The sequence below is a fragment of the Shewanella sp. BJSY2023SW007 genome, from assembly GCF_047314525.1.
In the GTDB taxonomy this organism is placed as follows: domain Bacteria; phylum Pseudomonadota; class Gammaproteobacteria; order Enterobacterales; family Shewanellaceae; genus Shewanella; species Shewanella chilikensis.
In genome coordinates, this window is the sequence record NZ_JBKORL010000078.1 from 57,672 (window position 1) to 113,378 (window position 55,707).

The window sequence follows — 55,707 nt, forward strand, 5'->3', positions numbered from 1 at the left end:
TGGCTTCAATATCGATGGCATCGAAGCGGTAGTGACTGTTGCAATATTCACAGCCCATCTCCACCAGCCCCTTCTCCTGAATGATAGCGTCTATCTCTTCCTTCGCCAGGGTGCGGATGGCTGCAGCGCTGCGCTCACGGGAGCAGGTACACTTGAAGCTGACGCTTACTGGATCGAACAACCGTACCTGCTCCTGGTGGTAAAGACGGTGCAGGACTTCAGTAGCCGGCAGGCTGAACAGTTCTTCGGCCTTAATAGTCGCGGTCAGCTGAGTCAGGTGTTCAAACTCGGTATTTTCACTCAGCTCACTCGGCAATACTTGCAGCAACATACCAGCGGCATGTTCACCATTGGCAAATAACCAGATACCTGTAGGCAATTGCTCGGATTGGGCAAAGTAGCTCTCCAGACATTCGGCGATGCTGGGCTTATCCAGCGCCACGACGCCCTGGTAACGCTCGCCTTCAGTCGGGGTCAGGGTGATGACCATATAACCTTGGCCAAAGAGCTGATCCAGTGTTGCATCTGTGGCAATCTCACCCTGCCAGCGAGCAACACCCCTTAATTCCTGACGGTTATTACCGTTGATCACCGCCAGTGACACCGGACCACCCTGCCCCTGAAGCTGTACACTGATATCACCTTCAAATTTCAGTGTTGCCGTCAGCAGCGAAGTCGCCGCCAGCAATTCACCCAGCAGGACCTTAAGGCGCTCCGGGTAATCGTGGGTGCTAATTATCTGGCGATAGCTGTCACCAAGCTGGGCCAGTTCACCCCTTACATCAGCGTTATCAAACAGATAGCGATGGAGAGTATCTTGGTTCATTGGGTTTCTCACAGTTAATTCAGGTCTCGCGGAAGCGAATGATTTGCCGCCGCTGTTTCTTATCCGGCTTGGTATCGGGCGCCGGATTATGCAGTATGTTGAGCCTTCTGGCTTCAGCATTGCTTTCCCGTTTTTGTATACTCTGCGGCGTTTCTTCGTACAGGCTCTGGGCGATAGCCGCTCCCTGACGGACACCGGAAACTTTTTTTATGACGATCTCTTTTTCGTCATATCCCTGGCGTAACCTAATGCGCGCACCGACTTCTGCCAGCTTGCTGGATTTGGCTCTTTGACCGTTGTAATGTACTTTACCGCCGTTGATCATCTCTTTGGCCAGGGCGCGGGTCTTGTAAAAGCGCGCCGCCCAGAGCCATTTATCGAGCCGGACCGCCTCGGCGCTGTCATTGCTATTGGCCATGGATACTCCTGTCATAATTGAAAAAGGGGATGAGCTCACAACTCGGGGATAAACCCCTTGTCCAAGCCGCCAATACAGGGTTAAACAGTGGAGCGCTTCACACCCTTTCCAGGCGCGCAAAGGTAGCATAATCGTACAATTTTCGCCAACCAACCCCCTGTTATGGTCTTGTTGCAAACAAGAGTGTGGGTTAGCATGGCGAAGGTTTCATTCACTATTATAATCAGAACAGAGACCTGATTAGAGGGTCCGGAAAATATGGATTTATTGGATAAGATTATCGCCAAGACGGGCAGCATACCGCAAAAACCCGCCAGCACTGCCGTGTTTTGGCTATTGTTGCTATTGGTTCTGTATTTGACGGCACAGATTAGTTGGAAACTAATCCCGACAGGAAAACCGACTGCCAACTGGACACCAACCCCGGTGTCAGGTCCCCAATCACAGAATATCGACATCAGCGGTATCAATGGTTTGGCGCTGTTCGGCAAGAAAAACGCCAGCAGCACCAAGCCTAAAGAAGTTGCAACTGAAATGATCACAGATGCCCCCAAAACGTCACTGTCGATTCTGTTAACCGGGGTGGTGGCGTCCAGCGCCGAGCAGAAAGGCCTGGCGATTATCGAATCTCAAGGCAGTCAGGAAACCTACAGCCTGGGCGATAAGATCAAGGGCACCTCGGCATCGCTGAAAGAGGTGTATGCCGACCGTATCATTATTACCAATGCCGGTCGTTACGAGACTCTGATGCTCGACGGCCTGCAATATACTACTCAGTCTCAAGCCAATGCTCAGTTGCAGCAAGCCCGCAGCGGTGGTGACGTGACCAAGGTTGACCGTCGTGATGCCGACATTGGCCGCGAGTTGGTGGCTTCCCGCGATGAGTTGCTGGCCGATCCCAGCAAAATTACCGATTACCTGGCAATTTCACCGGTTCAAAAAGATGGTGAAGTGCAAGGGTACAGACTCAATCCGGGCAAAGATGCCGGGTTATTCAAGGATGCCGGGTTCCAGCCCAATGACCTGGCAAAATCCATCAATGGTTATGATTTAACTGATATGAGTCAGGCGCTGGAGGTGATGGGCCAGTTGCCGGAGCTGACCGAAGTCTCTGTGATGGTAGAGCGCGAGGGTCAGTTGGTTGAAATCATGTTTAGTTTGCCGCAATAAAGCAGGTTTAGAGGAAAGCACAATAATGAACAATAAACGGATTCGAACCAAGCTTATCGCTGGTCTGGTAGCTACCGCGGCCTTGCTGACCCAGCCAAGCGCTTGGTCTGAGCAATATGCGGCAAACTTTAAAGGCACCGATATTCAGGAGTTTATCAACATAGTTGGTAAAAACCTCAACAAAACCATCATTGTCGATCCCACTATTCGCGGCAAAATAAACGTCCGCAGCTATGACATGCTCAATGATGAGCAGTATTACCAATTTTTCCTCAACGTGCTGCAGGTCTACGGTTATGCCGTGGTCGAGCTGGAAAACAATGTTATCAAGGTAATTAAAGACAAAGACGCCAAAACCTCTTCCATTCGGGTTGCCGATGACAATACCCCGGGACTTGGCGATGAGATGGTGACCCGCATAGTGGCGCTGTACAACACAGAAGCCAAACAGCTGGCGCCTTTGCTGCGTCAGCTCAATGACAACGCCGGTGGCGGCAACGTAGTCAACTATGATCCTTCCAATGTGTTGATGATCACCGGCCGCGCCAATGTGGTCAATAAGCTGGTGGAGATTGTGCGCCGGGTAGACAAGCAGGGTGACACCGAAGTTCAGGTAGTACCCTTGGAATACGCCTCTGCCGGTGAGATGGTGCGGATCATAGATACCCTCTATCGTGCCAGTGCCAACCAGGCACAGCTACCGGGCCAAGCACCCAAGGTGGTGGCCGATGAACGGATCAACGCCGTGGTGGTCAGTGGCGATGAACGCAGCCGTCAACGGGTAGTGGAGCTTATTCATCGCCTCGATGCCGAGCAGGCCAGCACAGGCAATACCAAGGTGCGCTATTTACGTTATGCCAAGGCCGAAGACCTGGTAGAAGTGCTGACCGGCTTTGCCCAAAAGCTGGAAGCTAAAGATGGTGCAGCACCGGCGCCAGGCAGCGCCGGCGGTAAACGCCGCAATGAAATCAATATCATGGCCCATGAAGACACCAATGCCCTGGTGATCAGCGCCGAGCCGGATCAGATGCGCACCCTGGAGAGTGTGATCAACCAGTTGGATATCCGCCGCGCCCAGGTACTGGTGGAGGCCATCATAGTCGAGGTGGCCGAAGGGGATGATGTGGGCTTCGGCATTCAGTGGGCCACCGAGGCCGGCGGCGGTACTCAGTTCAACAACCTGGGCCCCACCATAGGTGAAATTGGTGCGGGTATCTGGAATGCGCAGGACACCAAAGCCTCCCAGACCTGTACCGGTTCGGGTGACACCATGACCTGTACCGATAACCCTGACACCAAGGGCGATATCACCCTGTTGGCCCAAGCGCTCGGTAAGGTAAACGGCATGGCCTGGGGTGTGACCATGGGCGACTTTGGCGCTCTGGTACAAGCTGTGTCCAGCGATACCAACTCCAACGTATTGGCGACCCCTTCTATTACCACCCTGGACAACCAGGAAGCCTCATTCATCGTCGGTGACGAAGTGCCTATCCTCACCGGTGCGCAAAACTCCAGCAATGGCAACAGTAACCCATTCCAAACCGTTGAACGTAAGGAAGTCGGGGTCAAGCTCAAGGTGGTGCCACAGATCAATGAAGGCAACGCGGTTAAACTCACCATTGAACAGGAAGTATCCGGCATCAACGGCAAGACCAATGTGGACGTGACCTTTGCCACCCGCCGCCTGACGACTACCGTAATGGCCGACTCTGGCCAAATCGTGGTGCTGGGGGGGCTAATTAATGAAGAGGTACAGGAAAGCGTACAGAAGGTGCCTTTCCTTGGCGATATCCCGATTTTAGGGCATCTGTTCAAGTCATCCAGCAGCGGCAAGAAGAAAAAGAACCTGATGGTGTTTATCAAACCGACCATCATCCGTGACGGTGTCACCATGGAAGGCATTGCCGGCCGTAAATACAACTACTTCCGTGCCCTGCAGCTGGAACAGCAGGAACGTGGTATTAACCTGATGCCTAGGACTGATGTGCCCATGTTGGAAGAGTGGAGCCAGGAAGAATATCTGCCACCCGAAGTCAATGAAATCCTCGATCGTTACAAGCAGGGTAAGGGACTGGATACCAAGATGCGTAAGACGGACTCCACCTTGAAAACGCTGGATGAAAACAAGCAGGGCGAAGAAGATGAGTGAAGTCCAGCCGCCAACAGACGATCTGGCTCAGGTTTCCAGTGAACTGGCGTTGGTCGCCGAGTCCGAGAGTGACGAACTGTTTCATTCAAACAGTCGTGAGCGACTGCCATTTGCCTTTGCTCACAGATACAGCCTGGTGCTCAGCAAGAACCAAGAGGAACAATTAACCCTCTATTACACCCAGGCAACGCCCTTGTCTGTGCTGTTTGAGGTGCGCCGCTACGCCGGTCAGGAACTGCCACTGCACAAACTGGAAGCCAATGAGTTTGAGCGCTACCTGACTCAGGCCTATCAGAGTAACTCTTCCGAGGCGCAGCAGTTAATGGAAGACATAGGCAATGAGATGGATCTCTTTACCCTGGCAGAAGAGATGCCGCAGACCGAAGATCTGCTAGAAGGGGAAGATGATGCGCCCATCATCAAACTGATCAACGCGCTATTGTCTGAAGCCATCAAAGAGGAAGCTTCGGATATTCATATTGAAACCTATGAAAAGCAGCTGGTGGTGCGTTTCCGGGTTGATGGCGTGCTCAAGGAAGTGCTCAAGCCGAACCGTAAGCTTTCATCACTCCTGGTATCGCGGATCAAGGTCATGGCCCGTTTGGATATCGCTGAAAAGCGGGTGCCGCAGGATGGCCGGATCTCACTGCGTATTGGTGGCCGCGCTGTGGATGTGCGGGTATCGACCATGCCATCGAGCCACGGCGAGCGGGTCGTACTACGTTTACTGGATAAGAACGCCGGCAATCTGGACTTGGCACAGCTGGGAATGAAAGACAGCATTCGCCACCAGTTCGATGAGCTGATCCGTAAACCTCACGGCATTATTTTGGTGACCGGCCCCACGGGATCGGGTAAGAGTACTACCCTCTATGCCGGTCTGACCGAAATCAATCACAACGACATCAACATACTCACAGTTGAAGATCCGATTGAATACGAGCTGGAAGGCATAGGCCAGACCCAGGTCAACACCAAGGTGGACATGACCTTCGCCCGTGGATTGCGGGCCATTCTGCGTCAGGATCCTGATGTGGTGATGATAGGGGAAATCCGTGACCTTGAAACTGCTCAGATTGCGGTGCAGGCCTCACTCACCGGCCACCTGGTGATCTCTACCTTGCACACCAACACGGCTTCCGGTGCCATTACCCGTTTGCAAGACATGGGCGTAGAACCTTTCCTGGTGTCCTCCAGTCTGCTTGGAGTGCTGGCCCAACGCCTGGTGCGGACTCTATGTAACGAATGTAAGGAAGCCCATGCCCCGGATGCCCGCGAACGTGAGCTCTTGGGAATAGGTGATGAAGAAGCGTTGATCTATCGCGCCAAGGGCTGCAAAAGCTGTGGCCATAACGGCTATCGTGGCCGTACCGGGATCCATGAACTGCTGCTGGTGGACGACAATGTCCGCGAACTCATTCACGGCGGCCGTGGCGAACTGGCGATTGAAAAATACATTCGTCAGCACAGCCCCAGCATTCGCCATGATGGCATGGTCAAGGTGCTGGCGGGGATCACTACCCTGGAAGAAGTGCTGCGCGTGACCCGCGAGGAGTAATTCATGGCGGCATTCGAGTATAAGGCGCTCAATCAAGCCGGAAAGCAGGTCAAAGGGGTTATCGAAGCCGATACCGCCAGACTGGCCCGCAGTCAACTGCGTGAACAGAAGCTGATGCCGCTGGATATCGCCCCGGTCACCGAAAAAGAAGCCAAGGCCAGCAGTGGCAGTTGGTTCGCGCGGCGCAAGAAGATCTCCGTGGCCGAACTGGCGCTGATCACCCGCCAGATAGCGACCCTGGTTGCTGCCGGTTTGCCGGTGGAAGAGGCCCTCAAGGCCGTGGGCCAACAATGTGAGAAAGACCGTCTCGCCTCCATGGTGATGGCTGTACGCTCGCGGGTGGTGGAAGGCTACTCGCTGGCCGACTCCATGGCCGAGTTTCCCCACGTGTTTGATGATCTCTACCGCGCCATGGTGGCCTCGGGCGAAAAATCCGGTCATCTGGAAATCGTACTCAATCGTCTGGCAGACTACACAGAGCGGCGCCAACAACTCAAGACCAAGCTGACCCAGGCGATGATCTACCCCATAGTGCTGACCACAGTGGCTATCGGCGTTATCGCCGTGCTGCTGACGGCAGTAGTGCCCAAAGTGGTTGGTCAATTTGAACATATGGGCCAGGAGTTACCCGGTACCACCCAGTTTTTGATTGCCGCCTCTGACTTTGTTCAGCATTACGGCTTGTTCGTCCTGGGCGCCATAGTATTGCTGGCACTGCTGTTTCAGAAGATGCTCACCAAGCCCGCCTTCAAACTCAAGTATCACAAGCTGTTGCTGCGTTTGCCTGTGGTGGGCAAGGTCAGCAAGGGGTTGAATACGTCACGCTTTGCCCGAACCTTGAGCATCCTCAGTGCCAGTTCAGTGCCCCTGCTCGATGGCATGCGAATCGCCAGTGAGGTCTTGCTGAATGTACGGGTGCGTCAGGCGGTGGAAGAGGCCACGGCCAGAGTGCGTGAGGGAACCAGTCTGGGGGCAGCACTGACAAATACCAAGCTGTTCCCGCCCATGATGTTGTATATGATAGCCTCGGGTGAGAAGAGTGGTGAGCTGGAGCAGATGCTCGAGCGCGCCGCAGATAACCAGGACAGGGAGTTTGAGTCCAACGTCAATATCGCCTTGGGGGTGTTTGAACCCCTGTTGGTGGTGAGTATGGCCGGGATAGTGTTGTTTATTGTTCTGGCGATTTTGCAACCGATATTGGCGCTCAACAATATGATTAGTGGCTGAGTCTCATTTCACCGCAGCCATTTGAGATTTTTTAGGAGGAAGTAAGTTAATGCAAAGCAACAACAGACAGAAAGGTTTTACCCTGCTGGAAGTGATGGTGGTGATAGTGATCCTGGGGATCCTGGCCTCCATGGTGGTGCCCAACCTGATGGGTAACAAGGACAAGGCCGACCAACAAAAGGCGGTATCTGACATAGTCGCACTGGAAAACCAGCTGGACATGTACAAGTTGGACAACAGCGTGTACCCCACAACCGAACAGGGGCTGGAAGCTCTGGTCCAGAAACCGACCATTTCACCTGAGCCTCGTAACTACCGCGACGGCGGTTATGTTAAGCGTCTGCCTATGGACCCCTGGGGGAATCCGTATCTGCTGATGAGCCCAGGCGAACACGGCAAGATAGACGTCTTCAGCTCAGGTCCTGACGGACAGCCCGGCACAGAAGACGATATAGGCAACTGGAATCTGCAAGACTTCCAATAAGATGCAAATCAGGCGCTCACTGGGTTTTACCCTGCTGGAAGTGATGCTGGTTGTGCTGCTGATGGGGCTGGCAGCTACGGCTGTGACCATGACAATGGGGGACAGCGGCCCCAAGCAACAGTTAACCCGTGAGGCGCAGAGATTTATGGCGGCCACAGAGACAGTGCTGGATGAAACTGTACTCAGTGGCCAGTTTATCGGAGTGGTGGTGGACAAGGATAAGTACCACTTCGTGCTGTTTAAAGAAAACAAATGGCAACCGCTGGAGCAGGACAGACTGCTGGCCGAAAAGCAGTTGCCGGAAGGCATTACGCTGTCGGTCGAGCTCGAAGGCTTACCTTTGGTGCAGGAAGATGAAGAGCAGGATTCCTGGTTCGACGAGCCCTTTATCGAGGAATCGGACGCGGACAAAAAGAAGTTTCCCGAGCCGCAGATCATGCTGCTGCCAAGTGGCGAAATGACCGCTTTCGAGCTGAGCTTTATCGCCAGCGACAGCCTGGGTGAAACCGTCGAGGTGCTGGTCAGTGGTGATAGCCTGGGGCGCCTCAAGCTGGGGAGGTTCGATGATTTCGAATAAACTTGCCCGGCAAAGGGGGATGACGCTGCTGGAGGTGATAGTCGCCCTGGCGGTATTTGCCATTGCTGCGGTGGCCATTACCAAGAGCATAGGCGATCAGATTGCCAATATGCCGATTCTGGAACAGCGCACCCTGGCACAGTGGGTGGCAGATAACCAGATGGTGGATGCCAGGTTGGAAAAGGGCTTTCCTGCTCTTGGACGTAAAGATGGTCGCAGCGAACTGGCCGGCCAAACCTGGTATTGGCGCAAAGAGGTGGTCAAGACCACAGATGATAATTTTCGAATGATCCGGATCAGCGTCAGCGATGATGACAAATTCGAGCGGATCATCGCTCAGGTGAACTCTTATGTACTCAAGCAGGAATAGCGGCTTTACCCTGCTGGAGATGCTGATCGCCATAGCGATCTTCGCCATGTTGGGCCTGGCAGCTAATGCCGTATTACAAACTGTGCTGAAGAACGACGAGGTGACCCGCGATTTTTCACAGCAACTCAAATACCTGCAGCAGGGCTTTGGGGTGTTGGAGCGGGATCTGGGGCAGATGGTGGCCCGTACTCCCAGGCTACTGGAAGGCGGCCGTGGCAGCACAGTATTTCAAACCGGGACCGATATTCTGGACTCTGAATCCGAGGCGCTGGTGTTTTTCCGTCTCGGTTGGCTCAACCCGGGAGGCTTGCTGCCACGAGGCAGCCTGCAGTCTGTGGCCTATGTGGTGCAGGAAGGCCGGCTCGAGCGTTGGTACTATCCTTACCCCGAGCCGGAATTCGGCGCCGAGCCGATTAAAACCGTATTGATGGATAAGGTGTTATCGGTCAAATACGCGTTTTTTGTCGAGGACAAGTGGCAACGCAAGGTTGAGGCCAGCAAGTTACCCAAGGCGATCGCCATAGAGATAGAGACAGAGGACAGAGGCGTTATCAGCCGCAAATTCCTGTTGCCGATTGGAGCCCCGGCAGCCGACAAACAGAATGATAATAGTGGCGACACTAACAAAGGGGATAACAACAGCAGCACTAATACCGATGGCAATCAGCAGGAGTCGGACGGCCAAGAGGGTAATGACTCAGGCCAAGGTAAAGAGGAACTCTGATGAAAGGCAAACAAAGAGGGGTTGCTCTGATAGTGGTGCTGCTGATAGTGGCGATTGTGGCCGTGCTGGCGACCAGTATTACCGGGCGCAACCAGTTGTCGGTGCGCAGAACCTTGAATCTGGCGCAGTATGACCAAGCTTACTGGTATGCCATTTCGGCCGAAGAGTTGGCGCGCAAGGTATTAAAACAAGATCTGGATGACTCGGAAGGTCGGGTACATTTGCAACAATACTGGGCACTGGCAGATGTCATTCTCCCGGCAGAAAATGGCGAAATCGGCGGCACCATTTCCGATCTTCGCAGCTGTTTTAACCTCAACGCCTTGAGTGTCAGCAGCAAAGAGGCGGCTGATGGCCAACCGCAAAAGATGTCGCTGGCCGCCAGACAGTTCAAAGGATTACTGGAGTCCTTGGGGATGGATGAATTCGGTGCCGAACGTCTGACCCATACGCTGAAAGATTATCTGGATGAGGATTCGATAGCCTCACCCTTTGGCGCCGAAGATGCTGAGTATGAAGCGCGAGTTGTCCCTTACCGGGCGGCCAACACGCTAATGAGTCACAGCAGTGAACTCAGGGCCGTGTTTGGCTTTAACCAAGAGACTTATCGCATTTTAAAGCCCTATGTTTGCGCCATACCGGGAAATGACCGACAGTTGTTGAACGTCAATACCATCAAGGTTGAGCAGGCTGCACTGCTGGCCGGCATGCTGGAAAACCAGATCTCGGTAGGCGAGGCAGAAAGCATTATTAACCAGCGCCCAGCGGGGGGCTTCGACAAAATAGAAGATTTCTGGGCGCTGGGTTCTTTAACCTCGATTGCCAGTAAGAATGATCAGCTCAAGTCCAGTTTTGTGGTCAACAGTAAGTTTTTTAAGCTGGAGGCCAAGGCCAGGGTGGATGATGCCCTGTTCCGATTGGAAAGTATGCTGCATATAGTGGGTGGGAATCGGCTCGAAGTGTTGACCCGGCAATATGGCGGACAAGAATAACAGGACAAGCCCCTAAGCCTCCAAGGCCAGGGATTGTGGAGAATAATAGTGAGTGAACGCTTATTTATCCGTTTAGGCAAGAACCTGGGCTCGCCCTGCGCCTGGGTCGTATGGTCTGAGCAGGAACAGGAGATTATTGCCTCGGGAGAGCTGGTTGATGCGCGGTCGCTGGCAACCCTGACGCAACGAGCCGGGAATCGCCCGGTCGATGTGTTAGTGCCGGCCAGTGCCATTCAGCTTACTTCGGTCGAACTACCGGAGAAGGGCCAACGCCAGGCTCTCAAGGCGTTGCCTTTTCTGCTTGAAGATACCCTGGCCCAGAATGTTGATGAGCTGCACTTCGTCGTTGGCCCCCGCAGTGGCGAGAGCCTAAGTGTGGCTGTGGTTGCCCATGAACAGATGCAAAACTGGATCTCCTGGCTGAACGAGGCCGGGCTCAAGGTACGTAAAATGGTACCGGATTGTCTGGCTCTGGAGCGGGAAGACTGTGATTGGGCCTTGATGGCCTATGAAGATCAGCTGTTGCTGCGTACCGGCGAAGGCATGGGTATGAGCATGCCCAAGGAGTGGCTGCAACCCTTACTGCCTGGGTTGCTCGAAGAGCAGCAAACGGCACCGAGCCTGGCCTGCTATACCGAATTTCAATGGCCAGAGCTGGAGTGTCGGCAGATGCCGCTGGAGATGCCCATGCTGGTGTTGGCCAAGGGGCTACTCAAGTCACCTATCAATCTGCTGTCCGGCCCCTATGTCCCCAAGCGTGAATACAGTAAGCATCTGCTGCTATGGAAACGGGTGGCTGTTGTCGCCGCCATAGCTCTGCTGCTTGGCCTGATTAACAAGGGGCTTAACATACATCAGATGCAGGCCGAAGCCGATGAGCTGAAGGCGCAGAGCGAAAACATTTATCGTCAGGTGGTTCCCGGCAGTTCGCGGATAGTCAATCTGCGCTCGCAGCTGGAATCTCAGCTCAGAACCCTGCAGGGCAGTGGTTCGGGTGGTGAATTTTTTGCCATGCTGGATGGACTGGAAGGCGCTTTCAAACAAGTGCCGGATCTCAAGCCCAATAGCCTGAGATTTGATGCCGGGCGCAATGAAATCCGTATGCAGGTGACGGCCAAGAGCTACGCCCAGATAGAACAGTTCAAAGAGCTGGCCGGGCGTCAATTCCATCTCGAGGGTGGGGCAATGAACAGTACTGAAAATGCGGTCACCAGTACTCTGACCCTGAGGAGCAAATAAATGGAAAATTTGCGTAACTGGTGGGAATCACTGGCGCAGCGGGAGCAGCAATTGGTCGCGGCCATGGCAGTGATAGTCGCTGTCGGGATCCTTTATTGGGGGATCTGGACACCGATAAGCAATGCCGAGCAGAAGGCACAGAGTAACCTCAATGCTCAGACCCAGATGCTCAGCTTTGTGAAACAGACAGCCAATAAAATTGCCGGTATCAAACAAAGCGGCGACAGACCGGCTCTCAAGGGGAGTCTCAGCACTGTGGTGACCCAGAGTGCCGCCAGCTATGACTTAGAGATCACCCGCATGGCACCACAGGGGAAACAGATCCAGATCTGGATGGATGAAGTGCCCTTCGATAGCCTGATCTCCTATCTTGGGGATCTGGTACAGAAACAGGGCTTGTCGCTGGACAGCCTGGATCTGGCCGAAGGTGATAGCCCTGGCATGGTGAAAGTCAGACGAATCCAGTTATCTCAGTCGTAAGGTGTAGTCTTGAAACTGATTAGTAAAATAATACTCTGTGTGCTGATCTACCTGGCATTTATGCTGGCACTCTTTCCTGCAAGGTTAGCGGTTTCGCTGGCACCTCTGCCAAGTAATCTGCAACTCGGTGGCGTCAGCGGTACTATCTGGAGCGGCAGTATTGATGTCATTAAGCTGCAACAACGTCAGCTGGAACAGCTGAGCTGGGATCTCAGTCCCTGGGCGCTGCTGACCGGCAAAGCCAAACTGGACTTCCAGCTGGGCAGTCGCGCCAGTGCTGTCAGTGCCAAGGGGCAACTCACCTTAGCTGCCGGCGGTATCAGCGCCGAGAAGCTGCGTTTTGAAGCACCGGCAGAATTTCTCTTGGCTGGCAGTCGTCTGCCATTTCGCACCCAGGTAAGCGGTGAAGTCTCAGTGTTACTGGACACTCTGGCGCAAGGCCAGCCTTGGTGTGAGGCGCTCAGCGGCAAAGTATTTCTCAATCGGGTCGGCATCAAGAACCAGTTTGGCCAATATCCCTTGGGAGACATAGAACTCGGCCTGCAGTGTGTTGCCGGTCAGGTGCAACTGGCGACCGATGAAGAGAAAAACGCCATAGGCGTGGCCGGCACCTTGCTGCTCAAGACCAATGAACAACTTGAGGTCAAGGCCCGCATTCGTGAGACTCAGGCTCAGTCTGAAGATCTGAAAAAAGCTTTGCCATTTCTGGGCAAGCGTGATCCCCAAGGATATTTCCCCATCAATTACAACGGCAAAATCCCAGGTCTTTAAATAAGCAGGCAGCCGGGTTTCTCTCGGCTGCCATTTGTTCAATTTGAGCTTTCCCGTTTAAAACCCTGCGGAAACCCGCCAGCGCTTGTATCCAAGTCGACTAATCTGAAAATTCCCACCGCCCAGACAAACTCTGCAGCTCTGTTATTTCGTGTGAATTGGTATAACATTGTAGCCTGAGTCACATTTTCAGTTTGTCAGCGTCAGAGGCCTCTATGACAGAGCGGCAGAAGAAGCCGGAAATATTACACACCGAAGTTGTTGCCCGCAGTCGTCTGTTTCAAATAGAACAGGTACATCTGCGTTTCTCCAATCAAGAGGAACGTCACTACGAGCGGATGAAAGGCGCCAGCCGCGGCGCCGTGATGGTGGTGCCGGTTCTCAATGGTGAATGGTTACTGCTGGGCAGCGAGTATGCCGCGGGTACCCATAACTATGAGCTGGGCTTTCCCAAGGGACTAATCGACCCGGGTGAAACCGCCGCCGAAGCCGCCAACCGTGAACTGCAGGAAGAGATAGGCTATGGTGCCCGTAAACTGACCAAGCTAAAGGAGTTGAGTCTGGCTCCCGGGTATTTCGCCAGTAAGATGCAAATTTTCCTGGCCGAAGATCTCTATGAGAGTCGCCTGGAAGGCGATGAACCTGAACCGATAGAGCTGGTTCCCTGGCCGCTGGCGCGCTGGCAAGAACTGCTGGACATGAATGATTTTTCAGAAGGACGCAGCGTCAGCGCCTTGTTTTTGGCGATGAAACAGCTGAGACTGACAGAATCCCCCTAAAAATGGCCGTAGCGGCCACTGACTTTTGCTTATCCGATGGAAAGCGTTTGGAGTAGTTATGAAGCCAGAAGAGTTGATAGATCATGTTATCGCCATTGCAATGGAAGCGGGGCAGAAAATTCGCCAGATCTACCAACAAGGCAGTTTCAGCAAGGAAACCAAGGAAGATAACACCCCTGTCACTTCGGCCGATATCGCGGCCCACAATATCATCTGCAGCAGCCTGCAGGCATTGACACCGGATATCCCGGTATTGTCTGAGGAAGCCGCAGATATTCCCCTTTCTGAACGCAGCCAGTGGCGCCGCTACTGGTTGGTGGATCCCTTGGATGGCACCGGAGAATTTATTGCCGGCAGCGGCGATTTCTCGGTGATTATCGCCTTGGTTGAGCACAACCGTCCTATTATGGGGGTAGTTTATGCGCCCATGACCGAGGTGTGCTACTACGCCATCGCGGGACTCGGCGCTTATAAGCGCACTTCCCTGGCGGAGCTGCGAATTCACAGCAAGCTGTTACCGAAAGAGCAAAATAACGCCCTGCGCCTGGCAGTCAGCCGCCGTCAGGATCCGCAGTCCGTGCTCAAGCTATTCAACCAACCCAAACATTGTGAGCTTGTAGCACTCGGTGGCGCTGCGCTCAAGAGCTGCCTGGTAGCCGAAGGCAGAGCGGATTGTTATGTACGTGTAGGCCCCACTGGCGAGTGGGATACGGGCGCGGCGCAGATCATCATAGAAGAAGCCGGTGGCCAGTTGATGGATACTGAGCTGCAACCCTTGACCTACAACGAGCGTGAATCCTTGGAAAACCCTAACTTTATCGTGGTCGGTTCCCCGAACCTCGAATGGGACAAGATACTGACCGGAGATTAATCTAATGCAGATAAGACCAATATTCAGAGCCGATCTGGATGCCGTATTGGCCTTAGAGCTGGCAACCTTCGGTGAGCATTGCTACCCGGACTTCTTTTTCCGTCAGGCATTGGATGCTTGGTCCAGTGGTTTTCTGGGGAGCTTTGTCGACGGTCAGCTGGTAGGTTACCTGCTGCGGGTGAGCAGCGAAAAGCCTGGACAGCACTGGCTGTTGTCGCTGGCTGTATCTCCGACGAAACAAGGCCAAGGGATAGGCAAGCACTTGCTCAGTGCTTGTCTGGATGATTGCCGCCACTGTGTCGATGAACTGTTATTAACGGTAGCGCCGGATAATTCGGCCCGCCATCTCTATAGCCGTATGGGGTTTGAAAACCTGGGGCTGGAAGCCGACTATTTTGGTGTTGGTGAACACAGACTGCTGATGCGCTGGCAAAGATAACCCCCTTGTTCCAGACCAATGCCTCTCTTTACTGCAGATAAAAACACCGAGTGTTTTGCTTAATCGCGCCCCTCCATCAAGCCTGTCGATCGCTAGTCCAGCTTCACTTCAGATATAAAAAAACCGCTGCAAGCAGCGGTTTTTCCAGCTCAAAATGATTAGCCCTTTGGATAAGGATGCGCTACACCCTTGTGGCAATCCACGCAGGTCTTTCTGCTTTCAGGATCTTTCTTAAAGTTCATGCTGTGCATTCTAACAGCCATCTTCTTCATGGTTTCAGGCTGGTTCTCATAGATGCGGGTGTGACAATGCTGACAGTTGGCAGAGTCATTGGCACGGAAGTAGTTCAGTGCTTTATCAGCCTGTTCTTTACGGTTAGCGTCCAACCACTCCTGAGTGTTGAAGCCATCGATAGTCAGGAAGCCGTAGAGATCCTTGGAAACAATGATCTTCTTCACCAGATAGTCAACCGGGCCGTGAGGCAAGTGACAGTCTTGACACTGAACAGTAACGCCGGCACTACCACCACCGTGGGCAGAAGCCAGTACTTCATCTTTCAGTGAGTGGTTGCTGTGGCAGGTCATACAGAACGCATCTGTACTGGTTGCATGCAGCGTCTGCTGGGTAGCGAAGTAGCCAACAACACCTATCACTATGCCGACGACCAGTAGCGACAGGATGGAATACTTTGCGCTGGGTTTAAAAATTGCACGCCAGTTCATCACTCTTCTCCAAAATAAAATTCTTATATCTATATTGAGCTATTCGTTGTTCTGAAATTTGATTATAAACCAGTTTTCTTTCATTAATCTGACCCGAAAAGTGCAAAATGAGACTTAGCTCTAACTCTCAAGGCCTATTGACGACTGAATTTTAAGTTAATGCCATATATGCACTTTTCCTAAACTTAAAGCATGGCACCCGCTTAATCAAGCATAGTCAATCGAATAATTAACATACAACTAATTCTCGAAACAATAAATGTGATCCAAGCGACGCTAAAGATGTAATGAACAATTTTATTTTGGACAAGACGAAACTATTTAATCAAGATGTCTGTCTATTGAGGTAAGCACAGACTGTGTGCTTCACCAGAACCCAAGGATAACGATGAGAAGCTTGCTGCTGATACTGACACTGATAATGATGCTGGGACAGGCCATGATGCCTGCAGCCGCGTCTGTTTCTGTGTCTGAACATCAGCCAATGGCAGCCATGGACTCATCTGCATCCACCAGCATGGCCATGGATATGGATTGCTGCCAAGGTCAGCAACATTGCCCAGACTGCGATCTGGGTATGGATTGCGGCACCATGGGCAACTGTGCCAGCCACTGCACACCTGGAATAAGCCTGCTTACCGCCGGCCATCCTTTGTTGGTGACAGGAAGCCAGCAGATAGCCCTGCCGAGCTGGAGCTTGCAAACCGCTATACTCTCGCAGCAAACACCCCCTCCCAATTCAACACAGATGTAACTCTGGCCTTACGGCCGCAAAGCTTTAGTTAATGTTTTTACATCTGAATATTTTTGGGAGTTCCCACTATGTCTGCATACAAAATTTCTGCATCTCGTTTTAGCGCCGCCCTGTTAATGTTTGCCAGCCTGTTTATGGCTTCAGGCAGTTTCGCAGCCGAGTTAAACCTGCCGGATAATCTGGTGATCAAGGCTATTGATGGCCAAGCTGTATCCAACTTTGACCGCCACCAGTTATCCGCCGGAAAACATATTGTCGAACTCAAATACCGGGACATTTTTGCCGTCAATGCCGATGACTCGGGCTCTTGGGTTAAATCCGGCCCCCTTTATCTGACACTGACTGTCGCCGAACAACAAAGTCTGCAACTGCAGTTACCGACTCTGGATACCGAAGCTGAAGCTAACGCCTTTATTCGCAGTCCAATGTTGAAAGTTGTGGATGAAGCGGGCCAGGCAGTTCCGGCCGAGATAATGACCCATGGAGATCTAATGGCCGACTGGTTGGCACAGCTGCGCCGCTGAGTTTTCAGAGTGGAATGAGACAGAGGCTCTACCATGCTGCTAACAATGATTGCCGGAAAAAGTGTAGCAATGTCATCACACTTCTTCAGATGTGAGTCATATCAAGGCAAGCTTTTGAAAGCATGGTAGACTATTGGGGTCCATTCTCTCTGGAGTTCAAGCTCAAGATGCTATCGGTTCGCCGCCACATCCTGGTTCTGTTTACCATGTTCGCATTGCTCGGGCAGGGTATGCTAACCAATGGACACTGGATGGTGCCAACAGCTGAAGCGCATTCCGGAAAAATGGATTCCACGGCACACTCAATGGCTGCCACCATGGATTGTCACACTCAACAGACAAACGCCAGTCACTGCTGCGATGACTCGCAAATTGATACAGTGCTTCCCGACACTGTGAGTCATTGTTGTGAAGGCAAAGGATTCTGCAAGAGCGACTGTAACCATTGCCTGGTGATATCTGTAGCGGGTACCCTCATCGCCGTCGGTTCCTGGCCGGTGATGTCTCTGCCCGAAGCCGCCGTGGCCACGCCTATGCCTCATTTCCACTCTGTTTCTATCGGCCAGACAATCAAGCCACCCATAGTTTGATATCCAAGGCACACTTGTGCCCAAAATCTGCCAATAAATACGAATTTTTAATGGGATAAGCGCCAAGAGTGCACAGTTGCACCTGGCCAAAGCGTATCCCAAACGGAGTGAATCAATGAAAACCTTTATCAGCGTCCTGATTATTGCCCTATTGTCTGTCACCCTGGCCCGTGCCAGCTTCGCAAACGACCGTGAACATCACCACGGCCAGCAACAAGCCGCGGTAACTGCCGAATATAGCTGCCCCATGCACCCTGAAGTGACAGGTAACAAAGGGGATTCCTGTCCCAAATGCGGCATGTTTCTGGAAAAACCGCAACAAGCCGGCTATCACTGTCCCATGCACCCTGAAGTGACAGGAAAGAAAGGTGACTCCTGCCCCAAGTGTGGTATGAATCTTGAGCCTGTAGCAGGCCAGAAACACCACCACCACTAATCAAGCTGTAGCTGGAGATGAGGCATATGAGCGATTCAAACCGTAAACGCCAACGACTGGCCTGTGCGCTTAGTCTGGTGTTGGCTGTCGGCCCGCAATGGAGTATGCAGGCAATGGCCCAGGGCAATCAGCCCCAAGGGCAGGAACAACACAAAGATCATCAACATGGGACGGCAAGCCAGGAGTATTACTGCCCCATGCATCCGGAAGTCACCAGCCATGAGCCGGGACGTTGCCCCAAGTGCAACATGTTTTTGGTCAAAGATGAGGCCACCGAAGCTTTGGCTGAACCAACACAGGCTCAGCAAAAAACCTATATCTGCCCCATGCATCCGGAAGTGACCAGTCACGAGCCAGGACGCTGCCCCAAATGCAATATGTTCCTGGTCGAAGAGGAAGAAGAGGAGCCAGGTTCCCATGCCGGTCATGCCGAAGCTACAGAAACCCAGGCTACAGAAGCCAAAGCCACGGAAAGCAAGGCTAATGACCATAGCCAGCACGCCATGCAGCAGAGCAAGCCCGCATTGGAGATCAAACCTGCACCTCTGGATCAGGGCAGCAACATCAAATATGTCTGCCCCATGCATTCGCATATCATCAGCGACGTGCCCGGCACCTGCCCCATCTGCGGCATGAACCTGGAAAAAGTCGAGATGGGCGGCCACTCGGAAACCGTTGAGATTGATGTCTCAGGGCAGATGCAGCAAGCCTTGGCTCTCAAAGTAGCCAAGGTGGAAAGAGACACGCTGTGGAAGTTCGTCAAAACTGTAGGCCAAATAGACTATGACGAGAGCCAGATCAGTCATATCCATGCCAGGGTCAACGGCTGGATTGAAAAGCTTAAAGTAGAGTCTGTCGGTGACAGGGTCGAGAAAGGCCAGTTGCTGTACGAGATCTACTCACCAGACCTGGTCAATGCCCAGGACGACTATCTGTTGGCCCAGGAGACGCTGAAACGCTCAGGCAACAGTGCCAACTACCAAGAGCTATTGCGTAAGGCCGGGCTACGCCTCGAACTGCTGGGCATGAACCAAGAGCAAATCAAACAGCTTGCCAGGACAGGCAAGACCCAATACCGGGTTCCTTTCTACGCCCGCGAAAGCGGCATAGTCAAACAACTTGAGGTACGTGACGGCATGTATATACAACCTCAGACCGAGGTCATGTCACTGGTCGACCTCTCCAAGGTCTGGGTCATCGCCGATGTGTTTGAAAACGAGCAAAGCTGGCTGGAAGTGGGACAGACCGCCGAGGTCAATATCCCCGCCATGGGACTCAAGGGCATAGAAGGCAAGATTGATTATATCTATCCCGAGCTGGATCCCATCACCCGAAGCCTGAGAGTCAGAGTGGTACTCAACAATGATCAAGCGATGGAGCTAAGGCCCAAGACCTTGGCCAAGGTTTCCCTCTATGGTGGCCCCAAACGCGATACTTTGGTGATCCCTCAGGAAGCCTTGATCCAAACAGGCAAAGAGAACCGGGTCATAGTCAAACAGGATGATGCCAGTTTCAGCGCCAGAAAGGTCACTGTCGGCATGTTGAGTCAGGGTAAAGCAGAGATCCTCGAAGGCCTGCATGAAGGCGAAAACGTGGTGATTTCCGGGCAATTCCTGCTGGATTCAGAGGCCAGTCTCAAGGGTAGCCTGATGCGCCTGAGCTCAGGCCACCAGCACTAGGAGGCAACATGCTGAAAAAAATCATTGAAGCCTCCATCAAACAAAGGGTGATGGTGCTGATTGTCACCCTGATGGTGACGGTTTGGGGGATTCAGGCGCTGCGTACCACGCCGCTCGACGCCCTGCCGGATCTGTCCGATGTGCAGGTCATCATCAAAACCGCCTATCCGGGACAGGCACCCAAGCTGGTAGAGGAACAGGTGACCTATCCCCTGTCCACCGCCATGCTGGCCGTGCCCGGGGCCAAGACGGTGCGCGGCTATTCCATGTTCGGTGACTCCTATGTCTATGTGATCTTTGAAGATGGCACCGACATCTATTGGGCCCGCTCCCGGGTATTGGAATACCTGAGCCAGATAAGCAGTCGTTTACCCGAAGGGGTGCAACCCTCACTGGGGCCCGATGCCTCCGGGGTCGGTTGGATCTATGAATATGCCCTGGTAGACCGCAGCGGTAATCTGGACCTTTCGCAACTCAAGAGTTTGCAGGACTGGTATTTGAAGCTGGAACTGCAGAGTGTTGCCGGGGTATCGGAAGTCGCCACAGTCGGTGGCATGGAACAGACCTATCAGATAGTGCTGGAGCCGGACAAGCTGGCGATTTACAAGCTGGATATCGCCTCGGTCAAGCAGGCGATTACCAAGGCCAACAACGAGGCCGGCGGCTCTGTGGTGGAGATGGCCGAAGCCGAGTACATGGTACGCGCCAAGGGCTATCGTCAAACACTGGCGGACTTTCGTGAAATCCCGCTGGGGATCACCAGCCCCTCAGGCACACCACTGCTGCTGAAAGACGTTGCCACCGTACGCAAGGGCCCGGCATCCCGCCGTGGCATAGCCGAGCTCGATGGTGAGGGCGAAGTCGTCGGTGGCATCATAGTCATGCGCTATGGGGAAAACGCCCTGGCGACTATCGAGGCGGTGAAAACCAAGCTGGAAGAACTCAAGGCGGGGCTCCCCGAAGGCGTGGAGATAGTTCCCACCTACGACAGATCGCAACTGATTGAAAATTCGGTCGACAACCTGCTGCACAAGGTGCTGGAAGAGATGGTGGTGGTGAGCATTGTTTGCTTGCTGTTTCTGCTGCATGCTCGCTCGACCCTGGTGGCCGTCATTACCTTGCCACTGTCGATACTGATCGCCTTTATTGTGATGAACAAGATGGGGGTCAACGCCAATATCATGAGTCTTGGCGGTATCGCCATCGCCATCGGGGCCGTGGTGGATGGTGCCATTGTGATGATCGAGAATATGCATAAACACCTCGAGCATTTCAAGCAAGACCACCAGCGCCAACCCGACACCAAAGAGCACTGGAAAATTGTCGCTGAGGCCTCCATTGAGGTTGGGCCGGCACTCTTCTTCTCCTTGCTGATCATAACCCTGAGTTTTGTGCCGGTATTTGCCCTCGAAGCCCAGGAAGGCAGGCTGTTCAGCCCGCTGGCCTATACCAAAACCTTTGCCATGGCGGCCGCGGCGGTGTTGTCGATCACCCTGGTGCCTATCCTGATGGGCTTCTTTATCCGCGGCAAGATACCCTCGGAAAGCAGCAACCCACTGAGCCGGGTGTTGATAGCCATCTACAAACCTATGCTCAATGCCGTGCTGCGCTTCCCCAAGCTGACCCTGCTGGCGGCTCTGGTGGCGCTGGCCAGTGCCTGGTATCCGGTGAGTCATATGGGTAGTGAATTTATGCCCGAGCTAGAGGAAGGCGATCTCCTGTACATGCCAACAGCCTTGCCGGGCATCAGTGCCAGCAAGGCCGCCGAAGTGCTGCAGCAAACCGACCGGCTGATCAAAACCGTTCCGGAAGTGGCGCGGGTGTTTGGCAAGGTTGGCCGCGCCGAAACCGCCACGGATCCTGCGCCATTGACCATGCTGGAAACCACCATAATGCTCAAACCCAAAGAGCAGTGGCGCGAAGGCATGGATCTCGACGGCATTATTGCCCAGCTGCAAAGTACGGTAAAAGTGCCCGGTCTTACCAACGCCTGGGTGCAGCCGATCAAGACCCGTATCGACATGCTGTCTACCGGTATCAAGACACCTGTGGGGATTAAGATCACCGGCGCCGATGTCAATCAACTGCAGGAGATAGGGGCCCAGATAGAAGCGATTCTATCGGCGCAGCCTCATACCAAGTCGGCCTATGCCGAGCGGGTGGGTGGCGGCCGCTACATAGACATCACGCCGAAACTCGAGGTGACCTCCAGATATGGCATGACCCTGAGCGATATTCAGGACGTAGTACGTTACGCAATAGGCGGCATGAATATCGGTGAGTCGGTTCAAGGTGCCGAGCGCTATCCCATCAACCTGCGCTATCCAAGAGAGTTGCGTGACAATATCGAAAAGCTCAGAGAGCTGCCGGTGATCACCAAGAGTGGCCACTATCTGCCGCTGCGCAATCTGGCCGACATCGAAATCACTGATGGCGCGCCTATGCTCAAGAGTGAGAATGGTCGTTTGATCTCCTGGGTATTTGTCGATATCGGCGGCACGTCCATCGGTGAGTATATCGAAGCGGTCAAGCCGGTATTGGAGCAGGAACTGGATCTGCCGGCCAGGTACAGCTACAGCTTTGCCGGCCAGTATGAATATATGCAGCGGGTCGATGCCAAACTGCAGCAAGTGATCCCCATGGCACTGGCGGTGATCTTCATTCTGCTGATGATGACCTTTGGCTCATCCATGCAGGCCAGCATCATTATGCTGTCACTGCCGTTCGCCTTGGTGGGCAGTACCTGGTTGCTGTATCTGCTGGACTACAACATGTCGGTCGCTGTAGCGGTGGGCATGATAGCCCTCGCCGGGGTCGCCGCCGAGTTTGGTGTGGTCATGCTGGTGTATCTCAACAATGCCATCAAGCACAAGCAGGACAGAGGCGAATACCACAGAGTGGAGGACCTCAAGGACGCCCTGATTGAAGGTGCGGTAATGCGGATCCGCCCCAAGGCGATGACAGTGGCGACCATCTTCTTCGGTCTGCTCCCTATTATGTGGGGCGCAGGTTCAGGCAACGATGTGATGCAGAAGATTGCCGCGCCCATGGTCGGTGGCATGGTTACCGCCCCTGTGCTGTCGCTCTTTGTTCTTCCGGCGCTCTATCTGCTGATCTACCGTCGTCATTTAAGCAAACCTAAGGCTGAATAAGCCAGTAGATGATTGCAAAAGCAAAAACGGCTGCCAATGCAGCCGTTTTTATTGGATTGATATCGGTTATGTTGAGGAACAATAAAGTTTGTACACTAATCAGTCGCTGTGGGCTGGTTTTCAGATGATGTACCTAGCTCGCCAGATGAAATACTCTGTTTTGATATTTCAATTTCCTTGAGAATTTTTTTAGCTTTAACTTTGGCAGCATTAACAACTTCGGGCTTCTCCTGTTGGAGAAGCTCTTCCAGCGTTCTTCCCATGGTACATCCCTCGCTCAAGATCAATTAGGAAAATCCTCCCCTTTAGGCTGGCAAACTTGAACACTTTCTTATTTGGTGATGGCTTACGTAAATTTCGGCGAGAGACTTAACTTCAACTTATTCGAAAAATATTTTTGTCAAACTATGGTTGTTTTTGTCAATGTATAGTTTCAGCGACATTTGGTTTCAGCCCCGAGTGCTATGGGCGACACAGATAGAGCGGCAACAAAGCCAGAAGCGGTCAGTTAAGATACAGGGCGGCTGCGGCAATCTGGTTTGGCCGGAACTCAGGGAGGCATGATGCTTAGAACCATACGCGACTATCTCAGACTGCTGCTGTTCTTTGTGGGGGTGCTGGCGGGGATTCAGCTCCCCGGCTTTGTCGATCAATATGGCAAGAGCCTCCAGGCCCACCTGAGCGAGATCCAAACCCAATTGGCCGGGTTTCAGCACGATGCCGACCGTTTCTTCGGTGGCGATCTGGATAAGCTTATCGCCCACTATGTGACCAACAAAGATCCGGTATTTACCTCCGGCGGTGATAAGCTCAACGCCATGGTAGAACGCCGCTCCAAGTTGCAGCAGGCCTTGGCCGATTTCCGCGAGAGTCTCTACAGCCCCTACCTGCAACTGGCGTTTGCGCCACAGGCGGATATCCGCCGCGAAGTGTGGGACAACTACAGCCACAATATTCTGCTCAAAGGCGATGCCATAGCCATTGGCCTACTCAGTGGCTTGCTGCTCGCAGCCTCGGCCGAGCTGCTGCTCAGCTTATGCTGGCTGGCGTTGCGGGCGCTGTTTCGGCGCCGGCCGTCTGCCGCCTGATTGCCCCTGTAGAATGTCTGTGTTTGTCCACTCCATTAACGGCTATGATGGTTTGTAATTCCCACTGAAAGGACAAATATCATGATTGCACAAGGTCAAGCTCTGCCGGATGCCACTCTGAGCCAACTCGGTAAAGAGGGCATGATCAACCACAAGGTTAAGGAACTGTTTGCCGGCAAGAAGGCCGTGCTATTTGCTGTTCCCGGTGCCTTTACCCCCACCTGCTCCGAAGCTCACCTGCCGGGTTATGTGGTGCTGGCCGATGAACTCAAGGCCAAGGGCGTCGATATCATTGCCTGTGTATCGGTCAATGATGCCTTTGTGATGAAAGCCTGGGGTGAAGCCCAAAACGCCGGAGAGATCATGATGTTGGCCGATGGTGATGGTGCCTTCACCAAGGCGCTGGGGCTGGAAATGGACACTGGCGCCTTCGGTGGCTTACGCTCGCAGCGCTATGCCATGGTGATAGACGATGGCGTGGTTTCTTTGTTGAATGTGGAAGCGCCCAAGACTTTCGAAGTCAGCAAGGCTGAAACCATACTGGCGAGTCTCTAATAGCGACTCAGGCAGCTTTAATGCCGAGATTCTGTTCTATCTCGGCGACACCGGCAGCCACCTGAGAGGCGATTGCCTGCCCTTGCTCTGAGGCGGTGATCGCCTGGCTGCGCAGCTGTTCCATGGCGCTGGAGAAAGATTGCAGATGCGCCAGCTGCGACTGGGCATACTCAGTGCCCTGCTGGGTCCCGCTCGCCATGGCAAAAGCCTGCTGTCTCACCTCCTGCGCCAGCTGTTTCAGGCTTTCGGCTCTCTGTCTCTGCCTGTCGCTCGCCTCGGCTATGCCATCCATACTCTGTCCCAGACTCTTGTTGGCATTGGTGAGCCGATTGAGGATAGCGCCTATCTCATCGAGCGAGCTCTGGGTGCGACTGGAGAGGCTGCGCACCTCATCGGCCACCACAGCAAAGCCTCGCCCCTGCTCACCGGCACGGGCGGCTTCTATGGCGGCATTGAGCGCCAACAGATTAGTCTGCCCGGCAATATTACCTATCACGTCGATGATTCCCGCCACAGCCGCCACTGAATCATCCAGACTGGCAAGCGCTTGATAACACTCGGCAACTGCTGTGCGGGTTGAATCTGTGGCTTCCAGCATCTGCTGCGCTTCGAGTTCACTCTGGTGCATCTGCTCGGCGGTATTGCCGGCACGGGTGGCCAGCGAAGCTGAGCTGTCACTCACCAGTCCGGCCAATTCACTGAGCTCCAGCGTTTGCTGCCGAGCCTGATCCACCACTTGTTGGGTCTCACGGGTACTGCCGGCCATTTCACTGATTTTTTGCACCAGGGCCGACAGACTTTGAGAAATACGCGCCAATTGCTGCCGCTGCTGTTCATCCTCGGACTCGAAACGATTCAGCAGAGCATTGAAGTGGGCGGCTATCTGGCCGGTTTCACAGCGACGACTGATATTGAGGCGCTCGCGGGTATTGGACTCACTCAGTTGACTGAAGGCGGTGTTGAGCAGTTGCAACGGCTTCACCACCCTGAGCTGCTGCAAAATCAAATAAGCCACGGCAAATAAGGCCAGCACAGCCAAAGCCAGATAGAGCCAAAGCTGTAGCTCGTGTTTGAGCTTGTCGGTACGTTGTTGCTGCTCAGCGGCCATGGTCAGCAAGTTCTGCTGCAACTTGTGCATATCGGCGCGCAGCGCATCCTGCATTTGACGGTTATCCAACAGTTGCTGCTCGGTATTGGTCACTTCCTTGGCGTAGCGACTGCTGAGACTCAGAAGTTCAGCGCGGTAGCTCTCGCCAATCTCTTCACGTTCGGGTTCATCGTCACCCAGGGCAAATTCATCGGCCTCTACTGTGCGATAGAGACCAAGCAGTGGCAAGGCGCTGAGTCTGTCATGCCAGTCGGCCAACTGGGTTATGGTACTGTCGAGGTAAGGCTTGAGTCTTTGCTCCCGTCCGAGCAAGTAATCCTGGGTCAGCTGTGACAACTGGTAAACCAGCGGCGGAAGCTCCCGACTAAGCTGCAGATATTCATGCGCCACTTGTGGCGCCGTTGCCAGCCCTTGATCGCCGTAATCCGCCAGGCGCTTGTTGTTGTCCAACATTTCGGTTTCTGCATGGGCCAACAGCTGCCTGGGATTTCCGGCCAACTTGCCGGCGGCGCGATATTTACCATCCAGAGCCGTCACCAATTGCGCCAGCTCCTGTGCCAACTGTGAATCTACCGGCAAACGGTCATGAATATCATTGAGCTGGGCTCTGGCTTGTTCCAATCGCCCTGCATCGCCACTGGCGAGATACTTATCCAGATTGGCACGGATATCCACCAAAAATTCTTGCTGCAAGCCTTGCAGCGTCTGGCTCTGCAGTTCTGCCTCTTGTCTCTGTTCACTACTCCAGAGCACCAGTGAGGCGAGCAAGGCCGCCAACAAGAGCAACAACGCCGAAGCGCCGAGAGAAAGGGTGGAAATTTTCATGGCAAACTGCGCCCAATTGATTGAACTGAGCGCAGTTTATGACTGGAGCATGACAGTTGAATGACAATCGGCCATAAAGCGTATGGCGTGTTAATCTCTTGGCAACCACACCTGAGCGTGCAGCCCACCCTGGGGGCGATTGCTGAGAATGACCTTGCCCTGATGCCTGTCTATGATGCGTTTGATGATCGCCAGTCCCAACCCTGAGCCGACGCTGCCGCGGGCGCTGTCGCCTTGGGTAAAGGGCTGGAACAGCTTGGGGATCTGGCTCTCGGCTATACCCGGGCCATTGTCTTCCACACTGAAACCTATGCGGTGTTTTTCCACCTGGGAAGCGATACGGATCCAGCCGCGGCCGTAACGGAAGGCGTTTTCCACCAGATTGCCGATCACCCGCTTGATGGCCAGGCTCTGCATCGGCACTTCGGGGCACTCGGCCAGTACCAGCTCTATTTCACCGACTCTGTTGCACTCGGCCTGGGCCACTTCGCGAATTAAACGGTTGATCTGTTCCGGCTCGCGAATGCTCTCCTGATCCTGGCGGATATAGGCGATAAACTGATTGATAATGGCATCCATGTCTTCAATGTCTTTGACTATGCCCTCCTGCAGGTAGGCATCGTCGTCCACCATCATCTCGGAAGCCAGCCGAATTCGGGTCAGGGGTGTTCTAAGGTCGTGGGAAATCCCCGCCATCAGCAGCGCCCTGTCCTGCTCCAGCTGTTTCATACTCTGGGACATACGGTTAAAGGCATTGGTCACTTCGACGAGCTCACTGGAGCCGGTCAGCGGCAGCGGGTCAGGGAAATTGCCTCTGGAAACTGAGATAGCCGCCTTTTGCAGCCGCCGCAGCGGCCGGTTCTGTTGCCGGGCAAACCACCAGCCACCGGCGACACTCAAGGCGCCTATCACCAGCAGATAGAGGTTAAGGGGCGACAGGGCATTTTCGTTCCAGCCATTGAGGGGAACCTTGATCCAGATGGAGGGAGCCTGAGGCGGGCGGATCCAGATCTGCAGCAGATTGCTCTGGGCAATACGCACTTCGGCCGGGCCACCGAGATATTCCGACATCTGGGTTGAGAGGAAACCATAGTAGGTCGCCCGCTCGATACCGGCTTCCCTGGCCTGTTTCTGGTTATAGACATGCATGCCATCGTCGCGCACCTTGGCATTGAGGGCGTCCACTATGGTGAGGTGTTCACGGCCCACCTCGACCCCATCGACAAACAACAGATTGATCTGGCGGGCGATAAGCTGGTTGATCTGCTGGTAGCTGGGCTTAATGAAATAAACCGTCACAGTCAAATAGGAGACCAGCTGATTGATCAGCAACAGGCAGCCTATCAGCATGACCGTTTGGCTGAAGGCACTCCTGGGCAACAGGCGTTGCCACCAGCGCAGCTTCATTTACGGGCGGCACCATCTGGCACAAACACGTACCCCAGGCCCCAAACCGTTTGGATATAGCGCGGGTTGGCGGGATCCTTTTCAATCAGCCGCCTAAGCCGGGAAACCTGGACATCGATAGAGCGCTCCAACGCCGAATAGTCGCGGCCACGGGCCAGATTCATCAGCTTGTCGCGGGACAAGGGCTCCCTAGGGTGGGTCACCAATACCTTGAGCACGGCAAATTCACCACTGGTGAGGGCGATGGACTCTTCGTTGTGGTACATCTCACGGGTGGCCAGGTTGAGGCTGAACTCGCCGAAGCTGACCATCTCTTCCTGCTGCGAAGGCGCGCCGGGGATCTCCTGCACCTGACGGCGCATTACCGCCTTGATCCGTGCCAGCAATTCTCTGGGGTTGAAGGGTTTTGGCAGATAGTCATCAGCGCCGAGTTCCAGGCCTATGATGCGGTCGACTTCATCGCCCTTGGCGGTCAGCATCACTATTGGCAGTGGGTTGCCCTGTTGTCGCAGGCGGCGACAGATGGACAGGCCATCTTCTCCCGGCAACATAAGGTCGAGCACCAGCAGGTGAAAGTTCTCCCGCTCCAGCAAGCGATCCATTTGCTCGGCATTGGCGGCGCTGCGCACCTGATAGCCTTGTTCCATCAGATAGCGCTCCAACAAGGCCCGCAGCCTCATATCATCATCGACAACCAGAATCTTGGAGGTTTCTTGTCCCATGGGCTATTCCTCGAGTGCCAAGCCTGAAACTGGCACAATAGTATCTGAAAAAGTGGCTAAATATCTTAAATTTAGCCATTTTGATACCAAAAATCACCCGAGACTTTGTAACAGTAGTTGATCTTCTGTTGCACCTCAGTGAGAACGGGCCAAATCGGCGGCCGTGAGGCTGACCCCTTTAATCTGGGCGAAGAGTGACATCCCGGGCTGCAACGCCAGCTCCTCAAGGGCCCAGCGGGTAATATTGGCCCACAGCGGCATACCCGCCAGCCTCAGTCTTAGCTGCACATAGTCGCGGCTGTCGACCCGGCTCACCTCTTCCAGGGTTACCGGCAGGATATTGCGAATACTGCTGCCGCTCGGCACCTGCAGGCACACAGAGACCTGGTTGCTGTGAACCCGCACCCGTATCGGCTTATCCTGTTTGGGTAACAGTTCATTGACCCACAAGCTGTTGCCGTCGGCGAGCTGCAAACGGGTCATGGCATACTCGGGATGACTCTCGGCCACAGTGGCATGCAGCAGCGAGCTTTGCTCCTGAGCACTGAGCCAGGGTCTCAGCTCGTCACTGTCCCACACCTGTTCCAGCGGGCCGCTGAGGACGCAGCGGCCCTTGTCCAGCACCAGCATCTGATCCGCCAGTTGCAGGATCTCATCCAGACTGTGGCTGACATAGATAATCGGCAGCTTAAGTTCGGCGGTGAGCCTCTGTAGGTAGGGCAACAGCTCGCGCTTGCGCGGCAAGTCGAGCGATGCCAGCGGTTCATCCATCAAGAGGATCTCTGGGCGGGTCAGCAAGGCCCGGCCTATGGCGACCCGCTGTTTTTCCCCGCCGGAGAGGGTAAAGGGAAACCGATCGAGCAGCTTCTCCAGCCCCAAGAGTTGCACCACGGTATCAAACTCGCGACTGTCTTTATCCTTGCGGCCATAGTTGAGATTGCCGCGCACCCGATAGTGGGGAAACAGCCTGGCATCCTGAAACACAAAGCCGGCGTTACGCCGCTCAGGTGGCAGGTTGATCTTCTTTTCTTTATGAAACAACCAGCGCTCTCCCAAACGGATCTCACCGGCATCCGGCGTTGCCAAACCGCCGAGAATATTAATCAGTGAGGTCTTACCGGCGCCCGAACGGCCAAAGACGGCGCTGACCCCGGAGAGAGGTAATTCTGTGTCCACATCCAGTAGGGTTTGCCCCAGCTGTTGCCTGATAGCGATTTTCAGCATTGTCCCAGCGTCCTCTGTTGCGCCCGCTTGCTGAGCCATTGGGAAGCTATCAGCGAGGCCAGTGAAATTAATATCGCAATCACGCACAACCTGGCGGCCTCGGCCTCGGCGCCCGGGGTCTCGATAAAGGAGTACATGGCCAAGGGAATGGTGCGGGTTTCACCGGGTATGTTGGAAACAAAGGTAATGGTGGAGCCGAACTCCCCGAGGCTGCGGGCAAAGGCCAGCACCATGCCCGAGACTATGCCGGGCGCGGTCAGCGGCAAGCTGATGGTGAAGAAGACCTTGAGTCGGCCGGCGCCCAAGGTGCGCGCCGCCTGTTCCAGGCGCACATCCACCCCTTCGAGCGCCTGACGAATGGCACGAACCATTAACGGGAATGACACCACCGCGGCCGCCAGCGCGGCGCCGCGCCAACTGAAACTGAAACTGAAGCCAAAAGTGTCATAGAGCCAGCCACCGAGAAAACCGCTGCGGCCCATGGAGACCAGCAACAAATACCCTATGACCACAGGTGGCAGCACCAGTGGCAGGTGGATCAGGCTATCGAGCACAGACTTGCCGGGGAACTCCAGCCGCGCCAGCACCCAGGCACACAAAATACCAAGCGGCAGACTGCAGAGCACAGCCACAGTGGACACCTTGAGACTGAGCAGCAAGGCGGCCACTTCATAGTCGGTCAACAAGCTCAAAGTCAGGATCTCAGTTTACGCCGAAGCCGTATTTGGCAAATACCGCCTTGGCAGCGTCGGACTGCAGGAATTGATAGAAACCTTCAGCGCCTTTGTTGTGCTCTTTACCCACCAGCGCCATGGGATAGCTGATTGGCTTATGAGTCTCTTGGGGGAATACCGCCAGCTGTTTTACCCCTTTGGCAACCTTGGCATCTGTGGAATAGACAATCCCCAGAGATGACTCGCCGCGTTCAACCAACGCCAAGGCGCCGCGAACACTATTGGCTCTGGCCAGCAGAGGTTCGGCCTGTTGCCACAAACCCAAGTTTTCCAGCGCCTGCTTGGCATAGCGACCGGCCGGCACATGATCTGGATCGCCAACCGCCATCCGACTGTTACCCAAAGCCTGTTTGAGATCCCAGGAAGCCGAGATTTCAACCTGGTTCAGCGCACTGCTTTTCGGCGCGATCAGCACCAGAGTGTTACGCAGCAGAGTGACCCGACTATCACTGTCAATGGCCTTGTTTTCATCGAGATAGTCCATCCATTTCTGGTTGGCCGACAGAAACAGCTCGGCGGGCGCACCTTGGGCAATCTGGCGTGCCAGCGTCGAAGAGGACGCAAAAGAGAACACGGTTTCAGTGTTATGCTTGCGGTCATATTCGGCGCCCAGTTCATTCATGGCATTGGTGAGTGAGGCGGCGGCAAAGACGGTGACTTTTTCCTTGGCACTGACGTTAAAGGCCAACAATAACCCCAGAGCCAGGCTCAGGGCTGGACGAAACAGGGACTTCATAACGACTCCTTGGTGAAATGATTACACTATTTGGATACTGCCAACGTTATATACATAGTTATATAACGATAAGCAAGCCTGTGAGCGTCAGTGAGTGATCCCTGTGGTCTTTATCAGCGCAATGAGGGAGAATAACCCTGACACTGATAAGGAATACACCATGGATCTCAAAGCCCTGCTGACTCTCAACAATGCCGATAAACTGTTTGCCAATCCCAAACGCATTGCGCTATTGAAGCAGATACGCATTACCGGCTCCATCAGCCAGGGCGCCAAACAGGCGGGCATCAGTTACAAGGCGGCCTGGGATGCAGTCAACGACATGAATCTGCAGGCCCCTCAGCCTGTGATCAGCAGTGAAAAGGGTGGTAAAGGCGGTGGCGGCGCCAAGTTGACCGAGTTTGGCGAGCGTCTGCTGAAACTCTACGAACTGATGGATCAGATGCAGGACATGGTGCTCAAGGCGCTGTTGGATGCGGCCGTCCCCATGGATAATCTGTTGGATCTGATGGCGCACTTCTCGCTCAAGACCAGCGCCCGCAATCAACTGGCCGGTGAAGTCATTGCGCTCAAGGATGATTCTCTCAATGACAATGTCAGGGTCAAATTGGCCGGCGGGCAGGAGATAGACGCCGCCATCACCCATGCCAGCACTGACAAACTGGGACTGCATATCGGCAAGAAGGTATTGCTGCTGTTCAAGGCTCCCGCCGTCAGCATCCACTCGCTGCAGCAGCCCCTCAGCAGTGGCAACCGCCTCAAAGGCCAGTTATTGCAAATAAAACGCGATACCCAGCGCAGCGAAATTACCCTGGATATCGGCGGCAACGACCGCCTCTACGCTTCGGTATGCAACGACAGCCTTGAGGGCTTGCCATTGGCTCTGGGCGATCATCTGCAGGCCTGCTTCGAGCCGGGGCAGACACTCATCGCCTGTGTAAAATGACAAACAAAGGCATCCTGTTTATCCCATTGGCAAGAAGGCGCACTTGCAAGCACGCCTGAGTTCTGTAAACCTTCTGCATTATTGGCATCGGCGCCTGGCGCCATCAGCAGTTGACCGAATAAATCGATGAAAGCCCATTTGATTACCCGTAAGGGCTGGGAAGCCCTGGACAAAGAACTCAAATATCTGTGGAAGGAATACCGTCCCGAGATCACCCTCAAGGTACAGGAGGCCGCGGCCCAGGGTGACCGCTCCGAAAACGCAGATTACACCTACAACAAACGCTTGCTGCGACAGATAGATCGCCGGATCCGCTATCTGGTTAAACGTCTGGAAGAGCTTAAAATAGTCGACTACTCACCGCAGCAGGAAGGAAAGGTGTTTTTCGGCGCTTGGGTCGAGCTGGAAAACGACCAGGGCACTGTGGTGCGCTACCGGATTGTCGGCAAGGATGAAATAGACACCAAGAAAGGCTATATCACCATAGATTCCCCCATGGCGCGAGCACTCATAGGTAAACAGGTTGATGATGAGGTCCAAGTGCAAACCCCATCCGGGATCAAAGAGTGGTACATCAATGTGATCCAATACCAGGCGTTTGAAACAGATGTGTCAGAATAATCTCAATTTAACAATTTGTTATTGAAAAAAATCCCAGGAAAAAGGTAGACTTCCCCCGTTTGGCTCGAAGAAGTGCAGGGAGATGCCTGCCGGGCCGGACGACTCAGCTTTCAACATAGGAACAAGGAAGTGCAGACTCTCAAAAAATCCGATAAGAGTTATGGCGTAGCCGTGTGCCTTTCAGGCATTTTCGGCATCTTGGGCATACACCATTTTTACTGTGGACGTATTCTGCATGGCCTGTTTGATCTCGGTCTGGCAATAGTAGGTATTACGCTGATTTCGACAGATGATCCTACCTTGGTATTCACCGGAATAGCTGTACTGGCGGTCGATATTATCCACACAGTGATAATCACTTTCATGTTACTCGTGGGAAGCTATAAAGATGGGCAGGGTAGGCTGATCACTTACCCGGGACAAAAGTTAACTTAAGGACAAACAATGACAATCGAAAATGAGCAACTGAGCGACAAGGGTTTCGTACCTACTCTACTGCTGTGCTTCTTCCTGGGCAGCTTCGGCGTGCACCGTTTTTACACAGGTAAAATCGGTACGGGTCTGCTGATGTTACTGACCCTGGGTGGCCTGGGTATTTGGACTCTGATCGACTTTGTTCGTATTGCCATCGGTAGTTTCCGTGATGCCGAAGGCCGCCAGATCAAAGCAGCCTGATCCCTGGATGCCAGTGGCTGGAGCCACTGGCATCCTTACTCACTCCTTAGAAAGTACTCTTCCCTTACGTAACATCTCTTCCGCTTCCAGACGCTCCTGCTCCCTTTGTGCCTGAGTGGTACACCTTCTTATCGGCATCCTCGAACCTGTCACTGTGACTTTTTCACAGCGATAACCATCACTGCGATCGACTTCTGCTTGAGCCGGCTGCGTTTCATCAGTACTACTACAGGCTCCCAAACACAACACCATAACCGCCGCGGAAACACATCCTTTCATTTACTTTTTCCTGTAAAATTCTGCTGTCATTGCCAAGCTACACAATTAATCGACAAGCAACAATTGCGCTGCATTTCACCAACAAAGGCAAAGATACAAATTGGCGCCATTGAACTGCGGCCAAAGCGTCTAATATTCCGGCTATGGCGCATCAGCTCTGAGCCTTGAAACCAAAACCAAAGATCATCTATTTAACATAAGTTGCACTTCAAACTGATATAGATACAAAGTGTCACATGGCAAAACTAAAATCTGCATGATGACAATTTCGTCAAAGAGGAACCTTATGACCCGCTTACTGATATTATTGCTGTGGCTGTTACCTATCGGGATCATGGCAGCCCCCTTTTCCGGTGAGTTGCTGATAGACAAGACCTGTCCGCTGTTTCAATCGAAGAACAAGGGCACTAATCCCGGGCAGCTTTACAGCAGCCCAGGGCAGAGGCTGGAGATAGTTGAACGCCTTGGTCACAACACGCCCACCTGGTTCAGGGTCAAGACCTCAGCCACACAATCACCTCTGCGTTGGATTGCCGCCGACTGTGGCCAACTGCAAACAGGTGTGTTGCCCACGGAATCTCAAACCGATAACGCCTGTAACCTGGCCGATAAATACGATAGTCATCTACTGGCTCTGTCGTGGCAAAACGCCTTTTGTGAGTCAAAAGGTTCCAGCAAACCCGAATGTCGCAGCCAAAGCGCCGACCGCTTTGATGCCAGTCATTTCAGCTTGCACGGCTTATGGCCAAATAAGCGCTCTTGCGGCATCAGCTATGGCTATTGCGGCAAGGTCAAACACAAGCCCGATGACTTCTGCAACTATCCCACCATTGAGTTAAGCAAAGCTGTATCCCGGCGCCTGGCTCAGATGATGCCCAGTCACGCCTACGGCAGTTGCCTGGAGCGGCACGAATGGTGGAAACACGGCAGTTGCCGGGATGAAAATGCCGAAGCCTACTTTTCATTGGCACTCAGACTGACCACAGAGGTGAACCAGGCAACGCCTCTGCTCAACCTACTGCAACAAAACATCGGCGCCAAGATAGCGACCGATTCTTTAAGACAAGCGTTTCAACAGAGCTTTGGCCCTTCGAGCGAGCACAAGCTGAGTCTTAAATGTCACCGGGGAATGTTAACCGAAATTCAACTCAGCCTTCCCGAAAAGATAAATGACAGCGACCTGAAGACTCTGTTGCTACAGGCACCCAGAATTGCTCCCGGCAACTGTGGTAGCCAGATCCGCATCGATGCGGCCAACTGAGAGAAATTAGAGCGCCATAGTCAGGCGAATAATACTGAACACTGCCCCCTGGGGGTCGTTGAGCACCGCAAAGCGCCCCACATTGGGAATATCTGTGGGTGGCACACAAACCTTGCCGCCCAATTCAGCCGCCCGACAAGCCATCAGATCACAGTCATCAACACTGAAATAGATCATCCAGTGGGGCGGCACGTCACCCCACTGCTCTGTCATTTGCAGCATTCCACCAATGCCTTCATCACAGCTGTCGCTATTGAGAAACCATTCTGTATATTCAAAATCAACAGCATTCTCACTGCGACGCATCTGCCAGTTGAACACCTTGGGATAAAAGATCTTAGCCTCTTCGGGTTGTCGACAGGCGAGCTCAACCCAGCAAAGAGTGTTGGCTTCCCACTTACGCCCGGCACCGGGATGTTCGACGCCCTGCCAAACCGAAAAATGGGCCCCTTCGGGATCGGTAAATAGCGCCATCTTACCGGCGCAGCCAACCTCGTGGGGGCCCATCAGAAGCTGGCCTCCAGCGGAGCTGATGGCCTCGATACAGTGATTAATATCCTCCACCGCAAAGTAAACCGCCCAGTGACTGGGAACCCCCTGCTGCTGTAATTCAGTAGGCAATTGGTAAATGGCGCCTATATCTTCATGCGCCTGCTTCAACATAGTATAGGCGCCTTCCGGCATGGGAATATCTTCAGCTTGCCAACCAAAGAGTCGACAATAAAAGTGCTTGGCACTGTTCCAGTCCTGCGTCCCCAGCTCTACCCAACAGGGCTCGCCATGTCTGTATGCTGTAATCTTCATTATCCGGTTCCCATTTCTGTGTTGCGCAGTGGAGGCTGATGAAGCCGGTTCCATTTACGTTAAACACTAATAGAAATTATACCAGGCTGTATAGAAAATATACGATGGCAATGCCGAATTGAGAATATATGGATTTGACGATGTATAGAGGAAAAAAGCCGTAGTCTGTTGGTTAGCATAAACTTTCCCTGTCACTCTTCCCTATGCAACACAATCTGCCAACCAACAAACTACGACGGAACAATGAGATGCAAAATCTCAAACATAAAAAGGATGCAGGGCAATGGACACAATCCCTTTATGAAGAGGTAATACTGGCTTATCCCGGGTAGGATAACTGTCAGACAAATCCCAAGAGAGTTTGTCACCATTCCTAAAGCGGCGCTATTTAGACTCAGAAGGTTCAAAATGACCAGCCCCCTTTGAGAAAGGTACGGCCTTTCAGTTTATTGGCTTGTACAGATAGAAAAACGAGACCTACACCTGTGCAACCTAAATGGTCATAGGCTACAGATAACGCTCAGAGCAAAAACGAATATTGATTCATAAGCTACTGGGAGCAAATATTAACTATGACGAAACTTGGAGCGGGTGATGGGAATCGAACCCACGTATGCAGCTTGGGAAGCTGCCGTTCTACCATTGAACTACACCCGCACAAAACACTCGGCGTGGACGATATAAATTACTGACTTTTATAGTCTTGTCAAGAAGCCGCTCTTTCATTTCTTTGAAAAAGAGAGCAGCTTCTCGCTTCATGAATACTTAGGCAGGATACCAGCCATGGCCAACAGATGGCAGGCTGCCGTGAGTAATCCAAACAGCACCACTATGGCTATCAAAGGTGTCCCCCCCGGCACACGAAAGCCCTGGCTATCGGCGAATTGTTGTCTTGAGCGCCAAGCCATCAAGGCCGGCACTATAACGGCCCATACCGTAGCCGCCAAGGCAGCAAAGCCGATAGCAACCAGGAAGCCATCGGGAAACAACATACCCAACAAAGTCGGAGGCAGAAAAGTCACCAAGGCGGTCTTGGCCCTGCCGCTGCGACTGTCGTCAAAACCAAACAGATCTGCCAGATAATCAAACAAGCCCAGGGTTACTCCCAGGAATGAAGACGCCACCGCCAGATTGGCAAACAGAGTGAGCATGGTGTTGAGCAGCGAGTTATCCATCACCTTGGACAAGGCGCCGACCAATACCCCCATATTGCCACCCTGAGCAATAATAGCGCCGAATTCGCCGCGGGAAATATTCCCCATGGTAGCCACCAACCAACACAGGTAGATAGCCAAGGCAATAAAGGTACCAACAAAAATCGCCTTGATAATGGTGCCCGGTTGCTTGCCGTAGTATTTCACCAGCGACGGCACATTGCCATGATAGCCAAAACTCGCCAGGCCAAAAGGAATGGCCGCCCACAGATATGAGCCATAAGAGTTCTCACCATCAGGTAGTAACAACTTGCTGGTGTCTATGCCGATCAGCAGATTGCCTATCGCCAGAAAGAAGCTGATGATCATCCCGCCCAGCATTATAGTGGTGATGCGATCCACTGCCTTGGTGCTGATAAGCACCACCAGTGCCAACACCAGGGCAAACACCAAGGCGGCAAAGCTCTGCGGCAGGCTGATATCCATACCTTCCAGGCTGTGATTAACTATAGAACCGCCGCCACTGATATAGGCGTAAGTGAGGATATAGAGCACGAAGGTTATCGAGGCGCCGTTAAGCACCCGCCAGAACTGCCCCAAAGTTTCCTTGGTGAGGGTGTCAAAGCTGGCGCCCGGCTCAAAATGCAGGTTGGTTTCCAGCAGCAGCAGCCCGGACATGAACATGCAAAACCACACCCCCAACAACATAAGCACAGAGTAGCCAAACCACATGCCGGCGCCTTCTACCGGCAGCGAAAACATACCTGCACCGACTGTGGTCCCGGCGATGATCATGGCGCCGCCCAGCAAAGACGCCTTGGCAGGCGCCGCATTCATATGATTGGCCATCAGGCCTCCTGTTCGGCGGCGACGCTGTCAACTATGGTTTGCTTGACCTGAGGACGCAGTAGCTGGTTGGCATAATCTCGGGTTCGCTCTATATCATGGCGGATATCTTCCTTGGTGAGATACCCAAGCTCTTTGAGCTTGATGCTCACAATGCCATAGAGTTTTTTGTCGTAAAACTCGGGGGCAGTAATCCCATGCAGCGCGCCCAGACGACTGGCCAACTTGTGGCTTTCGCGCTCCAAGTCGCCACGCTCAATACCCGGGTGAGCGGCCAGCAAGTTAAAGATGATGGCATAACGCTGAAGAGTTTCGCTCATGGTTTCGGCCAGCAGCGCCAGCGGATTGATCCCGGCTTCCAACACTCGGAAACCATCGGCTTCTTCGGCCACCAAACCTTTGACAATGAAACGATCCAGCAGTTGATCGGCATAGGCACTGACATCGGCCTTACCCATAAACAGTTCGGCCTGCAGCAGAGGGTAGAAATCCTCAAGCACCGCCTGCATCTGAGCTCGGCTGCACTGCTCTTGACGCACCAAGCAGCTGGCCAGCAAAGCAGGCACCATAAACAAGTGAATAATGTTGTTGCGATAGTAAGTCATGGTTACCGCAATCGACTCGTCGATTGAGATAATATCACCCAGTGCATCTTCCTGAACCGTAAACTTATTCAGCTCCAGACCTTGTTGCAGCAATTGCTTACCGTCACCTTCGGCCACCGAGATGTACTGGGTGTAAGGAACTTCCTTGAGCAGATCCAGATACAGGTCCAACTGACGTTCCAACTGGCTTCGCTCCAGCGCATTCTGCTCTGATGACAAGAGTACCAGGCTGGTAAGCGTCACGGCGCTGGCTGCTGCGGCATCGTTGATATGGGTCATCACTCGATTGGCCAGAGTATTGACAGCCGGAGTCAACCAGCTGGGTTTCTGCTCGGGATCGGCCGCCACTTCTTCGCGCCAGTTGGGTGCCGCTTCACTGAGGAAGTTCTGCAGGGTCACAGGTTCACCAAAGTTAACATAACCCTGACCAAAATTACCCAGCTTACGCAAGGCGCCAACCACCTGCCAGACAGATTCTTTTTGCTTCTTCTTGCCGCTGAGTTCTTTGTGATAAGTTGCCACTTCCATAACATGGTCATAACCCAGGTACACAGGCACCAAAGTCACCGGCCGCTCAATACCCCGCAACACAGAGTTGACTGTCATCGCCAGCATCCCTGTCTTTGGCGACAGCAGCCGCCCGGTACGGGAGCGACCACCTTCGGTGAAGTACTCGACCGAATAGCCTTTGGCAAACAACTGATCCAGATACTCACGGAACACTGCGGTATAGAGTTTATTCCCGTTGAAACTTCGGCGGATAAAGAAAGCACCACCACGACGGAATATAGGTCCGGCAGGCCAGAAGTTCAGGTTGATACCGGCGGCTATGTGGGGCGGAACCATACCCTGAAAATAGAGAATATAGGAGAGCAGCAGGTAATCCATATGACTGCGGTGGCAAGGTACATAAACTATCTCATGACCATCATGGTGCAACTGGCGTATCTGCTCGGCACCCTTAATGTTGATCCCCTTGTAGAGCTTGTTCCATAACCAAGTGAGGATCCGCTGGGCAATACGCACCAGGCTGTCTGAATAGTGGGCTGCAATCTCATCGAGATATTCCTCCGCCATCTCCCTGGCCCTGGCCTCAGGGATCTTCTTGGCTGCAGCCTCCTCCTTAATTGCCTTCTTAAGCGTTTCCGAACGTAACAATTCATTGAACAACGCCTGACGATTAGGCAGTAATGGCCCTGTCATCACCTTGCGTTGCCGGCGAAAATGCACCCTGGCCACCCGAGACAACTTATGGGCAATAGCCTTGTCGGTTCCATGTTCATCGGCCATCAGCCGCAGCGATACCGCATTGGAAAACTGCACAAAGTTGTCACGTCCCAGGAACAGGATCATCAGAAACTTGCGCAGCCAAGTGGGATTTTCCCGCTCAAATACGGCGGCGCGCATGCTGTCATCTTCCTTGCCCGGAGTGCGGCCCCAATAGAGGCTCACGGGCACCAATTGAATATCCAATTCAGGATTGACCTGATGCAGGTTCAACAGCGAAGTGAAACAGCTGAGAAAAGGTTTATTGCTCTTACGCTTACCGAACAGGGGCTTGGCACCTTCCAGGCAGACGACTCTGGGGACGGTAATATCATCAACCTTGAGCGTCTCATAAGGGCAAGGCAAACCAAACTTACGGGTAACTTCCGCCAACGCCGCGATATCACTGACAGACTCCGTCTTCATCACGTAGGCCATCGGCTTGGCGAGATCCAGGTTCAAATCTGCGAAAGGATCCTGAGGCACCACAGTGGTATGCACCAGCTTGCTTTGGAGCCAGCGAAGGGATTTAAACCAGAATGAATCTTGTTTGGACATGTTTTTCAGTGTCTGAGCCACAATCAATAGCCCAATAGAATACCAGAACTTCCTGAACCTTAGCTAGGGAAGGTGCGAACCGGCCCCGACGACTCCTCTGGCAAATGCCTTGAACTCCCCATTGATGCGTAAGCCAGGCCGTCCAAATCTGCCACAGGTTGAAACATTTACCCTTCCCCTAAACGTTTCAATTTTGGTTAATACTTGCACTGATCAAAATACTGTATATACTAACAGGTACTGTATGAAAAAACAGGAATCATCATGAGACCACTGACACCGCGCCAGGCACAGATTCTGGAACTGATTAAACGCAATATAGCCGACACCGGCATGCCACCAACCCGGGCCGAAATTGCTACCCGGTTAGGCTTTAAGAGTGCCAATGCCGCCGAGGAACACCTCAAGGCGCTGGCCAAGAAAGGCTGTATTGAGATCATACCAGGCACCTCTCGCGGCATTCGTCTACCTCATGATGAACAAGCCGAGTCAGAAACCGGCCTCCCGCTAATAGGTCAGGTCGCCGCCGGTGAACCTATACTGGCACAGGAGCATGTGGAACAGTATTACCAGGTCGACCCTAGTATGTTCCATCCCAGTGCCGACTTCCTGCTGCGGGTGCGCGGCGACAGCATGAAGAATATAGGCATTCTCGAAGGTGATCTCCTGGCGGTTCACAAGGTACAGGAAGCCCGTAACGGTCAAGTCGTGGTGGCCAGGGTTGAAGATGATGTAACGGTAAAACGTTTTGAAAAGAAAGGTAATGTGGTTTATCTACATGCCGAGAACGAGGCTTACTCCCCAATCAAAGTCGACCTGACTTTTCAGCCGTTGACCATTGAAGGACTGGCGGTAGGGATAATACGCAATGGAGACTGGCTATGAGTATAATGACAGGCAACGCCCCAAGACACCCAGGCCTGTGGACAGACACCAGTATTGCCGGCAATCAGCCTTGGCAACATACAGGTATCTCCAGCTTGGCCAGCCATAGCCAGGGACGTCAGGAGTTATTGCGCCTCTGCCCTCAATTGGCGCAACTGAGCCAACAGGGGCGCTGGATTGTCTTGATTAACGCCCCGGCCAGCATAGGTTACAAGGAAACCTTAGCAAGGGCCGGTGTCAGAATGGATAGAGTGCTCTTGGTGCGCACCAAGGATGAAGTTGAAGCCTTGTGGGCAACAGAAAGAGCCCTGACCAACGGCACCTCCAGTGCAGTGATCAGTTGGATAGACAGCCTGGATGCCCGTGATAACCGCCGATTGCAGCTGGTCGCCCGTAACGCCAGAGCCATGGGCGTAGTGCTGGAAACAGGACGGCAGGCGAAAGAGATAGATAACCGCCTCAACGAACTTACCCGCTCCATCCATTGATGGTGTGTTTAAAAGGCCATTCTAGAATGGCCTTTATTCTGCGCCTTTTTGGTGCAATACCTTTCCTTAGTAAATCGACGCAAACCCGCGCTGGTCAGCCTCTCACGCAGAATTCACCTCTGGATTAACAGGCGCTTTTTTTTCATATAGTTAGAAAACATCGTGATCTTGATCAATATTTAATCTACAAGTAATGTAGGAACAACGATTGTGTTATCTCCATGCAATTCGTCGTAGGTTGACCGTCCCATTTCGATTCATAGCGAGTGGTGCCGTCGCCGGAAATGCTGAGTATATTCAGCGGTAAGTGCAACAGTGGTTACCACCTGTATACCTAGAGCTAAGTGAAACCGCCGCCGCACTTTGAAGTCATCGTTGCTTTTTTGGGAACTGAAGAGTTTGCATAGAGCAAAGACTTACTGTGTGACTCTTCTTTGTAGTTGCGAATGCAATTGACAGAGGAGATGTCTTGTGAAGCAATGGCTGTGTGTTTTGCTGACCTTGTTGTGCGTCAGCTTGTTGTCTCCAGGTGCTCAGGCAGATATGCCCTTGAATATGACTCAAGGGGTAACTGAGATCAGTGGCAAGGTGTATCACCTGCACATGATCATTCTATATATTTGCTGCGCCATAGGTTTGGTCGTATTCGGCGTGATGATCTACGCCATGATCAACCATAGAAAATCTAAAGGGGCAGTCGCGTCCCAATTCCATGAAAGTACCAAGGTAGAAATTGCCTGGACGCTTATCCCCTTCTTAATCCTAATCCTAATGGCGATCCCCGCAACCCAAACGCTGATTGCCATGGAGGATACCAGTGATGCCGACCTGACGGTCAAGATCACCGGCTCGCAATGGAAATGGCACTACAGCTATTTCGGCGAAGACATCGACTTCTTCAGCATATTGGCAACGCCGAGATCCCAGATAGAAGGCCAGGAAGCCAAGGGCGAGCACTACCTGCTTGAAGTCGACAAGCCTTTGGTATTGCCCATCAATCGCAAAGTCCGATTCTTGATGACCTCAGATGATGTGATCCACTCCTGGTGGGTGCCCGCCTTTGCTGTCAAAAAAGATGCCAACCCCGGCTTTATCAACGAGGCCTGGACCCGGATAGACAAGCCGGGGATCTACCGCGGCCAATGTGCCGAGCTTTGCGGTAAAGACCACGGCTTTATGCCGATTGTGGTGCAGGTACTGGCAGAAGAGGAGTTCGACGCCTGGATAGCAGAGCAGAAACAAGCCGCGGCTACGGCTGCCGAAGAAGCTCAGGCAGCCCTCAGTGAGACCATGAGCCATGATGAGGCCATGGCGCTTGGCGAACAGATCTATATGGCGCGCTGCGCCGCCTGTCATCAGCCCAACGGCGCCGGACTTCAAGGGGTATTCCCTGGGCTCAAGGGCAGTGCTATTGCCATAGGCCCAATAGCTGCCCATCTGGACATAGTGATCCATGGCAAGACAGGCACCGCCATGCAGGCCTTCGGCAAACAGATTACCGCCAAGGAACTGGCCGCTGTGGTGACCTATGAGCGTAATGCCTGGGGCAATAACACAGGCGACACAGTGCAAGCCGCCGACGTCAATAACCACGGGCAGTAGGGGGAGAAGATGAACTCATTCAGTCAAGATGCGAAAGCCGGTGTTCAGGAAATCACTGAGCAGGAACACCAGCATCATCACGCCCCCAAGGGGATCATGCGCTGGTTGCTGACCACCAACCATAAAGATATAGGCACACTCTATCTCTGGTTCAGCTTCATCATGTTCCTGATAGGGGGCGCCATGGCCATGGTGATCCGTGCTGAGTTATTCCAACCCGGATTGCAACTGGTCGAACCCAACTTCTTTAACCAAATGACCACAGTTCATGGCCTTATCATGGTTTTTGGCGCCGTGATGCCGGCCTTTACCGGTCTGGCCAACTGGTTGATCCCCATGATGATAGGTGCGCCGGATATGGCGCTGCCGCGGATGAACAACTGGAGCTTCTGGATTTTGCCCTTCGCCTTCCTGATCCTGCTTAGCTCATTGTTTATGGAAGGTGGCGGCCCCAATTTTGGCTGGACCTTCTATGCCCCATTGTCGACAACTTATAGCGCCGACAGCACAGCCTTGTTTGTTTTTTCAATACATATCATGGGGATAAGCTCAATCATGGGGGCGATCAACGTGATAGTCACCATAGTGAATCTGCGCGCACCTGGCATGAACTGGATGAAGCTGCCCCTGTTCGTCTGGACCTGGCTTATCACCGCTTTCCTTCTGATAGCCGTCATGCCGGTATTGGCCGGGGCTGTGACCATGGTACTGACAGACAAATTCTTCGGCACCAGCTTCTTCGATGCCGCCGGCGGCGGAGATCCTGTGATGTTCCAGCATATTTTCTGGTTCTTCGGCCACCCCGAGGTGTACATAATGATCTTGCCGTCATTCGGCATCATCTCGGCCATCATTCCGGCATTCAGCCGCAAGCCTTTGTTTGGCTACGCCTCAATGGTCTACGCCACCGCCAGCATCGCGATCCTCTCCTTCCTGGTGTGGGCACACCACATGTTCACCACAGGTATGCCTGTCTTTGCCGAACTCTTTTTTATGTACTGCACCATGCTGATTGCCGTGCCAACCGGGGTCAAGGTATTCAACTGGGTTGCCACCATGTGGCGGGGATCCATCAGCTTTGAAGCCCCTATGATGTTCGCCTGTGCCTTTATTATTCTCTTCACCATAGGCGGCTTCTCCGGCCTGATGTTGGCAATCACCCCAGCCGACTTCCAATACCATGACACTTACTTTGTGGTTGCCCATTTCCATTATGTGCTGGTCACCGGCGCCATCTTCTCCATCATGGCCGCCGCCTATTACTGGCTACCCAAGTGGACCGGGCATATGTACAGCGAGACCTTGGCCAAGTGGCATTTTTGGTGTTCGGTCATTTCGGTCAATGTGTTGTTCTTCCCGATGCATTTCCTCGGGTTGGCCGGTATGCCCAGACGCATCCCCGACTACTCGGTGCAGTTTGCCGATGTCAATCAGATTGTCTCTATAGGCGGTTTTGCCTTTGGCCTGTCACAGCTGATATTTCTGGTGCTGGTGATCAAATGTATTCGCGGCGGCGCCCAGGCTCCGGCCAAACCTTGGGAAGGTGCCCAGGGGCTGGAGTGGACACTCCCAAGTCCGGCGCCTTATCACACCTTCAGCACTCCGCCGGAGATTAAGTGATATGGCAGACTCCCGCCCTGACAACCGTAAACTGGTACGCCTGCTGCTGCTTGGCGCCGTAGCCATGTTCGGCTTCGGCTTTGCCCTGGTGCCGCTCTATGACGTGCTTTGTCAGCAGTTGGGGATCAATGGCAAGACCAACACCAGCGCCGCCACTTATAGTGCCCAAGTGGATAACAGCCGCTTGGTCACTGTGGAGTTTATCTCTCAGGTGGCCAAGGGAATGCCGTGGGAGTTCAAGCCGGAAGTGACCCGTATCAAGGTGCATCCCGGCCAGTTGACCCATACCCGCTTTCTGGCCCGCAACCTGTCACACCAATACAAGATAGGTCAGGCGATCCCTTCCGTTTCACCGGGACAAGGCGCCGCCTACTTCAATAAAACCGAGTGCTTCTGTTTCAATCAGCAGCCGCTGGCTGCCGATGCCAGTGCCGAGCTGCCGCTGGTGTTTTACGTGGATCCGGACCTGCCGGACTCCATCAGCACTCTGACCCTCTCTTACACCCTCTATGACATCACGGATAGACAGATATCCGATGCCCTGGAGCAAGGAGCAGCGAAATGACCAGTAAACATGAACACTATTATGTTCCGGCTCAAAGCGCCTGGCCGATTGTCGGCGCATTGGGGCTTTTCCTTATCGCCTATGGTGCCGGTACTTATGTATCCCAGCTCAAGTCTAACGGGGGCCACGGCAGTTACGTACTGCTGGCGGGAATTGCCGTCATTCTGTTCATGCTGATTGGCTGGTTCAGAAACGTGATCCATGAATCCATGAGTGGTCTCTATTCGCCACAGATGGACAGGTCATTTCGTCAGGGAATGAGTTGGTTCATCTTCTCTGAGGTGATGTTCTTTGCGGCCTTTTTCGGCGCCCTCTTCTATGCCCGTATGGTGGCCGTGCCTTGGTTGGGTGGCGCATCCAACAATGCCATGACCAACGAAGTGCTCTGGCCCGGATTCAGCGCAGGCTGGCCCTTACTGAAAACCCCGGACGGTACTGAAACCCAAGCCATGGGTTGGAATGGTTTACCCCTTTTCAACACCATTATTCTACTCACCTCCTCTATTACCCTGCACTTTGCCCACCTGGGGTTAGAGAAAGGCAAACGCACCGCCTTAACCCTCTGGCTTGGACTCACCATCTTGCTGGGACTGGCCTTTCTAATCTTGCAGGGAGAGGAATATGTCCATGCCTACACTGAGCTGGGGCTGACGCTGCAGTCCGGTGTCTATGGCAACACCTTCTTCCTGCTGACAGGTTTCCACGGTATGCATGTGACTCTGGGCACACTATTCCTGTTGGTGCTGTTTTTCAGGGTTTTAAAGGGGCACTTCAGCGCTGAGCGTCACTTTGCCTTTCAGGCCGGCAGCTGGTATTGGCACTTTGTCGATGTGGTGTGGCTATGCCTGTTTGTTTTTGTGTACGTGCTTTAGTAAGGCCGGGGATTGGGGGAAATAATCCCCAGCGCCAATGCCAGCAGTAACAAAATAACCACCAGCGCCGAAAACAACACCCGGCGGCCAAGAAAACGGCTCATGGGAACAGATGAATCGCCGCGCACCATGATCCACAGGGCGCGACCAAGGTTGAAAATGATGAACAGCAGTAGCAGTACCAATATGACTTTAAAGAAAAAACTGACTGACATTCACTCTCCCATCCCTTGGGGGCGTTACCTTGTACTGTTATTTACTTTGGGGCTGTTTCTACTCATGGTCAAGCTGGGATTCTGGCAACTGCAGCGCGCTGAAGAAAAGCAACTATTGGCTCAGGAGATTGCCGCCAAAGCGGATGCGGGGCCAAGCAGTTTTTCAGCTCTGCTGAGGCAAGACCCTGGCAGCCGGCTCACAGGGCAGAAACTGCAGCTGAGTGCCAATGTATTGAGCGGCAAGCAATTGCTGCTGGACAACCAGGTGTATCAGGGACGCGTGGGCTACCTGTTGCTGCAACCTCTGCAAGTTGAGCCGGAGCAACCCTGGCTATTGCTGGAGCTGGGGTTTATCCCAGCCGCAGAAAAACGCAGTGAACTGCCAGAGATATTGCCATTACCGCCACGCCTCACCCTCGAAGGCCGATTGTGGCAAAAGGGCAGTAACCCACTGAGCCAGGAGCTCTTGGCCGAAGCCGGTTGGCCCAAGCGAATACAAAATCTCAACTGGCCGCAGCTCGAGCACTTGCTTGGGCACAAACTGATCCCGGCCGTGCTGCAGCCGGAGCAACTGGAAGGTGTGGACTTGCCAAGACCCTGGCAGCCATTGCCCATGTCGGCTGAAAAGCACCTGGGTTATGCCCTGCAGTGGTTTTCCATGGCTGCCGCCCTGTTGTTACTGCTTGTCTGGTGGCGCTGGAAACTGAATCGACACTAACCACACTAACCATAGGGCGAGCTGAATTCAGAACGCCCAATTACAGCAAGAGGAGCCAGGATGAACTCCCGAACCCAAAGACCACTCTTAATACTACTGCTGGCCTTTGCCCTGCCGGTGATACTGGCAAAACTGGTACTGAGCTTCGAGCTATATCAAGGCGGGGCCACCAATAAGGGCCAGTTGCTGCCGGCTAATCTGGGTTATCAGCAACTTGGGCTCGACAACCCGCTTCCCGGCCGCTGGCAAGTCCTATACCTGATACCGGCCAACTGCGATGAACTATGCCAGGAACAACTCTTCATATTGCAGCAGAGCCATACGGCGCTGGGTGCCGAGATGGACAGGGTCGACACCCTGATTTTCATCAACCGGGAAAGCGACACGGAAGCTCCGCTAAACAACGACTTTCATCGAGTCACTCTGGATAAACCTCTGACCGCCGAGAATCCATTACAGCAGCAGATGTTGGTGATAGTCGACCCTCTGGGCGCTTGGGTGTTGGCCTATCCCGGGGTAGTGGATCACCAGAGCCAACTCCTGCAGGGCAAGGCCTTGGTCAGCGACCTGCGTAAGCTGTTGAAACTCTCGAGGGTGGGCTGATGAAACTGAACTTGCTACTGAAGATGACCCTCATCTGCACTCTGACGGTCATCCTGTTGGGCGCCTACACCCGGCTGTCGGATGCCGGCCTTGGCTGCCCCGACTGGCCCGGTTGCTATGGCCATCTCAAGGTGCCTTCTCAGGCCCATGAATTGGCTCATGTCGAACGCCACTTTCCGGGACAAGAAATAGAACCCAAGAAAGCCTGGCTGGAGATGATCCACAGATATGTGGCCGGCTCGCTGGGGATTCTGGTATTACTTATTTTGATCCAGAGTTGGCGTGGCAGCGCAACCCCGAAGAAGCTGCCGGGACTGATCGCCGCCCTGATCGTATTTCAAGCGCTGCTGGGAATGTGGACTGTGACCATGAAACTGATGCCCGTCGTGGTCATGTCTCACCTGCTCGGGGGGTTCACCCTGTTTTCGCTGCTGTTGCTGCTGTATCTCAGGCTCCGACCGCTGCAAATCCCGGATGGCGATCCCAAAGCCCGCACCTTGGCGCCTTTGGCCATGGTGGCGCTGGCTGTTGTGGTACTGCAAATTATGCTTGGCGGCTGGACCTCCTCCAACTACGCCGCCCTGGCCTGCACAGAGTTGCCTATCTGCGAAGGTGACTGGAGCAGCAACCTACGTCTGGCAGATGCCTTCTCTCCTTTTCAGGGGCAGCATCCCAGCTTTGAGTTCGGCGTATTGGATTATCACACCCGGATGACCATACATATTGCCCACCGAATAGGTGCCCTGCTGACCGCGATACTAGTACTCACCCTGGCATTCATGCTCTGGCGCAGAGCCGACTCGAGCATGCTGAAACGCTCGGCTCTGGTACTCACCTTAGTGCTGGGATTACAGCTGTCATTGGGCCTGGCCAACGTCTTGCTGCATCTGCCGCTGCCGGTGGCGGTTGCCCATAACGGCGGCGCAGCCCTGCTGCTGCTGACTTTGGTATTCATCAACTATGCGCTTTGGCGTAAAGCCTGAAGAGGGACTGTTTATGGCCAAACTACTCTCCATAGCCCAGGACGCGACCCGCACAGAGATCTCCTGGCGCGATTACCTGGAAATGACCAAGCCCAAGGTGGTGGCGCTGATGCTGCTCACCGTCCTGGTGGGCATGTGCCTGGCGTTGCCCGGTGCCGTCCCCCTACAGCCCTTGCTTGCCGGGCTAATGGGAATCGCCATGATGGCTGGCTCGGCGGCCGCCTTGAATCACCTTATCGATCGACGCATTGATGGCCTGATGGCCCGCACTTATAACCGCCCCTTACCCAAGGGACGAGTGAGCGTGAGCCGAGCCTTGAGCTTTGCCGTCTTGCTTGGATTGGCGGGCTTTACCCTACTCTATTGGCTGGTGAATCCACTCACCGCATGGTTAACCTGTGCCAGCCTGATTGGCTACGCCCTTATCTATACCGCCTATTTAAAGCGGGCAACCCCCCAAAATATCGTGATAGGTGGCCTTGCCGGTGCCATGCCGCCTCTGCTGGGTTGGACGGCGGTAACCAATGACTTTCACGGCCACGCCTGGCTGTTGGTGATCATTATTTTCACCTGGACTCCACCTCATTTCTGGGCCTTGGCCATTCACCGTCAAAAAGAGTACGCCAAGGTGGATATCCCCATGTTGCCTGTGACTCACGGGGTAGAATTTACCAAGACCTGTATTCTGCTCTACACCCTTCTGCTGGCCATCGCCTGCTTATTGCCGGTTTTGGTTGGCTTGAGTGGCCCCGTCTATCTGCTGGCTTCCACCATTCTCAGTTGCCTGTTTATCTACAAGGCCTGGCAACTCAAGTTTGCCGACCGCCCCGGGCTGGCGATGGCCGTGTTCCGTTTCTCCATCTATCAGCTGATGCTGCTGTTTATTGCCCTGCTGGTGGATCATTACCTCTGGAGTTGAATCATGAAGAAACGCATCTTGGTGGCGGGTATTTTGCTCATAGGTCTTGGCGGTTTGGCCAGTGTGCAGCTGTTTCACCGACCTTCGTCTCAGCCGCCGCAGGCACTGAAAACCAGCTTTCAATATGAAACTCCAAGGCCACTGCAGCCCTTTGAGTTGCAGGACCAAAACGGTCATCAATTCGATAATGACAAGCTAAAACAGCAATGGAGTCTGATTTTCGCCGGTTACACCTCCTGCCCGGACGTATGTCCCACCACCCTTGGCAAACTCAGTGCCGTCTACCCGAAACTGGCACAAGTGGCACCAATACAGGTGATACTGCTCAGTGTCGACCCTGAGCGTGACAGCCAAAGCAAACTCAAAGACTACCTGGCCTTCTTTAATCCCGAGTTCATAGGTTTGCGGGCCGAGCACCCGGCATTGCTGCCCTTCAGCCGCGATCTGGGCCTGGTGTATTCACTGGTCGGCGATGGCCCTGACTACCAAGTGGATCACAGCGCCTCTTTGATTCTGATCTCGCCAGACGGCCGCCGCTACGCCACCATCAAGCCCAGTTCACAAACTCCCGGACAACTGCCGCAAATCCGCAACGATGAACTGCTGGCCGACTTCCGTACTCTGGTTACTCAGTATCGAGGGCCTCACTAACCCCCTAAAGAGCCTAGTCATTCATATACCATTTTTCTTTTGAAAAGAGGCAGAAGTGAAATTTGCCGACTATCTTTTGTGTGTTGGGAAAACAGGGAAGCACTATGTCCATCGACACACTGGCACTGGGAACAGAAATAAACATTCGTAATATTCAGCCACTCTACCAAAAACTATTGGAACTCCTGCATCGGGTCGATGAATTGATCCTGGATGCCGGTGAGTTGCACAAGGTGGATACTGCCGGCGCCCAGTTGCTGTACCTGTTTGCGCTGAGTTGCGACAAGCGAGGGTTGAAACTGTCATGGCAACAGGCTCAACCCGCCTTTATCGCTCAACTGACGCGCCTGGGTATCAGGATCCCGACACTCGATTCGGATTTTGAAAAGGAAACGCTCAATGAAGACAATCCTCGCAGTTGATGATTCAGCCTCCATGCGGCAAATGGTGAGCTTTACTCTCAAGACAGCAGGTTTCGACGTGACCGAAGCCAACAATGGCGAGGAAGCGTTGAAAGTAGCCCAAGGCAGAGAGTTTGACCTGGTGATATCGGACGTCAACATGCCAATTATGGATGGTATCGAGCTGATACGTAACTTGCGCGAGCTGCCCAACTACAAGTTTGTGCCCATGTTGATGCTGACCACTGAGTCGACCACAGACAAGAAGCAACAGGGACGAGCCGCCGGAGCCACAGGTTGGATAGTCAAACCCTTCAACCCGGATCAGCTGTTGGCCACGGTTCGCAAAGTATTGGGTTAGCCTCCGGCAAGGAGCGGATATATGGACATAGATCTGAGCCAATTCACCCAGGTGTTCTTTGAAGAAAGCCTCGAAGGCCTGGAGGTCATGGAATCTGAGCTGCTGAAACTGAACGTGCAGCAACCGGATCCGGAAACCATAAATACCATTTTTCGTGCCGCCCATTCGATTAAGGGAGGCAGCGCCACTTTTGGTTTCAACCAGGTCGCCGGATTCACCCACTTGCTGGAAACCCTGTTGGATGAAATCCGTGATGGCCGCCGGGAAATGACCGCCAATCATCAGGATATGTTGCTCTTGTCGGTGGATCTGCTGCGCAACATGCTGCAGGCCTTGATGGCAAGTCAAAGCTTTGAATCGCCCCAGCAACAAGAGCTGGAAAACCGCTTCAATCAGGAGCTGTCCGCAGTTGCCGGGGTCGAAGATGCGCCGGATAACGCCAGCCAAAGCAATGAAAAGTCAGCAGCCAAAGTATCAGAAACCAAAGAGTCTGAAACCAAAGATATTGGGCTCAGCTGGCAGATAGATTTCCATGCCGGCGCAGACATTCTCAGATGCGGCAACGACCCCATTTTGATGTTCAACGAGCTTGCCGAGCTGGGTGAGCTAAAGGTCAGCCTGCCTGCGCAGGAACTGCCTGAGTTTGAAGACCTGGACCCCGAATCCTGCCGTCTGTATTGGCAGCTGCAACTCGACACAGAGGCGCCACTTGAGCGGATAAAAGAGGTGTTTGAGTGGGTCGAGGACGACTGTGAAATCCATTATCAGCAGTTACCCGCCAAGGCACAGCTTGTCGAAGGTATTTCTCCGCAGGAACAAGCCCCTATCTCGACTTCTGCCCAAGTCTCCCAAGAGCCACAGGTCGCAGCCACCACAGCCAAAGTGGAGTCCGGCAAGGCTGTTGCCAAAACGGCGGAAACCAGTTCTATCCGGGTCAGCACCGACAAGATAGACATGCTGATCAATATGGTGGGTGAGCTGGTGATCACCCAGGCTATGCTGGGGCAGATAGGCCAACAGGAACACATTGACGATAACGCCCTGCTGTCACTGCAGCAGGGGCTGGAGCAATTGGCCAATCACACCCGGGATCTGCAGGAAAGCGTGATGCAGATCCGCATGCTGCCTATCAGCTTCGCCTTCAACCGTTTCCCCCGCTTGGTACGCGATATAGGTCAGCAGCTGGGCAAGAAGGTCGAGCTGATCCTCAAAGGTGAGGAGACAGAGCTCGACAAGACAGTGATGGAGAAAATTGTCGACCCCATGGTGCATCTGGTACGTAACTCTTTGGATCACGGCATTGAATCACCTGCCGTGCGCAGTGCCAAGGGTAAACCGGAAACCGGCAGGATCACCCTCAACGCCTTCCATCAAGGCGGCAATATCGTCATAGAAATAACCGATGACGGCGCCGGATTGGATACCGGCAGAATTCTCGCCAAGGCCAGAGATAAAGGCTTGGTCGGTGCTGAAGAGGAACTCAGCACAGAGGCGATTCAGCAGCTCATCTTTAAACCCGGCTTTTCTACCGCCGACAGCGTCTCCGACCTCTCTGGCCGGGGCGTGGGTATGGATGTGGTCAGACGCAACATTCAAGCACTCAGCGGCAGTGTGGAGCTGGCCTCAACGCCCGGCAAGGGTAGCCGTTTTACCATTCGCTTGCCTTTGACCCTGGCTATTCTCGACGGCCAGTTGGTGAGGGTCGGCGAGCATACTTATGTGGTGCCGCTGGTCTCCATCTATGAGTCGTTGCAAGTGGAAAGCAGCAAGGTCAACAAGCTGTCTGAAGAGCACGAAGTGATCCGCCTGCGAGACGAGTACCTGCCGGTCATCCGCGTTTATCAGGAGTTCAATCACCTGGCTCAGGCCAAAGAGGTCAAAGAAGGGCTGGTGATGGTGGTGGACAACAACAACCAAAAAGTCGGCCTGCTGGTCGATGAGTTGCTGGCGCAGCAACAAGTGGTGATCAAGAGTCTGGAAGACAACTACGCCAAAGTGCCCGGGGTGTCCGGTGCCACCATTCTCGGTGACGGCCGGGTAGCGCTGATAGTGGATATTCCCGGACTCGTGACCATGTCTGGCCTCAATCAAACTCAGGAACATGCAGCCTAGAAGGGAAGCGCAATGACAGAATCCAACCCTGCAACATCAGCAGCTGCAAAAGATCAATCACAGCAATACCTCACCTTTATGATGGCCGATGAGGAATATGGCGTCGATATTCTCTCGGTGCAGGAGATCCGTGGCTGGGAAGCAACCACGGTGATTCCCAATGCACCGCCCCATGTCAAAGGGGTGATCAATCTGCGCGGCACCATAGTTCCCATCATAGATCTGCGCCAAAGGTTCGGTATCAAGACCCTGGCATATGGCCCAACCACAGTAGTAATAGTGCTGAAGGTGCACCTGGATAAACAGTACAAGGTGATGGGCATAGTGGTGGATGCCGTTTCCGATGTTTTCAGTATCACCCAAAGCGAGATCCGCAGTGCGCCCGATTTTGGCCAGGACACGGACATGCGTTTCATCCATGGGCTCACCTGTGTGGCCGATAAGATGGTCATACTATTGAATATCAATATGTTACTCGGTAATGAAGTGCTGCCGGATGCATCACAACTTTCCAGTTTGCTGCAGCAACTGGACTTGGAACAGCCTCAGGCTGCCAACCTTTAAGACATCGAGGAAAGAAGAATGGATGCCGCCAATGCCAACATAATCAACAGCAATCCCTGGAATCTGCTTGGCTTAATCACGGGCATCGCCGTGATGGCGCTCATGCTGCTAGGCCAAGATCCCAATATCATTATTATTCTGCAGGGTGTCACCCTGGTTTGCATACTGCTTGGGCTATTGCACTCACTCAAGCACAAAGGCACCCTGGATAGCGCCATCAACCAACTGCAGCGGTTGCTGAAAGACGGCACGCAGCAGTTTGCCGAGCTTGATCTGCCTGGCTGGAAGCCACTGCTGGACGAGCTCAGTCTTTGGCGTCAGCGCCAGCAACAGCAGCAAGCCATTCTCAAGGCTCTGGATATCTGCCAGGCCAATGTGATGGTGGCCAATCCGGCCGGTGATATTCTCTACTTCAACCACTCGCTGCAACAAACCATGCAGGACGCCGAGGCCGACATTCAAGAGGTATTGCCCCAATTCCAGGCCGACAAGCTGCAGGGCGCCAATATGGATGTTTTCCACCGCAACCCTGAGCATCAAAAGAAATTGATCGCCGGCTTGGAGCAAGTTTACTCGACTCAGATCAAGGTAGGTCGTCGTACCTTCAGCCTGATAGCTTCGCCGGTATTCGACGAAAACAAGCAGCGTATTGCCACTGTGGTCGAATGGCAGGATCTCACCGAAGCCCTTAGCAAACAACAATTGGAGCAGCAAAGCGCTACAGAAAACACCCGTATCAAGCAGGCCCTCAATGTCTGCCAGGCCAATGTGATGGTCGCCGATACCGACTACAACATCATCTACCTGAACGACTCACTGAATGAAATGCTGGCCGGCAATGAGCAAAAGCTGCAACAGGAGTTGCAGGCCTTCAACATGAGCAAGCTGATTGGCAGCAATATCGATATCTTCCATCGCCATCCTGAGCATCAGCGACAATTGCTGGACCAGCTCACCGACAGCTATAACACCCGCATCAAGGTGGCCGGGCTGACATTCAACCTGATTGCCACCCCGGTATTTGAACAGGGCAAGCGTACCGGCACAGTTGTGGAGTGGCAGGATATCACCGCCAGCCTGGCCAGAGAGCAGCAGGAAAAACAGCTGGCGGCCGAAAATGCCCGCATTCGTCAGGCATTGGATAATGTCAGTTCAAATACCATGGTGGCGGATAACGACGGCAATATCATCTACCTCAACCAAGCTGTGCAGAATATGTTTCAGGCGGCCGAGAAAGATATTCTCCGCGACCTGCCCAAGTTCAATGCCGGCAAACTGCTGGGACAAAATATCGATGGTTTCCACAAGGTCCCCAGCCACCAGCGCAATATTCTCGCCGGATTGACCGAGACCTACGACAGCCAGCTGCAAGTTGGTGGCCGTACCTTCAGGATCATCGCCAACCCGATACTGGACCCGGAACAGGGGCGAATTGGCACTGTGGTTGAATGGGCCGACCGTACCGATGAAGTGGCCATAGAGCAGGAGATTGACGCCATTATCACGGCGGCCAACGACGGCGATCTGAGCCGCCGCCTGGATATTCACAACAAGGAAGGCTTCTTCCTTAATCTCTCCAGCGGCCTCAACCGCTTGGTCGGCATAGCCGATAATGTCATCTCCAAAATCGCCGATATCTTCGATGGCCTGGCCAAGGGGCAACTGGATCGAAAACTTGACGGCGAATATCAGGGTCAGTTTGCCAAGCTGCAGCAAGATGCCAATGCCACCATCAGTAAGTTGACCGAAGTGATTGGGGGCATCAATGACTCAGCCAATACTGTCACTTCGGGAGCCGAAGAG

At 53.5% G+C, this 55,707-nt stretch carries 58 protein-coding genes, 1 tRNA gene and 1 pseudogene (2 of these 60 running past the window's edge); 44 read left to right on the top strand and 16 right to left on the bottom strand.

What is annotated here, in order from left to right; all coding sequences use genetic code 11:
* Window positions 1–826, bottom strand: the 5' portion of a protein-coding gene (gene hslO / locus ACMHXE_RS13090; RefSeq protein ID WP_101054220.1) for an Hsp33 family molecular chaperone HslO. It extends 38 nt beyond the left edge of the window; the window shows 826 of its 864 coding nt (coding positions 1–826); its start codon is at window positions 824–826; its stop codon lies off the left edge, out of view.
* Between the two features lie 19 nt (window positions 827–845).
* Complete coding sequence (hslR, locus tag ACMHXE_RS13095) at window positions 846–1,244, bottom strand: ribosome-associated heat shock protein Hsp15 (protein WP_101054217.1); 399 nt, start codon at window positions 1,242–1,244, stop codon at window positions 846–848.
* A 258-nt stretch (window positions 1,245–1,502) separates the two neighbouring features.
* Here hslR and gspC point away from each other — a divergent pair, with 258 nt between their 5' ends.
* From gspC to ACMHXE_RS13170, 15 genes are all read left to right on the top strand, one after another.
* Complete coding sequence (gspC, locus tag ACMHXE_RS13100; RefSeq protein WP_413732459.1) at window positions 1,503–2,414, top strand: type II secretion system protein GspC; 912 nt, start codon at window positions 1,503–1,505, stop codon at window positions 2,412–2,414.
* Window positions 2,415–2,439: 25 nt separating this feature from the next.
* Window positions 2,440–4,563: a type II secretion system secretin GspD gene (gene gspD, locus ACMHXE_RS13105; RefSeq protein ID WP_413732461.1), complete on the top strand. Its 2,124-nt coding sequence runs from the start codon at window positions 2,440–2,442 to the stop codon at window positions 4,561–4,563.
* Window positions 4,556–6,121 carry a type II secretion system ATPase GspE gene (gspE, locus tag ACMHXE_RS13110; protein ID WP_101054208.1) on the top strand — a complete coding sequence of 522 codons (1,566 nt, stop codon included), beginning with the start codon at window positions 4,556–4,558 and terminating at the stop codon, window positions 6,119–6,121. The genes gspD and gspE overlap by 8 nt, the downstream gene beginning before the upstream one ends.
* Before the next feature lie 3 nt (window positions 6,122–6,124).
* Complete coding sequence (gene gspF / locus ACMHXE_RS13115) at window positions 6,125–7,348, top strand: type II secretion system inner membrane protein GspF (RefSeq protein WP_413732463.1); 1,224 nt, start codon at window positions 6,125–6,127, stop codon at window positions 7,346–7,348.
* 49 nt (window positions 7,349–7,397) lie between these two features.
* A complete protein-coding gene (gene gspG / locus ACMHXE_RS13120) occupies window positions 7,398–7,832 on the top strand; it encodes a type II secretion system major pseudopilin GspG (protein WP_101054202.1) in 435 nt (144 codons plus the stop codon).
* Between the two features lies 1 nt (window position 7,833).
* Window positions 7,834–8,409: a type II secretion system minor pseudopilin GspH gene (gene gspH / locus ACMHXE_RS13125; RefSeq protein WP_101054199.1), complete on the top strand. Its 576-nt coding sequence runs from the start codon at window positions 7,834–7,836 to the stop codon at window positions 8,407–8,409.
* Window positions 8,396–8,779, top strand: coding sequence for a type II secretion system minor pseudopilin GspI (gspI, locus tag ACMHXE_RS13130; RefSeq protein WP_101054196.1), 384 nt, complete (start codon window positions 8,396–8,398; stop codon window positions 8,777–8,779). The genes gspH and gspI overlap by 14 nt, the downstream gene beginning before the upstream one ends.
* Window positions 8,760–9,503 carry a type II secretion system minor pseudopilin GspJ gene (gene gspJ, locus ACMHXE_RS13135; protein ID WP_101054193.1) on the top strand — a complete coding sequence of 248 codons (744 nt, stop codon included), beginning with the start codon at window positions 8,760–8,762 and terminating at the stop codon, window positions 9,501–9,503. Before gspI ends, gspJ begins: the two co-directional genes overlap by 20 nt.
* Entirely contained in the window at window positions 9,503–10,495 is a 993-nt protein-coding gene (gene gspK, locus ACMHXE_RS13140; RefSeq protein ID WP_101054191.1) for a type II secretion system minor pseudopilin GspK, read from the top strand. Before gspJ ends, gspK begins: the two co-directional genes overlap by 1 nt.
* A 48-nt stretch (window positions 10,496–10,543) precedes the next feature.
* Window positions 10,544–11,734 carry a type II secretion system protein GspL gene (gspL, locus tag ACMHXE_RS13145; RefSeq protein ID WP_165565886.1) on the top strand — a complete coding sequence of 397 codons (1,191 nt, stop codon included), beginning with the start codon at window positions 10,544–10,546 and terminating at the stop codon, window positions 11,732–11,734.
* Window positions 11,735–12,214: a type II secretion system protein M gene (locus ACMHXE_RS13150; RefSeq protein ID WP_101054185.1), complete on the top strand. Its 480-nt coding sequence runs from the start codon at window positions 11,735–11,737 to the stop codon at window positions 12,212–12,214. It abuts the gene before it with no gap.
* Between the two features lie 9 nt (window positions 12,215–12,223).
* Window positions 12,224–12,985, top strand: a complete 762-nt coding sequence (locus ACMHXE_RS13155) for a type II secretion system protein N (protein ID WP_335923250.1) — start codon at window positions 12,224–12,226, stop codon at window positions 12,983–12,985.
* Between the two features lie 215 nt (window positions 12,986–13,200).
* Complete coding sequence (gene nudE / locus ACMHXE_RS13160; RefSeq protein WP_101095902.1) at window positions 13,201–13,764, top strand: ADP compounds hydrolase NudE; 564 nt, start codon at window positions 13,201–13,203, stop codon at window positions 13,762–13,764.
* A 58-nt stretch (window positions 13,765–13,822) separates the two neighbouring features.
* The gene (gene cysQ / locus ACMHXE_RS13165) at window positions 13,823–14,635 is read left to right on the top strand and encodes a 3'(2'),5'-bisphosphate nucleotidase CysQ (protein ID WP_226565519.1); all 813 of its coding nucleotides are present in this window, start codon (window positions 13,823–13,825) and stop codon (window positions 14,633–14,635) included.
* Window positions 14,636–14,639: 4 nt separating this feature from the next.
* Entirely contained in the window at window positions 14,640–15,074 is a 435-nt protein-coding gene (locus tag ACMHXE_RS13170; protein ID WP_413732468.1) for an N-acetyltransferase family protein, read from the top strand.
* A gap of 158 nt (window positions 15,075–15,232) precedes the next feature.
* Here the strand turns inward: ACMHXE_RS13170 and ACMHXE_RS13175 are convergent, their stop codons facing one another.
* The gene (locus ACMHXE_RS13175) at window positions 15,233–15,796 is read right to left on the bottom strand and encodes a NapC/NirT family cytochrome c (RefSeq protein ID WP_039035180.1); all 564 of its coding nucleotides are present in this window, start codon (window positions 15,794–15,796) and stop codon (window positions 15,233–15,235) included.
* Between the two features lie 388 nt (window positions 15,797–16,184).
* On the opposite strand from ACMHXE_RS13175, the gene ACMHXE_RS13180 reads away from it, so the two are divergent.
* The 6 genes from ACMHXE_RS13180 to ACMHXE_RS13205 all read left to right on the top strand — a co-directional run bounded on the left by ACMHXE_RS13180 (window position 16,185) and on the right by ACMHXE_RS13205 (window position 22,931).
* Complete coding sequence (locus ACMHXE_RS13180; protein ID WP_101054175.1) at window positions 16,185–16,550, top strand: hypothetical protein; 366 nt, start codon at window positions 16,185–16,187, stop codon at window positions 16,548–16,550.
* 68 nt (window positions 16,551–16,618) lie between these two features.
* A complete protein-coding gene (locus tag ACMHXE_RS13185; RefSeq protein WP_286996519.1) occupies window positions 16,619–17,074 on the top strand; it encodes a DUF2057 family protein in 456 nt (151 codons plus the stop codon).
* Window positions 17,075–17,196: 122 nt separating this feature from the next.
* Window positions 17,197–17,664: a hypothetical protein gene (locus ACMHXE_RS13190; protein WP_224867232.1), complete on the top strand. Its 468-nt coding sequence runs from the start codon at window positions 17,197–17,199 to the stop codon at window positions 17,662–17,664.
* Between the two features lie 115 nt (window positions 17,665–17,779).
* On the top strand, window positions 17,780–18,100 hold the full coding sequence (locus ACMHXE_RS13195) for a heavy metal-binding domain-containing protein (RefSeq protein ID WP_101054170.1): 321 nt from the start codon (window positions 17,780–17,782) through the stop codon (window positions 18,098–18,100).
* A 197-nt stretch (window positions 18,101–18,297) separates the two neighbouring features.
* Complete coding sequence (locus tag ACMHXE_RS13200; protein ID WP_404830194.1) at window positions 18,298–19,779, top strand: efflux RND transporter periplasmic adaptor subunit; 1,482 nt, start codon at window positions 18,298–18,300, stop codon at window positions 19,777–19,779.
* A gap of 8 nt (window positions 19,780–19,787) precedes the next feature.
* On the top strand, window positions 19,788–22,931 hold the full coding sequence (locus ACMHXE_RS13205) for an efflux RND transporter permease subunit (RefSeq protein WP_413732471.1): 3,144 nt from the start codon (window positions 19,788–19,790) through the stop codon (window positions 22,929–22,931).
* Between the two features lie 95 nt (window positions 22,932–23,026).
* Here the strand turns inward: ACMHXE_RS13205 and ACMHXE_RS13210 are convergent, their stop codons facing one another.
* The gene (locus tag ACMHXE_RS13210) at window positions 23,027–23,194 is read right to left on the bottom strand and encodes a hypothetical protein (RefSeq protein ID WP_165565880.1); all 168 of its coding nucleotides are present in this window, start codon (window positions 23,192–23,194) and stop codon (window positions 23,027–23,029) included.
* A 297-nt stretch (window positions 23,195–23,491) separates the two neighbouring features.
* Between ACMHXE_RS13210 and ACMHXE_RS13215 the strand changes: the two genes are divergently transcribed.
* Complete coding sequence (locus ACMHXE_RS13215) at window positions 23,492–24,019, top strand: DUF2937 family protein (protein WP_286996517.1); 528 nt, start codon at window positions 23,492–23,494, stop codon at window positions 24,017–24,019.
* Window positions 24,020–24,100: 81 nt separating this feature from the next.
* Complete coding sequence (locus ACMHXE_RS13220) at window positions 24,101–24,574, top strand: peroxiredoxin (RefSeq protein ID WP_028780860.1); 474 nt, start codon at window positions 24,101–24,103, stop codon at window positions 24,572–24,574.
* A 7-nt stretch (window positions 24,575–24,581) separates the two neighbouring features.
* Here ACMHXE_RS13220 and ACMHXE_RS13225 read toward each other — a convergent pair whose 3' ends face one another.
* The 6 genes from ACMHXE_RS13225 to modA all read right to left on the bottom strand — a co-directional run bounded on the left by ACMHXE_RS13225 (window position 24,582) and on the right by modA (window position 31,330).
* Window positions 24,582–26,507 (bottom strand): methyl-accepting chemotaxis protein, encoded by a 1,926-nt coding sequence (locus ACMHXE_RS13225; protein WP_413732473.1) that lies wholly within the window; start codon window positions 26,505–26,507, stop codon window positions 24,582–24,584.
* Window positions 26,508–26,597: 90 nt separating this feature from the next.
* A complete protein-coding gene (envZ, locus tag ACMHXE_RS13230) occupies window positions 26,598–27,914 on the bottom strand; it encodes a two-component system sensor histidine kinase EnvZ (RefSeq protein ID WP_165565878.1) in 1,317 nt (438 codons plus the stop codon).
* Window positions 27,911–28,636, bottom strand: a complete 726-nt coding sequence (gene ompR, locus ACMHXE_RS13235) for a two-component system response regulator OmpR (RefSeq protein WP_025010803.1) — start codon at window positions 28,634–28,636, stop codon at window positions 27,911–27,913. The genes envZ and ompR overlap by 4 nt, the downstream gene beginning before the upstream one ends.
* A gap of 135 nt (window positions 28,637–28,771) precedes the next feature.
* Window positions 28,772–29,860 (bottom strand): molybdenum ABC transporter ATP-binding protein ModC, encoded by a 1,089-nt coding sequence (gene modC, locus ACMHXE_RS13240; protein ID WP_101054153.1) that lies wholly within the window; start codon window positions 29,858–29,860, stop codon window positions 28,772–28,774.
* Window positions 29,854–30,546: a molybdate ABC transporter permease subunit gene (gene modB / locus ACMHXE_RS13245; RefSeq protein WP_028780857.1), complete on the bottom strand. Its 693-nt coding sequence runs from the start codon at window positions 30,544–30,546 to the stop codon at window positions 29,854–29,856. Before modB ends, modC begins: the two co-directional genes overlap by 7 nt.
* A gap of 16 nt (window positions 30,547–30,562) precedes the next feature.
* Window positions 30,563–31,330, bottom strand: coding sequence for a molybdate ABC transporter substrate-binding protein (modA, locus tag ACMHXE_RS13250; RefSeq protein ID WP_101054150.1), 768 nt, complete (start codon window positions 31,328–31,330; stop codon window positions 30,563–30,565).
* A 160-nt stretch (window positions 31,331–31,490) separates the two neighbouring features.
* Here modA and ACMHXE_RS13255 point away from each other — a divergent pair, with 160 nt between their 5' ends.
* From ACMHXE_RS13255 to ACMHXE_RS13270, 4 genes are all read left to right on the top strand, one after another.
* Window positions 31,491–32,276: a TOBE domain-containing protein gene (locus ACMHXE_RS13255; RefSeq protein WP_101054147.1), complete on the top strand. Its 786-nt coding sequence runs from the start codon at window positions 31,491–31,493 to the stop codon at window positions 32,274–32,276.
* Window positions 32,277–32,402: 126 nt separating this feature from the next.
* The gene (gene greB, locus ACMHXE_RS13260) at window positions 32,403–32,897 is read left to right on the top strand and encodes a transcription elongation factor GreB (RefSeq protein ID WP_039035338.1); all 495 of its coding nucleotides are present in this window, start codon (window positions 32,403–32,405) and stop codon (window positions 32,895–32,897) included.
* Window positions 32,898–33,068: 171 nt separating this feature from the next.
* The gene (locus ACMHXE_RS13265) at window positions 33,069–33,332 is read left to right on the top strand and encodes a hypothetical protein (protein ID WP_373297509.1); all 264 of its coding nucleotides are present in this window, start codon (window positions 33,069–33,071) and stop codon (window positions 33,330–33,332) included.
* Between the two features lie 9 nt (window positions 33,333–33,341).
* Complete coding sequence (locus tag ACMHXE_RS13270) at window positions 33,342–33,572, top strand: TM2 domain-containing protein (RefSeq protein WP_039035336.1); 231 nt, start codon at window positions 33,342–33,344, stop codon at window positions 33,570–33,572.
* A 39-nt stretch (window positions 33,573–33,611) separates the two neighbouring features.
* On the opposite strand, the gene ACMHXE_RS13275 is transcribed toward ACMHXE_RS13270, so the two are convergent.
* Window positions 33,612–33,851 (bottom strand): hypothetical protein, encoded by a 240-nt coding sequence (locus ACMHXE_RS13275; protein WP_234555807.1) that lies wholly within the window; start codon window positions 33,849–33,851, stop codon window positions 33,612–33,614.
* Between the two features lie 286 nt (window positions 33,852–34,137).
* On the opposite strand from ACMHXE_RS13275, the gene ACMHXE_RS13280 reads away from it, so the two are divergent.
* Window positions 34,138–35,112, top strand: a complete 975-nt coding sequence (locus ACMHXE_RS13280) for a ribonuclease T2 family protein (protein ID WP_165565874.1) — start codon at window positions 34,138–34,140, stop codon at window positions 35,110–35,112.
* 6 nt (window positions 35,113–35,118) lie between these two features.
* Here ACMHXE_RS13280 and ACMHXE_RS13285 read toward each other — a convergent pair whose 3' ends face one another.
* The 4 genes from ACMHXE_RS13285 to plsB all read right to left on the bottom strand — a co-directional run bounded on the left by ACMHXE_RS13285 (window position 35,119) and on the right by plsB (window position 40,345).
* The gene (locus ACMHXE_RS13285) at window positions 35,119–35,916 is read right to left on the bottom strand and encodes a VOC family protein (RefSeq protein WP_101054135.1); all 798 of its coding nucleotides are present in this window, start codon (window positions 35,914–35,916) and stop codon (window positions 35,119–35,121) included.
* Window positions 35,917–36,499: 583 nt separating this feature from the next.
* Window positions 36,500–36,573: transfer RNA gene (locus ACMHXE_RS13290), tRNA-Gly, on the bottom strand.
* A 98-nt stretch (window positions 36,574–36,671) separates the two neighbouring features.
* Window positions 36,672–37,919, bottom strand: a complete 1,248-nt coding sequence (gene mtr, locus ACMHXE_RS13295) for a tryptophan permease (RefSeq protein ID WP_101054132.1) — start codon at window positions 37,917–37,919, stop codon at window positions 36,672–36,674.
* Window positions 37,919–40,345, bottom strand: a complete 2,427-nt coding sequence (gene plsB / locus ACMHXE_RS13300; protein ID WP_413732478.1) for a glycerol-3-phosphate 1-O-acyltransferase PlsB — start codon at window positions 40,343–40,345, stop codon at window positions 37,919–37,921. The genes mtr and plsB overlap by 1 nt, the downstream gene beginning before the upstream one ends.
* 264 nt (window positions 40,346–40,609) lie before the next feature.
* Here plsB and lexA point away from each other — a divergent pair, with 264 nt between their 5' ends.
* From lexA to ACMHXE_RS13330, 6 genes and pseudogenes are all read left to right on the top strand, one after another.
* Window positions 40,610–41,230: a transcriptional repressor LexA gene (gene lexA, locus ACMHXE_RS13305; protein ID WP_101054130.1), complete on the top strand. Its 621-nt coding sequence runs from the start codon at window positions 40,610–40,612 to the stop codon at window positions 41,228–41,230.
* On the top strand, window positions 41,227–41,718 hold the full coding sequence (locus ACMHXE_RS13310) for a cell division inhibitor SulA (RefSeq protein WP_165565873.1): 492 nt from the start codon (window positions 41,227–41,229) through the stop codon (window positions 41,716–41,718). The genes lexA and ACMHXE_RS13310 overlap by 4 nt, the downstream gene beginning before the upstream one ends.
* 471 nt (window positions 41,719–42,189) lie before the next feature.
* Window positions 42,190–43,311 (top strand): annotated as a pseudogene (gene coxB / locus ACMHXE_RS13315) (cytochrome c oxidase subunit II); the annotation flags it as partial.
* A gap of 18 nt (window positions 43,312–43,329) precedes the next feature.
* Window positions 43,330–44,940, top strand: a complete 1,611-nt coding sequence (gene ctaD / locus ACMHXE_RS13320; RefSeq protein WP_101054124.1) for a cytochrome c oxidase subunit I — start codon at window positions 43,330–43,332, stop codon at window positions 44,938–44,940.
* A gap of 1 nt (window position 44,941) precedes the next feature.
* The gene (locus tag ACMHXE_RS13325; RefSeq protein ID WP_028780846.1) at window positions 44,942–45,505 is read left to right on the top strand and encodes a cytochrome c oxidase assembly protein; all 564 of its coding nucleotides are present in this window, start codon (window positions 44,942–44,944) and stop codon (window positions 45,503–45,505) included.
* Window positions 45,502–46,377 (top strand): cytochrome c oxidase subunit 3, encoded by an 876-nt coding sequence (locus ACMHXE_RS13330; protein ID WP_413732481.1) that lies wholly within the window; start codon window positions 45,502–45,504, stop codon window positions 46,375–46,377. Before ACMHXE_RS13325 ends, ACMHXE_RS13330 begins: the two co-directional genes overlap by 4 nt.
* Here the strand turns inward: ACMHXE_RS13330 and ACMHXE_RS13335 are convergent.
* Window positions 46,374–46,592 carry a DUF2909 family protein gene (locus ACMHXE_RS13335; protein WP_025888192.1) on the bottom strand — a complete coding sequence of 73 codons (219 nt, stop codon included), beginning with the start codon at window positions 46,590–46,592 and terminating at the stop codon, window positions 46,374–46,376. The two genes, ACMHXE_RS13330 and ACMHXE_RS13335, sit on opposite strands and share 4 nt — an antisense overlap.
* Here ACMHXE_RS13335 and ACMHXE_RS13340 point away from each other — a divergent pair.
* The 10 genes from ACMHXE_RS13340 to ACMHXE_RS13385 form a co-directional block, all read left to right on the top strand.
* Window positions 46,564–47,310 (top strand): SURF1 family protein, encoded by a 747-nt coding sequence (locus tag ACMHXE_RS13340; RefSeq protein WP_146509090.1) that lies wholly within the window; start codon window positions 46,564–46,566, stop codon window positions 47,308–47,310. The genes ACMHXE_RS13335 and ACMHXE_RS13340 overlap by 29 nt on opposite strands.
* Window positions 47,311–47,370: 60 nt before the next feature.
* On the top strand, window positions 47,371–47,913 hold the full coding sequence (locus ACMHXE_RS13345; RefSeq protein ID WP_413732483.1) for a hypothetical protein: 543 nt from the start codon (window positions 47,371–47,373) through the stop codon (window positions 47,911–47,913).
* A complete protein-coding gene (locus ACMHXE_RS13350) occupies window positions 47,913–48,896 on the top strand; it encodes a COX15/CtaA family protein (RefSeq protein WP_101054118.1) in 984 nt (327 codons plus the stop codon). Before ACMHXE_RS13345 ends, ACMHXE_RS13350 begins: the two co-directional genes overlap by 1 nt.
* Before the next feature lie 13 nt (window positions 48,897–48,909).
* Window positions 48,910–49,815, top strand: a complete 906-nt coding sequence (cyoE, locus tag ACMHXE_RS13355; protein WP_028780842.1) for a heme o synthase — start codon at window positions 48,910–48,912, stop codon at window positions 49,813–49,815.
* A gap of 3 nt (window positions 49,816–49,818) precedes the next feature.
* The gene (locus tag ACMHXE_RS13360; RefSeq protein ID WP_413732485.1) at window positions 49,819–50,466 is read left to right on the top strand and encodes an SCO family protein; all 648 of its coding nucleotides are present in this window, start codon (window positions 49,819–49,821) and stop codon (window positions 50,464–50,466) included.
* A 104-nt stretch (window positions 50,467–50,570) separates the two neighbouring features.
* A complete protein-coding gene (locus ACMHXE_RS13365) occupies window positions 50,571–50,888 on the top strand; it encodes an STAS domain-containing protein (RefSeq protein WP_413732487.1) in 318 nt (105 codons plus the stop codon).
* A complete protein-coding gene (locus ACMHXE_RS13370; RefSeq protein ID WP_025010825.1) occupies window positions 50,866–51,228 on the top strand; it encodes a response regulator in 363 nt (120 codons plus the stop codon). Before ACMHXE_RS13365 ends, ACMHXE_RS13370 begins: the two co-directional genes overlap by 23 nt.
* A 21-nt stretch (window positions 51,229–51,249) precedes the next feature.
* Entirely contained in the window at window positions 51,250–53,340 is a 2,091-nt protein-coding gene (locus ACMHXE_RS13375; protein WP_413732489.1) for a chemotaxis protein CheA, read from the top strand.
* Window positions 53,341–53,352: 12 nt separating this feature from the next.
* The gene (locus tag ACMHXE_RS13380; protein ID WP_101054104.1) at window positions 53,353–53,904 is read left to right on the top strand and encodes a chemotaxis protein CheW; all 552 of its coding nucleotides are present in this window, start codon (window positions 53,353–53,355) and stop codon (window positions 53,902–53,904) included.
* 18 nt (window positions 53,905–53,922) lie between these two features.
* Window positions 53,923–55,707, top strand: the 5' portion of a protein-coding gene (locus tag ACMHXE_RS13385; protein ID WP_413732491.1) for a methyl-accepting chemotaxis protein. 801 nt of this gene lie beyond the right edge of the window; only the first 1,785 of its 2,586 coding nucleotides appear in the window; its start codon is at window positions 53,923–53,925; its stop codon lies off the right edge, out of view.

What these genes read in the sequence shown, in the direction of transcription:
- hslR (WP_101054217.1), bottom strand. Translation starts at nt 1,244, where the DNA reads ATGGCCAATAGCAATGACAGCGCCGAGGCGGTCCGGCTCGATAAATGG.
- gspC (WP_413732459.1), top strand. Translation starts at nt 1,503, where the DNA reads ATGGATTTATTGGATAAGATTATCGCCAAGACGGGCAGCATACCGCAA.
- gspD (WP_413732461.1), top strand. Translation starts at nt 2,440, where the DNA reads ATGAACAATAAACGGATTCGAACCAAGCTTATCGCTGGTCTGGTAGCT.
- gspE (WP_101054208.1), top strand. Translation starts at nt 4,556, where the DNA reads ATGAGTGAAGTCCAGCCGCCAACAGACGATCTGGCTCAGGTTTCCAGT.
- gspF (WP_413732463.1), top strand. Translation starts at nt 6,125, where the DNA reads ATGGCGGCATTCGAGTATAAGGCGCTCAATCAAGCCGGAAAGCAGGTC.
- gspG (WP_101054202.1), top strand. Translation starts at nt 7,398, where the DNA reads ATGCAAAGCAACAACAGACAGAAAGGTTTTACCCTGCTGGAAGTGATG.
- gspH (WP_101054199.1), top strand. Translation starts at nt 7,834, where the DNA reads ATGCAAATCAGGCGCTCACTGGGTTTTACCCTGCTGGAAGTGATGCTG.
- gspI (WP_101054196.1), top strand. Translation starts at nt 8,396, where the DNA reads ATGATTTCGAATAAACTTGCCCGGCAAAGGGGGATGACGCTGCTGGAG.
- gspJ (WP_101054193.1), top strand. Translation starts at nt 8,760, where the DNA reads ATGTACTCAAGCAGGAATAGCGGCTTTACCCTGCTGGAGATGCTGATC.
- gspK (WP_101054191.1), top strand. Translation starts at nt 9,503, where the DNA reads ATGAAAGGCAAACAAAGAGGGGTTGCTCTGATAGTGGTGCTGCTGATA.
- ACMHXE_RS13150 (WP_101054185.1), top strand. Translation starts at nt 11,735, where the DNA reads ATGGAAAATTTGCGTAACTGGTGGGAATCACTGGCGCAGCGGGAGCAG.
- nudE (WP_101095902.1), top strand. Translation starts at nt 13,201, where the DNA reads ATGACAGAGCGGCAGAAGAAGCCGGAAATATTACACACCGAAGTTGTT.
- cysQ (WP_226565519.1), top strand. Translation starts at nt 13,823, where the DNA reads ATGAAGCCAGAAGAGTTGATAGATCATGTTATCGCCATTGCAATGGAA.
- ACMHXE_RS13170 (WP_413732468.1), top strand. Translation starts at nt 14,640, where the DNA reads ATGCAGATAAGACCAATATTCAGAGCCGATCTGGATGCCGTATTGGCC.
- ACMHXE_RS13175 (WP_039035180.1), bottom strand. Translation starts at nt 15,796, where the DNA reads ATGAACTGGCGTGCAATTTTTAAACCCAGCGCAAAGTATTCCATCCTG.
- ACMHXE_RS13180 (WP_101054175.1), top strand. Translation starts at nt 16,185, where the DNA reads ATGAGAAGCTTGCTGCTGATACTGACACTGATAATGATGCTGGGACAG.
- ACMHXE_RS13185 (WP_286996519.1), top strand. Translation starts at nt 16,619, where the DNA reads ATGTCTGCATACAAAATTTCTGCATCTCGTTTTAGCGCCGCCCTGTTA.
- ACMHXE_RS13190 (WP_224867232.1), top strand. Translation starts at nt 17,197, where the DNA reads ATGGTAGACTATTGGGGTCCATTCTCTCTGGAGTTCAAGCTCAAGATG.
- ACMHXE_RS13195 (WP_101054170.1), top strand. Translation starts at nt 17,780, where the DNA reads ATGAAAACCTTTATCAGCGTCCTGATTATTGCCCTATTGTCTGTCACC.
- ACMHXE_RS13200 (WP_404830194.1), top strand. Translation starts at nt 18,298, where the DNA reads ATGCATCCGGAAGTCACCAGCCATGAGCCGGGACGTTGCCCCAAGTGC.
- ACMHXE_RS13205 (WP_413732471.1), top strand. Translation starts at nt 19,788, where the DNA reads ATGCTGAAAAAAATCATTGAAGCCTCCATCAAACAAAGGGTGATGGTG.
- ACMHXE_RS13210 (WP_165565880.1), bottom strand. Translation starts at nt 23,194, where the DNA reads ATGGGAAGAACGCTGGAAGAGCTTCTCCAACAGGAGAAGCCCGAAGTT.
- ACMHXE_RS13215 (WP_286996517.1), top strand. Translation starts at nt 23,492, where the DNA reads ATGATGCTTAGAACCATACGCGACTATCTCAGACTGCTGCTGTTCTTT.
- ACMHXE_RS13220 (WP_028780860.1), top strand. Translation starts at nt 24,101, where the DNA reads ATGATTGCACAAGGTCAAGCTCTGCCGGATGCCACTCTGAGCCAACTC.
- ACMHXE_RS13225 (WP_413732473.1), bottom strand. Translation starts at nt 26,507, where the DNA reads ATGAAAATTTCCACCCTTTCTCTCGGCGCTTCGGCGTTGTTGCTCTTG.
- envZ (WP_165565878.1), bottom strand. Translation starts at nt 27,914, where the DNA reads ATGAAGCTGCGCTGGTGGCAACGCCTGTTGCCCAGGAGTGCCTTCAGC.
- ompR (WP_025010803.1), bottom strand. Translation starts at nt 28,636, where the DNA reads ATGGGACAAGAAACCTCCAAGATTCTGGTTGTCGATGATGATATGAGG.
- modC (WP_101054153.1), bottom strand. Translation starts at nt 29,860, where the DNA reads ATGCTGAAAATCGCTATCAGGCAACAGCTGGGGCAAACCCTACTGGAT.
- modA (WP_101054150.1), bottom strand. Translation starts at nt 31,330, where the DNA reads ATGAAGTCCCTGTTTCGTCCAGCCCTGAGCCTGGCTCTGGGGTTATTG.
- ACMHXE_RS13255 (WP_101054147.1), top strand. Translation starts at nt 31,491, where the DNA reads ATGGATCTCAAAGCCCTGCTGACTCTCAACAATGCCGATAAACTGTTT.
- greB (WP_039035338.1), top strand. Translation starts at nt 32,403, where the DNA reads ATGAAAGCCCATTTGATTACCCGTAAGGGCTGGGAAGCCCTGGACAAA.
- ACMHXE_RS13270 (WP_039035336.1), top strand. Translation starts at nt 33,342, where the DNA reads ATGACAATCGAAAATGAGCAACTGAGCGACAAGGGTTTCGTACCTACT.
- ACMHXE_RS13275 (WP_234555807.1), bottom strand. Translation starts at nt 33,851, where the DNA reads ATGAAAGGATGTGTTTCCGCGGCGGTTATGGTGTTGTGTTTGGGAGCC.
- ACMHXE_RS13280 (WP_165565874.1), top strand. Translation starts at nt 34,138, where the DNA reads ATGACCCGCTTACTGATATTATTGCTGTGGCTGTTACCTATCGGGATC.
- ACMHXE_RS13285 (WP_101054135.1), bottom strand. Translation starts at nt 35,916, where the DNA reads ATGAAGATTACAGCATACAGACATGGCGAGCCCTGTTGGGTAGAGCTG.
- mtr (WP_101054132.1), bottom strand. Translation starts at nt 37,919, where the DNA reads ATGGCCAATCATATGAATGCGGCGCCTGCCAAGGCGTCTTTGCTGGGC.
- plsB (WP_413732478.1), bottom strand. Translation starts at nt 40,345, where the DNA reads ATGTCCAAACAAGATTCATTCTGGTTTAAATCCCTTCGCTGGCTCCAA.
- lexA (WP_101054130.1), top strand. Translation starts at nt 40,610, where the DNA reads ATGAGACCACTGACACCGCGCCAGGCACAGATTCTGGAACTGATTAAA.
- ACMHXE_RS13310 (WP_165565873.1), top strand. Translation starts at nt 41,227, where the DNA reads ATGAGTATAATGACAGGCAACGCCCCAAGACACCCAGGCCTGTGGACA.
- ctaD (WP_101054124.1), top strand. Translation starts at nt 43,330, where the DNA reads ATGAACTCATTCAGTCAAGATGCGAAAGCCGGTGTTCAGGAAATCACT.
- ACMHXE_RS13325 (WP_028780846.1), top strand. Translation starts at nt 44,942, where the DNA reads ATGGCAGACTCCCGCCCTGACAACCGTAAACTGGTACGCCTGCTGCTG.
- ACMHXE_RS13330 (WP_413732481.1), top strand. Translation starts at nt 45,502, where the DNA reads ATGACCAGTAAACATGAACACTATTATGTTCCGGCTCAAAGCGCCTGG.
- ACMHXE_RS13340 (WP_146509090.1), top strand. Translation starts at nt 46,564, where the DNA reads ATGACTTTAAAGAAAAAACTGACTGACATTCACTCTCCCATCCCTTGG.
- ACMHXE_RS13335 (WP_025888192.1), bottom strand. Translation starts at nt 46,592, where the DNA reads ATGTCAGTCAGTTTTTTCTTTAAAGTCATATTGGTACTGCTACTGCTG.
- ACMHXE_RS13345 (WP_413732483.1), top strand. Translation starts at nt 47,371, where the DNA reads ATGAACTCCCGAACCCAAAGACCACTCTTAATACTACTGCTGGCCTTT.
- ACMHXE_RS13350 (WP_101054118.1), top strand. Translation starts at nt 47,913, where the DNA reads ATGAAACTGAACTTGCTACTGAAGATGACCCTCATCTGCACTCTGACG.
- cyoE (WP_028780842.1), top strand. Translation starts at nt 48,910, where the DNA reads ATGGCCAAACTACTCTCCATAGCCCAGGACGCGACCCGCACAGAGATC.
- ACMHXE_RS13360 (WP_413732485.1), top strand. Translation starts at nt 49,819, where the DNA reads ATGAAGAAACGCATCTTGGTGGCGGGTATTTTGCTCATAGGTCTTGGC.
- ACMHXE_RS13365 (WP_413732487.1), top strand. Translation starts at nt 50,571, where the DNA reads ATGTCCATCGACACACTGGCACTGGGAACAGAAATAAACATTCGTAAT.
- ACMHXE_RS13370 (WP_025010825.1), top strand. Translation starts at nt 50,866, where the DNA reads ATGAAGACAATCCTCGCAGTTGATGATTCAGCCTCCATGCGGCAAATG.
- ACMHXE_RS13375 (WP_413732489.1), top strand. Translation starts at nt 51,250, where the DNA reads ATGGACATAGATCTGAGCCAATTCACCCAGGTGTTCTTTGAAGAAAGC.
- ACMHXE_RS13380 (WP_101054104.1), top strand. Translation starts at nt 53,353, where the DNA reads ATGACAGAATCCAACCCTGCAACATCAGCAGCTGCAAAAGATCAATCA.